The sequence below is a fragment of the Pseudomonas fluorescens genome (assembly GCF_000730425.1).
In the GTDB taxonomy this organism is placed as follows: domain Bacteria; phylum Pseudomonadota; class Gammaproteobacteria; order Pseudomonadales; family Pseudomonadaceae; genus Aquipseudomonas; species Aquipseudomonas fluorescens_X.
The window spans coordinates 4,293,545-4,349,994 of record NZ_CP008896.1; the positions used below are offsets into that span (position 1 = coordinate 4,293,545).

Below are 56,450 nucleotides of genomic sequence, written 5' to 3' on the forward strand. Positions count from 1 at the left end.
TTGGTGCTTGGTCTCTATGGGATCAATGCCATCCGCCAGCATTCGCTTGATCTCCAAGCGCTTGCGGCGCGCATCGGCGAGGCCAATGACGGGGTAGTTGCCGAACGAGGTCAGTCCTTCCCGTCCGTCAGGTTTGACGTAACGGAGCCGCCAGCCTTTGCGGCCATTGGGTTGGACTAGGAGGTAGAGGCCGTCGCCGTCGAAAAGCTTGTAGGCGCGGTCGGTGGGCTTGGCTGAGCGGCAAGCCGAATCAGAGAGTGGAGCAGTGGTGCGCGACATAAGGGTACTCCCTTTTATCGAAGTGACCTGTATCCCAAACTCTACCCTTAAAACGGTTGGAATCCACCAGTTTCTGACGGAAACCGATGGAACGCCAAAACGAAAAAACCCGCCAGAAGGCGGGTTTTTCGGGGGTTCTAGAGATTTTGAAAGCCTTCTCTGGAACCTTGTATGGTGCCGGCACCAGGAGTCGAACCCGGGACCTACTGATTACAAGTCAGTTGCTCTACCAACTGAGCTATACCGGCGTGTTAGGGCGACGATTATAGCGATTGGAAAGGTTCTGTAAACCCCTGAATTCTGACTATTTTTCAGAGTGCGGTTTTTTCTCTGCCGGTCGCGCTTTCCTGTTGATTCTCAGCAGCAAAATCCCGCATCGAGATGAAGCTCTCGATCAAGGGCGATGGGGCCGAGGGTGGAGTATCTCGTTGACCTGGCGCGGGTGGATGCGGATAAATAATCGTCATTAAATTGACTTATTGCCGTTCGTCTAAATGGCTGCGATAAAAAACACCAAAATAATGACACTCTCCGAGTCCTGTCACACACTGTTTATACAACAAGTGCGCCCATGTTCCATTAGAGGTGCCGTGACAAAGGAGGAGGGTCTGTGAGCCAGCCCGACGAACGTTTTGCAAACATTCATGATCAGCCGATGACGTCGACGCTGCAGTTCTTCGAAGATACCCCCATCGATGACGCGCTTTCCCCCGGTGAACAACCCCAGCCAACCGCGATGCCGGCCTGCCGAGCGCAGGTCGTGGTGCTGGTGTCGGTCAATGGTGGCGTGGGGCGCAGCACCCTGGCGACGGCGTTGGGCAGTGGCTTGCAGCGCCGGGGGCGGGCGGTGACGGTCCTGGAGCTGGATCCACAAAATGCCCTGCATCTGCATTTTGGCTTGCCCCACGACACCCCGGGAATCGGTCGTTCCAGCCTGTGCAATCAACCGTGGGATCAACTCGTCCAACCTGGCTTTTGTGGCTGCCGGGTGGTGGTCTTTGGTCAGACCGACACGCAGCAGCAGGAAGACCTGCAGCGCTGGCTCAAGCAAGACCCGCAATGGCTGGCGCAGCACTTGTCGCGCCTGGGCTTGAGTGAGCACGACATGATCATCATCGACACCCCCGCCGGCAATAATGTCTACCTGCATCAGGCATTGCACGTGGCCAATACCGTGGTGGTGGTTGCCCTGGCGGACGCGGCGTCGCTGGGCGCGCTGGAGCAAATGCAGCGGTTGTTGGCGCCGTACCTTGCGCAACCGTCGGCACCGCGTTGTCATGTGTTCGTCAACCAACTGGATGAGGGCAGTGCCTTCAGCCTGGATATGGCAGAGGAGTTCAAGCAACGTCTGGCGGCGCGCCATCTGGAGGTGATTCATCGCGACCCGCAGATCAGCGAGGCACTGGCCTTTGGCGAGGACCCTTTGGATAACGAGGCTATGAGCATGGCCTGTGACGATATCCATGTGCTGTGCCAGCTACTGGATAGCCCTCCAAGCATGCCCTGAACCACGGTTTATAGGGTTAACCGCAGATGCTTATGCACAATCTGATGGTTGGACAGGTATCGAAACAGTCATTTTGTGGAGCTGTTCTCATTACGCTGCAACTGCCTGTTTTGAGTGCGTTTTATTTTGTGAACAAAAAATGACCAGTCAGGATTTTCGCCTGTAGCGCCCGCCTTTGCGGCGTCCTACAGCGTTTCATCAACAGAGTTATCCACAGGGTGCCTTGCCCCTTATGCGCGCTCGGCGAGCACCATCAGGTTGCGCGGTGTCAGCGCTGTTTCGCAGAAGAGGCCTACTTGAGCCTTGTAGCCGTTTTCTTGCAGAAACAGTGCCCGATCCAGAACCAGCCACAATTCCAATGGGCGGCGAAACAGGCCACGTACCAACTCCAGATTTCGTACCTGCGCCAGGCGTTGCCAGCCGTGCTGTTCCAGGTTTGGCCAATCCTGTTCGCCTGTGGATAACCCCTTGAGCGCCGCCAGGTGCTGGCAGTAATCGGCAAAGGGCCGGTTCAGCCATTCGCTTGGCAATGAAGGCGTGGGCAGGTACTCGTCGCACCCGCGCAGTTGCCGCTGCAATTGGTCAAAGCCCAGGCGCCGGGCCATGGAGGTGTCCCGTTGCAGGCGTACCCGTGTGCCTGCGGTGACGGTTTCGCTCAGGGGCAAGCCAAGGTCTTCCCGCGATAAACGCAGTGCCGAAGCGCGGGCCGGGGTCGATAGCGCCTGGTATTGCTCGCTGCCGATGCGGTTGTAACAGCAGGGCGCCACGGCCAGGTGCGGGCAGCCGGTGGCGCTGGCCAGGTGCAGCAGGCGTACATGCAGGTCGCCGCAGGCATGTAGGGCGACGGGTGTGTGTTTGTCGGTGAGTTGCTGTACGGCGCTCTCGGCCATCACGTCTTGCTGACGGTGGCGGGCGCTCATTTGGTGATGGTCGCTGAGGGCCTGGCCTGCGGCGCTCAGCGTCGGATCATACTCCAGGCAGGTCAGGCCTTGCCCCGGTTGCAGCAGCCGCCGGCCGAGGTGGCCTTTGCCGGCGCACCAGTCGAGCCAATGGGTGGGGCGCCGGGCAAAGTGCAAGGCGCCGCCAAATGCCTCGATCTGTTGCCATTTACGGCCGGGCACATCCACATTCAGACGCGACGGCGCCGTATGTAGCGCGCCCGACGGTAACTTATCCACAGTGCTCAGACGCGCGGCCAACTGCGCCCATTGGGGAAATGGCGCTGGCGCCTGTAGTTCGGTGGGCAGGTTGTGGCTGCTTTCGGCCTCTGCCAGCGAGCGCTGGCGCAGCCATTGGGCAAGCGCTGGATGCTGGGCTTCCCAGGGCAATTGCAGGTGGGTGAAGGGCCGTGGTCGCCACAGCCTTTGATGTTCGGTGAGGAACGCGTCCAGTGCGAGGAAGCGGGCCAGCAGTCGCTCGCCCGTCAATCCGGTGTCAGCGCCCCTGGCAGGCATCGACCCGCAACCAGCGTTCCAGCAGCTTGAAGCCGCGTACCAGCACATAGGCCATCAGCAGGTAGAACATCCCGGCGGCAAAGAAGATCTCCACCGGCAGGTAGGTACGGGCAATGATGGTGCGAGCCATGCCGGTCAGCTCCAGCAAGGTCACGGTGCTGGCCAGGGCACTGGCCTTGAGCATCAGGATCACTTCGTTGCTGTAGGCCGGTAGGCCGATGCGCGCGGCACGCGGCAGGATGATGTAGAACAGCGTCTTGGGCTTGGACATGCCCAGCGCCCGCGCCGCTTCGATTTCACCGGGCGGGATGGCCTGGATCGCGCCGCGCAGGATCTCGGCGATGTAGGCGGCGGTGTGCAGGGTCATGGTGACAGTCGCGCACCAGAACGGGTCCCGCAGATAGGGCCACAGGGCGCTTTCACGCACGGCGTCGAACTGCGCCAGGCCGTAGTAGACCAAAAACAGCTGCACCAGCAGTGGTGTGCCACGGAAGAAGAAAATGTAGCAGTAGGGCAGGGTGCGCACGTACCAGCGGCGTGAGGAACGGGCGATGCCCAGGGGGATTGCCAGCAGTAGGCCGGCGATCACGGCGATGGCCACCAGTTCCAGGGTCAGGGTCGCGCCCTGGGCCAGTCTTGGCAGCCACTTGATGATCACGGCCCAGTTCAGGCCCAGGTCGAAATGCGACAGCCAGCTGTAGTCGCCGTTCATTGCGTGCTCCTCGCAAAGCCGCGAGCGGCACGTTTTTCCAGGAAGTACATGCCGGCCATGGCCAGGGCGGTGAGGCCCAGGTACATGAAGGCCGCCACCATGAAGAAGGTGAAAGGCTGCTTGGTGACGGTCACGCCGATTTGCGCGTGGCGCATGATTTCTTCCAGGCCGATCACCGAGACCAGCGCGGTGTCCTTCATCAAGATCATGAACAGGTTGCCCAGGCCCGGCAGGGCGATGCGCCACATCTGCGGCATGATCAACCGGGTGAAGATGCGCAGCTTCGACAGGCCCAGGGCAACGCCCGCTTCACGGTGGCCCTTGGGGATCGCCAGGATCGCGCCACGGAATACCTCGGTGGCGTAGGCGCCAAAGCACAGGCCCAGGGCGATCACACCGGCGGCGAAGGCACTGAGTGAGAGGTCGGGGTTACCGAAGAACTCCCCGAGGGCCCGCATCATATTGACCGTGCCGAAATAGATCAGCAGCACCCACAGCAGTTCGGGAATGCCACGAACAATGGTCGAGTAAGCGCCGCCAAGCCATTGCAGCGACTTGTACGGGGAGGTCTTGGCCAGGGCGCCGGCCAGGCCGAGCACCAGCCCCAGGCATAACGCCGTGAGTGCCAGTTTGACGGTCATCAGCGCGCCGGCAGCGAGTGCGGGGCCGAATCCGTAGAGATCGAAATTCATGGTTTTTTCATATCGAGCAAGGCATTGCGAAAAGCCGGCGCGCTCAACGGAGCGCGCCGGTCTGGCCAATCAGGATCATTCGATGCTGAAAGGGAAGTACTTGTCGTTGATCTTCTTGTAGGTGCCGTCGGCCTTGATTTCCGCCAGGGCCTTGTTCAAGCGCTCGCGCAGTGGGTCGCCTTTGCGCACGGCGATGCCGATCTTGTCGCTGTCTACAACCGGCTCGCCTTTGAACTCATAGGCCGAACCGTCTTTGCTCTTGAGCCACTCGTACTGCACGTACTTGTCGGCGAGCATCCCGTCCAAACGGCCGGAAGTCAGGTCGAGGTAGGCGTTTTCCTGGGTGTCGTAGAGCTTGGCGGTGGTGTCTGGCAGTTTGTCTTCCAGGTAGGTACCGGCCAATGTCGCGCGCTGTGCGCCGATAGTCTTGCCTTTGAGGTAGGCCGCGTCGGTCTTGAAGTCCTTGATGGCTTTGGCTGCGATGAATTGCAGCTTGTTGGAGTAGTACGGGTCGGTGAAGTCAACGGCCTGCTTGCGCTCGTCGGTGATCGACAGCGACGACACCAGGAAGTCGAACTTCTTGGCGTTCAGGGCCGGGATGATGCCGTCCCAGTCAGACGTGACCACGCTGCATTCGACTTTCATCTTGGCGCACAGGGCGTCGCCGATGTCTTTGTCAAAGCCTACAACGTTGCCGCTGGCGTCTTTATTGTTGAAGGGCGGGTAGGCCGCCTCGATCCCCATTTTCAAAGTCTCGGCCATGGCCGTGGCGCTGAATGCCATGGAAACGGCGGCGGCCAGGAGGAATTTTTTATAGTTCTGCATGCAGGTTGCTCCGTTAGCGGTTGCTGGACATGAATTGTTTGCAGCGCGCCGAAAGCGGGTTTTCGAACACCTGCTGTGGCGATCCTTGCTCTTCGACCAGCCCCTGGTGGAGGAACACCACTTCGCTGGACACTTGGCGGGCAAAGCCCATTTCGTGGGTGACCAGCAGCATGGTGCGACCTTCTTCGGCCAGCGCGCGGATCACATTAAGTACTTCCTGAACCATTTCCGGGTCAAGTGCCGAAGTGGGTTCATCGAACAGAATGACCTTGGGTTGCATCGCCAGGGTGCGGGCGATGGCGGCGCGTTGTTGCTGGCCACCCGACAATTGCGCCGGGTAGGCGTGGCGTTTGTCGCCAATGCCGACCTTGGCCAGCAGCGCCTCGGCCACTTCGATGGCTTCGGCCTTGCTCTGGCCAAGCACGCGGCGCGGGGCCTCGATGATGTTGTCGAGGATGCTCATATGTGGCCAGAGGTTGAAGTTCTGGAAGACAAAACCGATTTCGCTGCGCAGGCGATTGATCTGCTTGCCGTCGGCGGCCATCAACTCGCCGTTTTTGGCAGCCTTGAGCTTGAGCTCTTCGCCGGCCACCAGGATCTGCCCCTGGTGTGGGTTTTCCAGGAGGTTGATGCAGCGCAGGAACGTGGACTTGCCGGAACCGGATGAGCCCAGGATCGAGATCACATCGCCGTCGCGAGCGGTCAGCGAGATGCCTTTAAGCACCTCCAGCTCACCATAGCGTTTATGCAAGTTGCGGATTTCAAGCGCGGGCGCGGCCAAAGCCATGAGCGGTCCTCATTGTGTGCGTTGCGTTCCTGCTGTTGGGTCGCCTTCCTGGCGTGGCGCCAAGCTAGCATAGCGTTCGGATGACAGCCAACAGCGCCACGGGCGTTAAACAGACGGTGTGTGACAGGTTGTCGCATCGGCACAGCAGCGTGTCGCGCCATCAACAACCGAACAGCCGTTTTAACCGATAAACCCGTGGCAGTCGCGTAAAAAAGGGCGCGATGGTGCCAGCTTTGGCCGGGCGTTGGAAGGGTTAAACGGGTAAACGGTGGCGATCGGTCCGTTAATCGGGCGTCGCTTACTTTTTGTGTGTGTTTTTAGTGCGTTCATTCGTTATGGATATGAGTCGGTCGGTAACGTTGTGGCGAATTGCCATTAATCTCAATGGCTTGCGAGCGCTGATGGACTGTCCTGCAGCCCGCGTCAAGCTTGGCTTTGTAACATTTTGGCGCAAATATTGCGTAAAAAATAAAGAACGCCCCGTTTGTTTCTTTTCACGTAAGTACAGCAGGCCGGGCGGACCGTATTCGCAATTCCTCGCAAAGGTGTGTCAATGAGTCGTACGCAAAGCTCCAATGACCTCGAACAGGGACTCAAACCGCGTCATGTCACCATGTTGTCGATTGCCGGTGTGATCGGCGCCGGGTTGTTTGTCGGTTCCGGCCACGCGATTGCAGCAGCCGGGCCCGCCGTGCTGCTGGCCTACGCCGCCGCCGGTACGCTGGTGGTGCTGGTGATGCGCATGCTGGCCGAGATGGCCGTGGCGTCTCCCGACACCGGTTCATTTTCCACCTACGCCGACCGCGCCATCGGCCATTGGGCCGGCTTTACCATCGGCTGGCTTTACTGGTGGTTCTGGGTGCTGGTCATTCCCCTGGAGGCCAACGCTGCCGCGACCATCCTGCATGCCTGGTTCCCCGACGTGGCGATCTGGGCCTTCACTTTGGTCATAACCTTGCTGCTGACCGCTACCAACCTGTTCAGTGTGAAGAACTACGGCGAGTTCGAGTTCTGGTTTGCCCTGATCAAGGTGGTGGCAATCGTCGGCTTTGTGATCCTTGGTGTGCTGGCGATCTTCGGTTTGCTGCCGGGCAGCCAGGTCAGCGGCGTCTCACACCTGTTTGATACCCAGGGCTTCTTGCCCAACGGCATGGGCGCCGTGCTGGCGGCGATCCTGACCACCATGTTTTCGTTCATGGGCACCGAAATCGTGACCATTGCGGCCGCAGAGTCGAAGAACCCTGGCCAGCAGATCACCAAGGCCACCAATTCGGTGATCTGGCGGATCGGCTTGTTCTACCTGGTGTCGATCTTCATCGTTGTCGCCTTGGTGCCATGGAACGATCCGACCCTGGCGGCCGTTGGGTCCTACCAGACCGTGCTGGAACGCATGGGCATCCCGAATGCCAAGCTGATCGTCGACCTGGTGGTATTGGTCGCCGTGACCAGTTGCCTGAACTCGGCGCTGTACACCGCGTCGCGCATGCTGTTTTCCCTGGGACGTCGTGGTGATGCACCGGCGGTGGCCAAGCGCACCAACCAGAGCGGCACGCCTTACTGGGCGGTGATGCTGTCCACCGGCGCGGCTTTCCTTGCGGTATTCGCCAACTACGTGGCGCCGGCGGCGGTGTTTGAGTTCCTGCTGGCCAGCTCCGGCGCGATTGCGCTGCTGGTGTACCTGGTGATTGCCGTGTCGCAACTGCGCATGCGTCAGAAGCGCACGGCGGCGGGCGAGGAGATTGCCTTCAAGATGTGGCTGTTCCCGGGCCTGACCTATGCGGTGATCGTGTTTATCGTGGGGGCGTTGACCATCATGTTGTTCCAGGAAGCGCACCGGGTGGAAATTATTGCGACCGGTGTCTTGAGTGTACTGGTGGTGGTAGCGGGGTTGCTGGTGGCGAGCCGGCGCAAGGCCCGCAATCTTGGGGCAGCGGTGCTGAATTGATCAGCACCCCTCCACTGTAGGAGCCGGCTTGCCGGCGATGAGGCCCTTGAGCCTTGCGGTGATATCAAGAAAGCCATCGCCGGCAAGCCGGCTCCTACAACGGTTGCGTCAGTCTTGCAAATTGGCCAGGGCTTGCGAAGCTGCCACGTAATCGGCCTGGAACGCTGGCGATTCAATCCACGCCAACGCTGCCGCTTCATCATCGCTGTCGGTGGACCACTGCCGGTATTCGATCAGCGCCGCCAGGATAAAGTCAGTGGCGTTTTCTTCGCCTTCCTGCTCCAGCACTAACGCCAGCAGCGGGTGTGCCAGGAACGCCGCACACAGTGCCTGTTGGCTGGTCTCGCCGGCCTCGCGCATCTCCACGAACAGTTCGGTCAAATCCACCGACTCAAGGTCAATCCGCTCGTCATCCCCGGCAAACGCATCCTGCTTCGGCGCATTGGCGCGCTGGGTGCGGTTCTGCTTGGCCTTGGCTTTTGCCCGTTGGGCACGTTTTTGCTGCTTGTCTGGCGAAGCCATGGGCTCATGTTCTCGGTTCAGGATCTGGGTGGCGTATTGAAACGCAGGTCTGGGGAAATCCCAAGGGTTTCTATAGCTGCACACCCGGTGCGTCGGCCGCCAACTGCCCGTGTTGCAGCCACGCCAGTGCAATCGGCCATAAGCGATCCTGATATTCACTGCGGAAGAACGCGAAATGCCCGACAGCCACTTCGCCAATATCCACCGGCGCGATGCGCAAGTGTGTCCGTTCGCTGGCCTGGAAGTAGTTCAGCAGGCGCTCAATGGCGGGCACCGTGCCAAAGGGGTCGTCGCTGATGCTGACCGCCAGGATCTGCGCCTTTACCCGGGCAAAGGGCAACTCGCCCAAAGTGCGTCCGCTGGGCCGTGTCTCGTAGGTGGGCGTGGGTGTGCTCCAGTCGCGCACCACTCCGGCTGGCGTGTCTTCCAGCCAGCCCAGGCGTTTGCCCGGGAAATATCCGCAGAGGGCGGTCACCAGGGGCATGACCAGGTGCCACTTGGCTAGCATCTGCCAGCGGCCCTTCGCTTGATAGTCACGCCAGTAGGCGAACTGCGCCCCCACGGTGACCAATCGCCTGATCGCTGCCCCCGACGCCCCAAGCCCGGCCGCACAGCCGCCAAAGCTGTGGCCGACCACGTCAATGGGTTGCCCGGCGAACTCGCGCTGCGCGCGCTGCATGATCGCCTCGAAATCCAGCTGGCCCCAGTCCGACCAGGAGGCCTTGAACCCGCGCAATGAGCCACTGCGCGACTCACCGATGCCGCGATAGTCGTAGGTAATGACGTCTAAGCCGTTGGCGAACAGGTAGTCGGCAAAACGTGAATAGTGGCGGCAGCGCACGGACGTGGCGGCGTTGATGATCACCACCGGGCGTTCGATATCACTGCGGATATGCCGCCAGGTAAAGCCGCCTATGGGATAACGATCGGCAGCGGGTTCGCAAAATGGTTCGGGGTGAAGGCGGCTGGGCAGGTTCATGACGGGCCTCGATCCATGCGCTTTCGATGGGGCAAGGGCTGCCCATGCGCAGTTTTTATTGGAAGTTGACGCTAACAAAATCGACGGGCAAAGGCCCGTAATCTTTAAGTGCGAACGCCAACCTGAGGTGAAGGGAGGAATGTTGCACTTGGTTCAGGCGTGATTCAGGCGTGCTATCGGCAATATACGCAGGCATATCCCCCCCCGGCCTGGCAGGTTAAACCATGGAACACCGCAACCGTTTTCGTCTGGAGGCCCTGGGTATTTTCCTGGTGGCCTTGTTGCTGTTTACGCTGGGCATCTGGGATCAACAGCCCCAAGGGTTTGACGGGCGTTGGGCGGTGTTTATGCAGGAGATGTTTCGCCACGGTGCGAGCCTCTTCCCCACCACTTACGGTGAGCCTTACCCGGATTATCCAGGCACGGCGACTTATTTCAGCTTGCTCTTTGCCCGGTTGTTCGGTGCGCCTAACGACCTGGCTAACGTCATGCCCACCGCCCTGGCCTCGGCCGGGGTCATGGCCCTGGTCTACCGTTTGCTGGTGCCCTCCGGGCGCGCCTGGGCGTTGCTGACGGTATTGCTTACGGCATTGACTGCGCAATTGCTGGAGAAGTCGCGTTCGGTCTGTCTGGACCAGATGGTCTCCCTGCTGTGCCTGGGCTGTTTCTACTTGCTGCACACGGGTGAGCGCCTGGGCTCACGGTTGCGCCAATACGCAATCTTTCCCTTGTTTGTGGCGGCGTTTGCCATTCGTGGCCCTTTGGGGTTGATCGAGGTCTGTGGTGTGGCCTGTGTGTACTGGGCGCTGGGGCCAGCCCGTTCGCGGGAAGAGAAGATTCGCTTGCTGAAAAAGGCGATCGCCCATGGCGTGATCGGCCTGGTCCTGCTCCTGGCCTGTTGGTGGGTGCTATTGAAGCTGGCGCGGATCAGCGGTGGTGATGGGTTTGCCGATGAGGTGATGAAGATGCAGGTGGCCGGTCGCCTGGATGAAAGTGGCGAACCGTTCTACTTCTACTTCAAGCTGAGCCTGTATCGCTATTTCCCGGTGATACCGCTGGCGCTGGCGACGTTGATTGCCCTGCGCCACACCTGGTCGGCGCGTCATGAGGATGCCGATGTGCAGTTGATGCTGCGCCTGGGCGGTTGTGGCTTGATGATCCTGCTGGGGTTGTCGGTGCCAAACTTCAAGCGTGCTTATTACATCGTGCCCATGGTCCCGATGTTTGCCGCTGTGGCGGCCTATGGGCTGCTGCAGGCCCGGGGGTGGTTACTTGGCGTGCGTCGGGGTTATGAGTGGCTGGTGGCGAGCCTGCCGGTGCTGGGGGTTGTCGTGGTGCTGGTCTGCCGGCAACTGTGGAGCAAACACGGTTACTGGCCCGATGTCTCGGTACCGGGGTTGGTTGCGCTGCTGATCGTCCTGCAACTGGCGGCGGTCGTTGCCTGGCGTCGTTTGCGCGGCCAAGTGGGGCGGCGACTGGTGGTACTTAGCCTGATCGCGCTGGCCACCCAGTGGCTGGTGCTGGTGAGGGTCGTGGAGCCGGCCAAGGATCTGCAATTTGACACCAAAAATTTTGTTGGCGCGGTGGAAACCCTGCGGGCCGAGAACCCTGGACCGCTGGTGTTTCTCAATCTTGGCAAGGACACCTGGGCCATTCGCTACATCATGAACCTGGATCATGACGAGCAGCCGCTGTTTGTCGGGCGTGACGACCTTGCGCAACTGAGCGCGCTGCCGCGCTCGTCCTGGGTCATCGTGGCGCGCAAGGAAACCGAGCTATTGCAAGGGACGCCGCTGGAGCACTTGGTGCCGGCGTTCAATGGGCGACTCAATGACAACCCGTTGCTGGTGTTCCGGGTGCCGTGATCAGTCGCCGTATTCGTCGTGTCGACGCATCCAGCTGTACGGCCCGGTCTGTGGCCAGCCTTTTGGCGAATTTCCCCAGGTAAGTCCAGTGGTTGCCATTATGAATTTGAGGAGGGCGGCGGCTCGCTGGTTGTCCTCGACTATTTGCAGCGATACCCCTCAGGCATGGTGACGCTGTAATTGCGTTGCACACGGTCCTGGAAATTCAGGTTCTGCAGGCCCTGTTGCACCAGGAAGGCCTCGACCTTGGCGGCCTGGCAGTCCTCGTTGTAGGACGTCACCCGCAGCAGATACACGGTGCGCTTGCTCGCGTCATCCCGGGCTGTGGCGGTGAAGGTGGTGAGGGTGGTGTAGGCGGTGCGCTCCGAGCTGCCGACCGGGCCATAGGTCGTGTTCGGCGTGCTGGTGCAGATCAGTTGGTCGCCTTTTTTCTTGCTGTTCTTGCAGACGGTGGAGGTGCTGGTTGGCACCTGCCCATAGTCGGTGGCGGTATAGCGGTAGGTGGCCTGGCGGCTGTCGATATCAAGGGTGATTGTAATTTTCGGTGTTCGATTCTTGGGCAGGGTGATGTCGGTGTACACCTCGCGAAAACCCTGGTCTTTCATGGCGCTAACCATATCGCGCAGGTAGTAGCGGGCATTGAGTGCGTTCTCGCCATTGCCGCCCACCGATGTCACCAGCACTGGTGCCTGTCGGTCAAAGTGATAGTCCGGGTCAGGGGTGGCGTTGATCGCGACGTCCATCGTCGTGGCGCATCCACTGAGCAGCGTTGTCAGCATTAACAGCGTGCAGAACAAGTACCGGGTCATGAAGTAACTACCTTGCTGAAGATTGGATTAAGGCTAGACGGTTGGGCAGCGCGATAAATAACACATCAGTTGCTGGTGAGGCTTGGCGTTAACCTCAAAGTAACCCATGTGGCCGGTTCCTGGTGACATCTCGGCTGGGGCAGTGGGGTGTCAGCCCTGTATGACGTGGCTGATTTGGCGCTATCGCTGGCAAGCCAGTTCCTGCAGTAAATCGCAGGCAACAAAAAACCCGCACTAGGCGGGTTTCTTGTGTATTTCAGATGATATTGGCACCACCTGAAACTAATGAGTGGTGCCCAGAGACGGAATCGAACCGCCGACACGGGGATTTTCAATCCCCTGCTCTACCGACTGAGCTATCTGGGCAACGGGGCGCATTAAACGGGTTTTTCAGGGGGTCGTCAAGCAAGTTTTCAAAAAATATTTAATTATTACCGTCGCTTACGTGCCAACCCCGGTTTTTGCTCAATTATTGAGCAGGCGGCACGTAGCCGTCGGCCTTGGCGTAATCCTCGCCGGAAAAGTACTTGTCCATCTCGCCCTGAAGATATTTGCGGTCTTCGGCGTTCATCATGTTCAGGCGTTTTTCGTTGATCAGCAGGGTCTGGTGCTTCTGCCAGTCGGCCCAGGCCTTGGCTGAGACGTGGTCGAAAATGTCCTGGCCCTTGGCGCCCGGGAATGGCGCGCGCTCCAGGGCGGGCAGTTCTTCGTGGTACTTGCGGCAGATGATGGTGCGGGTCATGACGAAACTCCTGCGTTCAATACGTCGGCCGCGCGCTTCAGCAGTTTTTTCACCGGGGCGGCAAGGCCCAGGCGCGGCGGGGTGGCGAGGTTATACCAGAGCCAGTCGGCCTCGGCCACGTGATGGGCCGATTCCTCGACCTGCACCAGCCAGGGTTCGATGGCCAGTTGGAAGTGGCTGAAGGTGTGCACCAGCCCGGGCAGTTCCTGCTGTTTGCCCAGCGCCAGTGAGTGTTGGTTGGCCAGGTGTTCCAGGTCGTTCAGGTCGTCCAGTTCGGGCAGGCTCCACAGCCCGCCCCACAGGCCGGTGGAGGGGCGACGGTAAAGCAGGATCGCGCCCTCAGGGTTGGCCAGCATCGGCATCAGCGTACGCTTTTGCGGGATGGTCTTGCGTGGCTTGGGGATCGGGTAACGGGTTTCCAGGCCCAGCATGTGTGCCTCGCAGCCCTTTTCCAGGGGGCACAGCAGGCAACTGGGCTTGCTGCGGGTGCACAGGGTGGCGCCCATGTCCATCATCGCCTGGGTGTAGGCATTGACGCGGGACTGGGGCGTAAAGCGCTCGGCAGTGGCCCACAGCTGCTTGGCCACCTTGGGCTCGCCCGGATAGCCTTCCTGGGCGGTAAAGCGCGCCAGCACGCGCTTGACGTTGCCGTCGAGGATCGGTGCGCGCAGGCCCATGCTCAGGCTGGCGATGGCGCCGGCGGTGGACAGGCCGATCCCCGGCAGTTCGGTCAGTTTCTCGACATCGCGGGGAAACTCGCCGCCGTATTCGGCAACCACGATCTTCGCGGTCTTCTGCAGGTTGCGCGCCCGGGTGTAGTAGCCCAGCCCGGTCCACAGGTGCAGCACTTCATCTTCCGGCGCGGCCGCCAGGGCTTCGACCGTTGGCAGCGAGGCCATGAAGCGGTCGAAGTAGTTGAGCACGGTGCTGACCTGGGTCTGTTGCAGCATGATTTCCGAGACCCACACCCGATACGGGGTGATGCCTTGTTGCCAGGGCAGGTCATGGCGGCCGTGACGGTCGTACCAATCAAGCACGGCCGCTGAAAATTGCTCGTTTCTCATCGGTTGAACAAACCTTTGAGGGCGTCTTTGAGCTTGGGATTGACCTTGTCGAGCTTTTCTTCAAGCTTCTCGCTGAGCTTGTTGCCCGCCATTTTGGCGGCAACCTGGCCCAGGCCGTCCTTGTCCAGGCGACAGGCCTTGGCGCCCAGTTCCAGCGGGCCGCGGCAGCGCAGCGGCACTTCGATACCCTGGAAGTTCGAGCCGACCTGGCAGGCCGGGTCCGGCATGTCGCGCTTGTCGCCCTCGACGATGATACCCACGCGGTAATCCATACCCAGTACGCGCAGGTCCACGTCACCATTGCCGTTGACGGTCAGGCCGGGGATGCGCACTTTCAGGTCCGGGTTGCTCGCCACGCCATTGCGAAAGGCCAGGTTGCCCTTGAGTTCCTGGAATGGCGTGTCCTTGCTGTGGGGGGCGCTCGCCAGGGTCTTACGATTAAGCAGGGCAATGCCGGTGCATAGCTGTTGCTCAAGGTTGGCGTTGAGCAGCACGCCGTTATTGATGACGAAACTGGCGCTGCCGTTGAGGCTGTCGATCAGTGCTTTCTGGCTGTTGCCGCGCCCGGTCAGGTTGCTGTCGAGGGTGACCTGGCCCTTGACTGGAGGAGTTTGCCCCTGGGCCTGCAGGATGCGCTCGACCGGTACTTGCTTGATTTTGGTCTGCAGCGCCAGCACCGGCACATCTTCACGTGCATCGAGGCTGCCATTGGCCTGGAACGTGCCGTTGAAGAGACCGCCGCTCAAGGTGTCGAGCTTGAGCTGGCCACCCTGGCCGGAGGCCTTGAGGGCCGCATTTTCGATGGGCAACTGGCTGAGGGTCAGTTGGCCGAAGGACAGGTCGGCAATCACGTCCAGGCTGCGCAGGCGTGTCAGGGGCAACAGTTTTTCGGTGCTCCAGGCGCCTTTGGTCGGTGCCTCCGGCAACGGTGTGGTGCCACCGGCGGCCATGGCCCCGGCTTCACTGCTCTGCACTTGCGCCTGGCGCGCGACGGCGGCGCTGTTGGCGGCTTCGGACTTGGCGGGCAGGTAGTGGTCGGCGTTGAAGGTGTCGGCCTTCAACTGCACGCGCAGGGATTGCTTGGCAAAGTCTTCCACCGCCAGGCGCCCGGTGAAGGTGCTGCCATCGACTTTCAAGTTGAGGTCTTCCAGGGCCATGCTCGACGGCGTGCCTTGCAGGCGGCTGACCAGTTCGACCTTGCTCAGGCTCTCCGGGGCCATGGCTGGCAGCGGCTGGCCGACGCTGTCGAGGAACTTGGCCAGGTCAAACTGGGCAATCGACAGGGCGCCACTGATCTGCGGGGTTTTATCCAGGTCGTTGACCTTCAGTTCGCCCAGTGCCCGCAGTTGATTGAGCGAGAGTTTGAGGCTGGTCCACTCGGCAACGTTTGCCGACAGGTCCACCAACAACTGGCCCTGGGTGGCAAAGGTCACGGTCTTGCCTTGCAGCGGCTCGCCAGTGGCTTCGCCGGCGACTTTCATGTCCTCGAACTGATAGCGCTTGAGGGCGCGATCAAAACGCAGCTCGCCGTTGAGCTCGCTCTTGACCCGCATCACCGGCTGGTTGCTGCCAAAGAATGCAGTGAGCTTGACCGGAATACTCGCGCCTTCGTGCACGGCGCCGGTGCTCAACTGGATGCTTTCAGCGCTGAACTGCTGGCCGGTCTGCTCGTCGTTGTACTCGATACGGGCGTTGTTGACCGTCAGGCTGTCGATGTCCAGGCGGATCGGTTGGGCCGGTTTCTCCGGTGCCGGCGCGGTGGTTGGTGCAGTCGTCGCGGGAGTTTCGGCAGTGCCGGTGGCCGCAACGGGCGGCGCCTTGCCGATGTCTTCCCAGTTGCCATGGCCTTGCTTGTCGCGGGTCAGGCGCAGGTTCAGGCCCTCGACGCGCACATCGCTCATCTGCACTTCGCGGCGCAGCAGCGGTAGCACGCGCACCGACAGACCGAGCATCTGCAGGTCGGCGAACGGTTGGGCAGGGTTGTTCAGGGTAGCCACGCTGGCTTCATGCAGCTCCAGGCCCAGCCAGGGGAACAGGCTCCAGCCGATATCGCCATTGAGCGTCAGCTCGATGTGGGCCTTGTCGCGGGCAATCTGGCGAATCTCTTCTTTGTAGTCGTTGGGATCGAAGAGGTGGGTCAGGGCAAAGCCCAGAGCCACAATGATCAGCAACAGCCCGAGAAGTACCAGACCCAGGATTTTGCCGAACGCTTTCATGGGCGAGTCCTTGTATGTCGATTTCAAAATTTAGCCGCAGAGTATAACGCCGCGAGGTCCACGGCTGTTTACGCATCGTTACATAGTGTCAAACAAAACAGATGAACCGAAAAAGGTAGTGTCAGTTTGGTTTTTCTCGCTGCGCCAGATGCTAATCTTTGCCCGCTCGCCCGCCTTCTGCGACGAATCGTCGCGCCTACAGGGAGCTTCACTCAACAAAACGGCCACGCATTGCGTGCAAAGGCCGAGGAGGAGAGCGCCTGGCGAGCACAGACTAATAACTGGGGGAAACACCAATGAACACTAGCACTGCGGCCGGCGTTACTGCTGCGCAGCCTGCGTTCCTGTCCAAGGAGCGCATCATCGCCAAGCCCGGGTTCAACCGCTGGCTGGTTCCGCCGGCCGCCCTGGCCATCCACTTGTGCATCGGCATGGCCTACGGCTTCTCGGTGTTCTGGCTGCCATTGTCCAAGGCGCTGGGCGTGACCGCGCCGGTGGCCTGTGCGCCGGACATGAGCTTTATCGCCCAGATCTTCTCGTCGTCCTGCGACTGGCCGATCTCCATGCTGGGCTGGATCTATACCCTGTTCTTCATCTTCCTGGGCTGCTCGGCAGCGATCTGGGGCGGCTGGCTGGAACACGCCGGGCCGCGCAAGGCCGGTGTGGTCTCGGCGTTGTGCTGGTGCGGTGGCCTGCTGATCTCCGCGCTGGGGATCTATACCCACCAGATCTGGCTGATGTGGCTCGGCTCGGGGGTGATTGGCGGTATCGGCCTGGGCCTGGGCTATATCTCGCCGGTGTCGACCCTGATCAAGTGGTTCCCGGACAAGCGTGGCATGGCGACCGGCATGGCGATCATGGGCTTTGGCGGTGGTGCGATGGTCGGTGCGCCCCTGGCGGCAGCGCTGATGGGCCACTTTGCTTCGCCGACCGGCGTGGGCGTGTGGCAGAGCTTTTTGGTCATGGCTGCGATCTACTTCGTGTTCATGATCGGCGGCGCGCTGTCCTATCGCGTCCCGCCGACCGGCTGGAAGCCTGAGGGCTGGACTGCGCCGGCGAAAAAAGCCAGCAACGCGATGATCACCCACCGTCACGTGCACGTGAACGTGGCCTGGAAAACCCCGCAATTTCGCCTGGTCTGGCTGGTGCTGTGCCTGAACGTATCGGCGGGTATCGGTATCCTCGGCATGGCCTCGCCGCTGTTGCAGGAAGTGTTTGGCGGCAAGTTGCTGGGTGTGGATGTGCCATTTGGCCAACTGGATGCCGGGCAACTGGCATCCATCGCGGCCATCGCGGCGGGTTTCACCGGGCTGTTGAGCCTGTTCAACATTGGTGGGCGGTTCTTCTGGGCGTCGTTTTCCGACTACCTGGGCCGCAAGAACACCTATTTCGTGTTCTTCGCCCTGGGCTTTGCCCTGTATGCGCTGATCCCGAACCTTGGCCACCTGGGCAACATCTCGCTGTTCGTGGCAGCGTTCTGCATCATCCTGTCGATGTACGGCGGTGGCTTCGCGACCGTGCCGGCCTACCTGGCGGACCTGTTCGGCACGCAGATGGTCGGCGCGATCCATGGTCGCCTGCTCACCGCCTGGGCGGCGGCGGGCGTGCTGGGCCCGGTGTTGGTGAACTACCTGCGTGAGTATCAACTGAGCATCGGCGTCGAGCGCGCCGCTGCCTATGACATCACCTTGTACATCCTCGCCGGCCTGCTGGTGTTGGGCTTTATCTGCAACCTGCTGGTACGCCCGGTGGCCGACAAATACTTCATGACCGACGCCGAACTGGCTGCCGAACAGGCGCTGGGCCATGACAAGGGCGCCGATGCCACCACTTCCCTGGAGTGGAAAGCCGCTTCCGGCACCGTGCCATTGGCCATCGCCGCGTGGCTGGTGGTGGGTATTCCACTGGCGTGGGGTGTGTGGGTGACCTTGCAGAAGACTGCAGTGCTATTCCACTGATGTAAAAAACCTGTAGGAGCCGGCTTGCCGGCGATGGCGTCAGTGAGGTCGATGCTGATCTTGCGAATGCTTCGCCGGCAAGCCGGCTCCTACAGGGGTTGTTGCGTGCTTGTCGGGGGTTGTATGCACATGTCTATCCCCGACAGGCCGTCAGTCTTATCCCCTTCGATGTTTCTGTTTAGCGTGCGCAGCCCCTATAATGGCCACCTTTTTCGCCCAATGATTTTGCGGAGTTGGTGATGGCCGAACGTAAGGCGTCCGTCGAGCGCGACACTCTGGAAACCCAGATCAAAGCCTCGATCAACCTGGATGGCACCGGAAAGGCCCGATTTGATATCGGTGTTCCTTTTCTTGAGCACATGCTGGATCAAATCGCCCGTCATGGGCTGATCGACCTGGATATCGTCAGCAAGGGCGACCTGCATATCGACGACCACCACACCGTGGAGGATGTCGGTATCACCCTCGGCCAGGCGTTTGCCAAGGCCATCGGCGACAAAAAAGGCATCCGCCGTTATGGCCACGCCTATGTCCCGCTGGATGAGGCGCTGTCACGCGTGGTCATCGACTTCTCCGGCCGCCCCGGCCTGCAGATGCACGTACCGTACACCCGCGCCACCGTGGGCGGCTTTGACGTGGACCTGTTCCAGGAATTCTTCCAGGGATTCGTCAACCACGCCCTGGTCAGCCTGCACATCGACAACCTGCGTGGCACCAACACCCACCACCAGATCGAAACCGTGTTCAAGGCTTTTGGCCGCGCCCTGCGCATGGCCGTGGAGCTCGATGACCGCATGGCCGGGCAGATGCCTTCGACCAAGGGCGTTCTGTAATGCAGACGGTCGCGGTTATCGACTACGGCATGGGCAACCTGCATTCGGTGGCCAAGGCCCTCGAACACGTAGGCGCCGGCAAGGTGCTGATCACCAGCGATGCCAAGGTGATCCGCGAAGCCGACCGGGTGGTGTTTCCCGGTGTCGGCGCGATTCGCGATTGCATGGCTGAAATCCGCCGCCTGGGCTTTGACAGCCTGGTGCGCGAAGTCAGCCAGGACCGGCCGTTCCTCGGGATCTGCGTGGGCATGCAAGCCTTGCTCGACCGCAGCGAAGAAAACGGCGGCGTCGACTGCATCGGCCTGTTCCCGGGGGATGTGAAGTTCTTCGGCAAAGACCTGCATGAAGACGGCGAGCACCTGAAAGTCCCGCACATGGGCTGGAACGAAGTGCGCCGCACCGTCGATCACCCCCTGTGGCATGACATCCCGGACATGGCGCGTTTTTACTTCGTGCACAGCTACTACATCGCCGCCGGTCACCCGCGCCAGGTGGTGGGTGGCGGGCACTATGGCGTCGACTTCGCCGCAGCGCTGGCCGAAGGCTCGCGCTTTGCCGTGCAGTTCCACCCGGAGAAGAGCCATACCCATGGCCTGCAGTTGCTGCAGAACTTCGCCAGCTGGGACGGGCGTTGGTAATGGCCAAGAAGATCAAGCCGCCGATCCTCAACCTCACTCCCCAGCAGGAGAGTGAGGCGACCGACAAGATCAAGCGTTTCATGGAAGAGCGCTTCGATCTCAGGCTTGGGTCGTTCGAGGTGGCTGAGATCCTCGAACTGTTCACCACTGAAATTGCTCCGCACTATTACAACAGGGCGATTTTCGATGTGCAGACGCACCTTAAAGAAAGGTTCGAGAGCATCGAAAGCGACCTGTGGGCGCTCGAAAAACCCTGATTTTCCGAGCAATGCTGAATATCGAATAAGGTTTGCCAGATGCTGATTATCCCCGCTATCGATCTCAAGGACGGCGCTTGCGTACGTCTGCGCCAGGGCCGCATGGAAGATTCCACGGTGTTCTCCGACGACCCGGTGAGCATGGCTGCCAAGTGGGTGGAGGGCGGCTGCCGTCGCCTGCATCTGGTGGACTTGAACGGCGCCTTCGAAGGCCAGCCGGTCAATGGCGAGGTGGTTACCGCCATCGCCAAACGCTACCCGAACCTGCCGATCCAGATCGGCGGCGGTATCCGCTCCCTGGAAACCATCGAGCACTACGTCAAGGCGGGTGTGAGCTACGTGATCATCGGCACCAAGGCGGTGAAAGATCCGGCCTTCGTCGCCGAAGCCTGCCGCGCGTTCCCGGGCAAGGTGATCGTGGGCCTGGACGCCAAGGATGGCTTCGTCGCCACCGACGGCTGGGCGCAGATCAGCACCGTGCAAGTGATCGACCTGGCCAAGCAGTTCGAAGCCGACGGTGTGTCGGCCATCGTTTATACCGATATCGCCAAAGACGGCATGATGCAGGGCTGCAACGTACCGTTCACCGCCGCGCTGGCCGCTGCGACCAAGATCCCGGTGATCGCTTCCGGCGGTATTCACAACCTGGGCGACATCAAGTCGCTGCTGGACGCCAAGGCGCCTGGCATCATCGGCGCCATCACTGGCCGTGCGATCTATGAAGGCACCCTGGACGTCGCCGAGGCCCAGGCTTACTGCGATGCCTACAAAGGCTGAGGACTGACCATGGCGCTGGCCAAACGCATCATCCCTTGCCTGGACGTCGACAACGGTCGGGTGGTCAAGGGCGTCAAGTTCGAGAACATCCGTGACGCCGGCGACCCGGTGGAGATCGCCCGTCGCTACGACGAGCAGGGTGCCGACGAGATTACCTTCCTCGATATCACCGCCAGCGTCGATGGCCGCGACACCACGCTGCATACCGTGGAGCGCATGGCCAGCCAGGTGTTTATCCCGCTGACCGTCGGCGGTGGCGTACGCACCGTGCAGGATATCCGCAACCTGCTCAACGCCGGTGCAGACAAGGTTTCGATCAACACTGCTGCGGTGTTCAATCCGGAGTTTGTCGGCGAGGCTGCGCAGCATTTCGGCTCGCAATGCATCGTCGTCGCCATCGATGCCAAGAAAGTCTCCGGGCCGGGCGAAACCCCGCGCTGGGAGATCTTCACCCACGGCGGGCGCAAGCCTACCGGGCTGGATGCGGTGGAGTGGGCGATGAAGATGGAGGGCCTGGGCGCCGGCGAAATCCTGCTGACCAGCATGGACCAGGACGGCATGAAAAACGGCTTTGACCTGGGCGTGACCCGTGCTATCAGCGATGCACTGGGCATTCCGGTGATCGCGTCCGGTGGCGTAGGCAACCTGCAACACCTGGCCGACGGGGTCATCGAAGGCCACGCCAGCGCGGTGTTGGCAGCGAGCATCTTCCACTTTGGCGAATACACTGTTCCCGAGGCCAAGGCCTACATGGCTGCGCGCGGAATCGTCGTACGCTAAACGTCACTGGACACCATGGCAGGCTCGCGGCACTCTTGGGCCTGCCATGGATTCCGGTAACCCTACATGTTCAAAGACCTGCTTCTTGCCCTCGCCAGTTCTTCCATTCTTTTGGCAGGTTCGGCCAGGGCTGCCGAGCCCTCTGCTGATTCGCTGGTGCTGCTGACGGAAAATTTTCCGCCCTACAACATGGCGAAAAACGGCAAGAACTTCGCCAGGGACGAGAACATCGAAGGTATTGCCGCAGACATCGTGCGCGAGACCTGCAAGCGTGCCGGTATTTCCTACAACCTCACCCTGCGATTCCCTTGGGAGCGAATCTACAAGCTCGCCCTGGAAAAACCGGGTTATGGGGTGTTCGTCATGGCTCGCCTGCCAGACCGCGAAGCGTTGTTCAAATGGGTCGGCCCTATTGGCCCGGATGACTGGGTGCTGCTGGCCAAGGCCGACAGCCCGATTCAACTGAGCGACCTTGAACACGCCCGCCGCTACAGAATCGGCGCGTACAAGGGCGACGCCATTGCCCAGACCCTGGAGAAACAAGGGCTCAAGCCGCTGATTGTGCTTCGCGACCAGGACAATGCGCAAAAACTGCTGGACGGCCAGATTGACCTCTGGGCCACGGGCGACCCTGCCGGCCGCTACCTGGCGCGACAGGTGGGTGTCTCAGGGCTCAAGACGGTGCTGCGTTTCAACAGTGCTCAACTGTATCTGGCGTTGAACAAGGATGTTTCTGACGACATCGTTGCCAGGCTTCAACAGGCACTGGATGAGCTTCGTAAAGAGGGAGAAGTAGAGGCCATCATGGCTCGCTATCTCTGACCGGTTATTCCGCAGGCAGGGGGCGGCAGGTCACTTCACACTCTCGAGTGGGCGGATACTCACTCCAGTAGACGCTGTCTCCGTCGGTATAGCTCACGTCCGTCGCCACTTGAGTGCCATTTTGCCGCAGCAGTTTGTAGTCACTCTGTATCAGGTAGACCGCCACGGCTTTGTTGGCGGGAACCGTTGCGGCTATTTCGAAGGCGGTCGAGGTTGTCCAGCCATCGGAAGACGTTTCGGTATGAGTCATGCCCTTGCTCAGTTTGGCTGAGAACTTGATTGAAGATGCCCAGACATTGAACTGCCACTCCGCGCCGACTTCAACGGCCGTTGTCTTGGTGAGGGTTTTTGATTTTCCCCCATTCTCGCCGCGGGTTGCTGTCCACTTGAAGGTCTGATTGAGCGTGGTTTTGTTGTGCCCGAAGCCAACCAAGACGTATCTGTCGGTTCTTTCCAGTCGATACAGCGGCGATGTGCGCAGTTGCTCGATGGGCAGTAGATTCGGATCCTTTATGGTGAACCAGGGGATCATTGAGACGTGGGTGATGTGGGCCGTTTCGAAGGGGGCAGGCTGCCTGTAACCGGGCAGTGCAGGCGCAGGTGGTGCGGCGCTGACCCTCAGGGGGATCTGCATCCGCAACGAATACGCTGCGACGTGGGTTGATGGTTTTGTGTAACTGTCGACTCCGACGAAAGTACCTGCCGAGAAGTAGGCCTCGCCTGAAGCTGCGCCTGGAGGCTCGACGCTCCATGCACTGAAGTCTTTGTGAGCGCCGCTGCCTTTGTCGTTCCAGATCAGGTCGCTGATGTAGGACGCGATAACCAAATCGGCCCTGACGCAGCGTATGGCGTTGCGCGAGGGCTTGTCATGACCAATGCCGCAGACCAGGCCCAGGGCGACATATCCCTCTGGCGGGATAGGGCGCCAGATAGAGCCGTTCGCATGTGCGCCTGACCCCGAGTCTTTCCAGACCAATTCGTACTCAACGGGTGGGTTCAGGGCATTCGCCCCCCGGGCTCCATCGCTGGAAGGCGGCGCTTCGCTGACGACGGCGACCGTTCGATGCTTATTGACGTTGCCGTATCCAGCGACAGCCAAATCCCCCAGGGGAAAGAAGCCGCTCAGGAAATCTGAAGAGGGAACGGGGCGCCAGAAGCTCACGGGGTTTACGCTGCCTGCGCCTTGGTCGCTCCAGAGCGGGCTGAATTCGGTGGAGAAATTGATAAGCAGGTTTGAATATTGGATGGATTCCATCATTTGTCGTCCATGTCTGTTCTGTTGAGGTTGCAGAGTGATCAGCGCGGCTTGAGCAGGTCGACCCTTAAGGTTGAAGGTTGGTTGGCCTGGTCAAAGGCGTAGGTGCAGATCTTGATGGGATTGTTCCGGGTGGTGATCAGATGGATGTAGTTGTCCCCGGAGCGGATAGGTGTCTCTTCCTGGGGGGAGTGGAAAAGGTTGATGGGCTCTGCCTCGTCTTCCTCGATGGGGGGAGGTGGAGGCGCACTGGGAGTGGGGGGGATGACCTTGTAATCGACAGGGCGCAGGCAGTCGATTTGCGCGGCCGGGCCATACTTGTAGGTGTAACGGCTCATGAAGGGCGACGCTAGCTTCCAGGTCACGCTGTAGGTGCCGATTACGTCTTTGTCCAGAGCGATATGTACGTCGGGTGTGCGTGCCGGACCTGGCTCGGCAAGCTCCACGGCGAGGCTGAGTGCATTTGTCATCATTCCGTTGGTTGCAGGCTGCTGCGCAGAGTCGACACCCAGGATACAAAGCATATGCATGCCCGTTTGTGGGGGAATGGCGTCGTTGATGTGGGCATGCGCCGCCTCATAGGGGACGCTGTAGCTGGCCGGGTTTTCGCATTCGCGGGCGCGTCGAGTGGTTTTGTATCGATAGAACGGGGTGTTGATCGTAAAGCTCAGGTCCCAGCGCGGAACGATATCCTTGTTCTTGGCACCCGGCTTTTTTATGAAGTATTGCTGAATCGGCTCCGGATTCTGAAAGGTTATGGAGGTACTGGGGTACAGATCACAGTGCTCGGCATCGGCTGTCAGCACGCCTTTGACAAAGCAGGTGTTGAGGAAGGTAATCGGGCTGCCATAGTTCGTGTTGGCGTGCCAGGTCGGTATGCCTTGGTTGACCTCGCACGGCGCGTCGCGCTGGCATTTACGCTCTTGCGTTTGGCCGGACGTGGTTGTGCTGAGAACACCAAACAGTGTGTTGCTGGCCCTGTCCAGCAAGGGGCCACCAAAGGCGCCAAGCATGATGCCCTTGCACTGGTTTTTCATGGTGACCCGCCAGACAAATGGCTGCTCTATCAGTTCCTGTGAGTGTTGTTGCGTGCAGGCTGACAGGTGCAGCGTTTCCCATTCAGGGGCTGCCAAGGCCAGAATGTTATTGCCAGCTGGCGGTACTTCTTCTGCCAGTCTCAAGGGGGTAATACCTTCCTTGAGCAGGTCCGACAATGAGGCATCCAATTCAATGATCGCCAGGTCGACGCTTTGGCTGGAGGCCCACTTGAGCGTTTTGAGAGAGTAGGTCTTGAGCGTTTCGAGGGTGTCATCAAAATAGTTGAAGCTGATACTGCCTTCGATAGGCACGTCTTTCTGTACGACGCCGCTTTGTCTATGCAGGCAATGGCTGCTGGTCACCACGTAGGCCGGGCCCGAGAGGCCCATTTCGTCACGGGTATCCAGCAGGCTGGCGGTACAAAGGGTATTGGCTTCGTTCCTGATCCGGCCAATGCCAGTCCAGTGACTGAGCTGGTTTTGGGCGTTCGTCAGCAGCCTGGGTGGGCTGCCATTAGCCAGGCCCTCGCCAAAGTCCTTGGGGGCGGCCATGAGTACGCTTGCAAGGCTGGCGAGTAGCAGCCCTGAAAGAAGAGTGCAGGTGGTGTTCATGTCGTGTCCTGAAAGTGTTGCCCATAAAGGCCAACTATTCAGGATCGGGCATTTGGAAAGTGGTAGTTATCTAGGCGCCGGCAGATACTTGCCGTCTTTGCCATGCCCCGCCATCGCTTGGTTGCTGCGCACACTGATCATCAACTTGATATCAATCCACTCGATGCCCTGGGCCTTGAGCTTGGGCAGTTCACGCTCCAATACCGCCAGGGTCTGTGGATAAGGGTGGCCGATCATCACGGCCGAGCCCTGTTTGTGAGCCAGCTTGATAGCCGTCTGCAGCTGTGTGGTGATGGCGGCTTCGGTGCGCTCGTCATCGAGAAAAACATCCCGCGATACGTGAGCCAGGCCGACCTTCTGTGCCTCGGCGGCGGCCACGGTCTGGGCGCTGGTGCGGCTGTCGACGAAGAACTTGTGGCGACGTTGCAGCTCACCCATCAACCAGGCCATGGCCGCAGGTTGCGCGGTCATGCGGCTGCCCATGTGGTTGTTGATGCCTGCGGTGTAGGGCACCGCCTTGAAGGCCGCATCCAGGCGCGTACCCAGTTCTTCGACGGACAGTTCGGGGTGCCAGGCGAACGGACCGGTGGCCGGGTCCATGGGCATGTGCAGGATCACGATCTTGCCGGCGCGGTGGGCTTCGCGGGCGAATTCGGCGGCGTGGGGGGTATCGGGCATGATCGCTGCGGTCACCGGGCCGGGCAGGGCCAGCACGCGGCGATCCCGGGGCAGGTTTTGCCCAAGGTCGTCGATGATGAGGGTCAGGTAGGCTGTGTGGGGCTTGTCGGCGGGAGTCGCTTGGGCGACTCCCGCCAGGCTGCACAGTATTGCGGCGATCAGAGCAAAGCGCATATCAACGGCTGCGTGTAATGCTCAAGCCCTTGAGCAGGCTCAAGGCCTGGGCTAGCTGGTAATCATCGTCCTGGGGCATCGGCTTGGCTTTCGGGCCGCTGCCGGTTGGCTGATCGGCGCCGCCGTTGCCATTGCCCAGGTGACCTTGCAGATCGGCTTCCTTGAAGTACTCGTTGTCGTTCTCGCTGGTGATCTTGGCCCGGCGAACCTCGATATCCGGCACGATGCCCTGGGCCTGGATCGAACGACCGTTAGGCGTGTAGTACAGCGCCGTGGTGATCTTCAGTGCCCGCTCATTATTCAGCGGCAACACGGTTTGCACCGACCCCTTGCCAAAGCTGGTGGTGCCCATCAACACCCCGCGTTTCTGGTCTTGCAGGGCGCCGGCGACGATTTCCGAGGCCGAGGCACTCCCACCGTTGATCAGCACCGCCAGCGGGACGTTTTCGCTGAGATCCTTGCCGGTGGCCGAGAAGCGCAGTTCGGAGTTGGCGATACGGCCCTTGGTGTAGACGATCAAGCCCTTGGTAATGAAATGGTCGACCACTTCCACCGCCGATTGCAGGACGCCGCCGGGGTTGTTGCGCAGGTCCAGGACGATGCCGTTGAGCTTCTTGCCGTTGTCTTTGCGCAGCTTGGCCAGGGCCTTGGCCACTTCGTCGCCGGTCTTGACCTGAAACTGGGTGATGCGGATGTAGCCGTAGCCTGACTCGAGCAACTGGCTCTTCACGCTCTTGACCATGATGGTGGCGCGGGTCAGGGTCACGTCAAACGGGCTGCCGCCGTCGCGTACCAGGGTCAGGGTGATTTTCTGGCCGACCTTGCCACGCATCTTGTCGACGGCTTCGGTCATGGTCTGGCCGCGGGTCGGCTGGCCATTGATCTTGACGATCAGGTCGCCGGCCTGGATGCCGGCCTTGGACGCCGGGGTGTCGTCGATCGGCGACACCACCTTGATAATGCCGTCCTCGGCTCCGACTTCAATGCCCAGGCCGCCAAATTCGCCGCTGGTGCTTTCCTGCAGCTCGGCGAAATCTTCCGGGCCCAGGTAGGCAGAGTGCGGGTCCAGGTTGCTGAGCATGCCCTTGATGGCATTTTCCAGCAGGGTCTTGTCGTCCACCGGTTCGACATAGGCTGCCTTGATCCGGTCCATGACCTCGGCAAAGGTGCGCAATTCGTCCAGCGGCAGCGGCGCCTTGGTGGTCGCGGCCGTGGCTGACGGGGCGGTCTGGTCGGCGAATGCCAAAGGCGCGCCGATCACCAGGGCGATCGTCAGGGCCAGCGAAGTGAGGCGGGACAAATGCAGCATGTCGAACGAACTCCTAATGTAGGTGCGGCCTATCCTTGGGCGCGACACCATTGTGCAGGGTCGCTCGGGCGGCCCTGCTGACGAATAGCAAAGTACAGCGCCGGGGTGTCCTGGCCACCACTGTTACCGACAGTGGAGATGGATTCACCGGCTTTTACAACATCACCTGCGGCCTTGAGCAATGTCTGATTGTGGCCGTACAGGCTCAAATAGCCATTACCGTGGTCAAGAATCACCAGCAAACCGGCGCCGCGCAGCCAATCGGCGAACACCACGCGCCCGCCGTGGACGGCGTGGACCTGGCTGCCCGCAGAGGCGCTGATCATCACGCCGTCCCACTTGGTACGGGTGTCATCGCCACGGGTTTCACCAAAGCGTGCCAGTAGTCGACCATCAACGGGCCATGGAAGTTTGCCCCGGGCAATAGCAAAAGGCCCGCCAAACGATTCGCCGGCGCTGGAAACCAGTGGGCCAGGCGCTGCACGCGCCGGTTTGCGCGGGGCGTCGGTGGCGAGCGCCTCGGCTTCACGCTGGCGCTTTTTTTCTGCTTCCTGCTGGGCGATCAGCGCTTTTTGTCGCGCTTGCTCGGCCTCACGGGCCTGGCGCGCCAGGGTTTCCTCAATGGTTTTCAGCACTTTGGCCAGGTCGGCCTGGTCCTGCTGACGTGCCTGCAACTTGGCGTCCCGGGCTTTTACATCACTGTTGAGCTTGGCGAGGGCCTGCTGGCGCTCCTTGCGAACCTTGTCCAGCTCGTTGCGCTGGCTGTCCAGGCTGCTTTTCTGGGCCAGCAGTTGGCTTTGCTGGTCGGCAATTTCCTGCTCCACGTTGGCCAACTGGCGCAGGGTTTCGTTGAAGCTCTTGAGTTGCTCCAGGCGCGCGGTGCTCAGGTAGTCGTAGTAGGTCAGGGTGCGGGCGAATTTTTCCGGGTTCTGCTGGTTGAGCAGCAGCTTGAGGTATTCCTGGCGACCGTTCTGGTAGGCGGCACGGGCCTGGATCGCGATCAGGCGTTGCTGTTCAACGCGCGCGCTCTGGAGTTTTTTTTTCTCACCGTCGAGCCGCTCCAGTTCCGACTCGCTCTTCTTTAGTTCTTTTTGCAGCTCCTGGACCTGCTTCTCCAGCTTGCCCATTTCGGTTTCCGTGCCGCGCAGGTCTTTCTGCACCCCGGATTTTTCTTCCTGGAGCTTGCCGAGCAGTTTCTTCAGCTCGGTAATGTCCTGACGCGTAGCGTCCAACTGTTGTTGGGTTTGCGCACGCTCGTCGGCCAGGGCCGGTTGGAGCACGCAGACAAGAGCAAGGGTAATCAAGGCGCGAAGCATAGAGGCGGGCGACACCAGGGAAAGGGACGGCCTAGTATGCCCGCCCCACGCTGCAAAAAAAACGCCCAATGGGTAAGTTAGCTGCCGTGTGGTAGGGCATGGCTAAACGCCATACTCAAAAACGCCACAAAACAATGTGGGAGCGGACTTGCTCGCGATGGCGGTGGATCAGTTAAAAATGTATCAACTGACACTCCGCTATCGCGAGCAAGCCCGCTCCCACATGGGGTTTGGGGTGGGTTCTAAAATTAGACCAGGATCGACGTACCGGTCATCTCGGCAGGTTTCTTGAGCCCCATCAGCATAAGCATGGTCGGCGCCACGTCGGCCAGCACGCCGCCTTCGCGCACCTTGAAGTCGCGCTTGCCGACATAAATGAACGGCACCGGCTCGGTGGTGTGGGCTGTATGGGCCTGGCCGGTGGATTCGTCGGACATCTGCTCGCAGTTGCCGTGGTCGGCGGTGATCAGGGCTTCGCCGCCGACCTTTTCCAGGGCGTCGACGATACGGCCTACGCACACGTCCAGGCATTCCACGGCCTTGACCGCCGCTTGCAGGTTGCCGCTATGGCCGACCATGTCGCCGTTGGCGTAGTTGACCACGATCACGTCATAACGCTGGTGCTCGATGGCGTCGACGATCTTGTCGGTGACTTCCGGCGCGCTCATTTCTGGATGCAGGTCGTAGGTGGCGACTTTCGGCGACGGGATCAGAATGCGCTCTTCGCCCGGGAACGGCTCTTCACGCCCGCCGGAGAAGAAGAAGGTGACGTGGGCGTACTTCTCGGTCTCGGCAATGCGCAGCTGGGTCTTGCCGTTTTTGGCGAGGTAATCGCCCAGCACGTTCTCCAGGCTGCCGGGTGCGAAGGCCGACGGGGCCGGGATGTTGGCGGCGTATTGGGTCAGCATCACGAACTCGACTTTCGGCTGGCGCGCGCGCTCGAAGTCCTTGAAACCGTCATCGACAAACACATGGCTCAGCTCCCGGGCACGGTCGGCACGGAAGTTCATGAACACCACGGCGTCGCCATCTTCGACTTTCACGGGCTCGCCGATGGTGGTGGCCTTGACGAACTCATCGCTCTCGCCGCGGGCGTAGGCGGCTTCCAGGCCTTGCTGGGCAGTAGCGGCGTTGAACTCGGCATTGCCGTCGACGATCAGGTTGTAGGCCTGGGACACGCGGTCCCAGCGGTTGTCGCGGTCCATGGCGAAGTAGCGGCCGACCAGGCTGGCAATGCGGCCCTTGCCGAGGGCGGCGAAGGTGGCGTCCAGCAGCTCGATGGACGACTGCGCGCTTTTGGGCGGGGTATCGCGACCGTCGAGGAAGGCGTGCAGGTAGATTTTCTCGGCGCCGCGCTTGTAGGCCAGTTCGGCCATGGCCACCAGGTGGTCCTGGTGGCTGTGCACGCCACCGTCGGACAGCAGGCCCATGAAATGCACGGCCTTGCCGGCGGCGACGGCTTTATCCACCGCGGCGCAGATGGTCGGGTTCTCGAAGAACTCGCCATCGCGGATGGCTTTGGTCACGCGGGTGAAGTCCTGATAGACCACTCGTCCGGCGCCCAGGTTCATGTGGCCGACTTCAGAGTTGCCCATCTGGCCGTCCGGCAGGCCGACGTCCATGCCTGATCCAGAGATCAGGCCATTGGGGACGCTGGCGCACAGGCGGTCCAGCACAGGCTTGTTCGCCGCGAATACGGCGTTGTCATGGTGGTTTTCACTGTGACCGAAGCCATCGAGAATCATCAGGACCAAAGGTTTAGGCGTAGTAGTCATAGATCCTCTCGCGGCGGTATTAAAGGAAGGCGATTGAAAAGGGAGTGGCAGTTTAAAGCGAAGTTCCGATGCCGTCACCGCTTTACGGGGGTTGGCCCCCCATGGCGGCTGTGTATACTTACCGCCATTTTAACGCCCTGGAACCTCCTTGATGGTTGATCACCTGATTGCATTTGCTACCTCTCACTATTTGCTGGTCGGTGCCTTCGTCGTACTGCTGGCACTGCTGATTGCTCATGAAGTGAGCCGTGGCGGCCGTAGCCTCAGCACCGCCGAGCTGACCGCGCTGGTCAACAAGGACCAGGCCGTTGTTGTCGATATCCGTCCGGCCAAGGACTTTGCCGCAGGCCACATCGTCGGCGCCCTGAACATTCCCCAGGACAAGCTGATCGCACGCATCGCCGAGCTGGAAAAGCACAAGGCCAAGACCATTATCCTGGTCGACGCCCAGGGCCAGCACTCCGGCGGCCATGCCCGCGAGATGATGAAGAGCGGTTTCACCGCGGCCAAGCTGTCGGGTGGTATCTCCAGCTGGCGCGCCGATAACCTGCCGTTGGTGAAGTGATATGAGCCAGGTTGTCGTTTATTCCAGCGATTATTGCCCTTATTGCATGCGAGCTAAGCAGTTGCTCCAAAGCAAACAGGTTGCCTTCGACGAGATCAAGGTCGATGGCAAGCCTGCGGTGCGTGCCGAGATGGTCCAGAAGGCGGGGCGCACTTCTGTGCCGCAAATCTGGATCGGGACCAAGCACATCGGTGGATGCGACGACCTGTACGCCCTGGAGCGCGCCGGTAAATTGGACGCGCTGCTTCACGTCTGACTCCAAAACCCTAAAAGACCCCAAGATCAAGAAGGATCTGCGAGATGACTGACCAACAGAACACCGAAGCGGCAGCAGAAGAGGCCCAAGGCCCACAATTTTCCCTGCAGCGTATCTACGTGCGTGACCTGTCGTTCGAAGCGCCGAAAAGCCCGGCGATCTTCCGCCAGGAGTGGACCCCAAGCGTCGGCCTGGACCTGAACACCCGTCAGAAGCAACTGGAGGGCGACTTCCACGAAGTGGTGCTGACCCTGTCGGTCACTGTGAAGAACGGTGAAGAAGTGGCGTTCATCGCTGAAGTGCAGCAGGCGGGTATCTTCCTGATCCAGGGCCTGGACGATGCGTCCATGAGCCACACCCTGGGCGCGTTCTGCCCGAACATCCTGTTCCCGTATGCCCGCGAGACCCTGGACAGCCTGGTCACCCGTGGCTCGTTCCCGGCCCTGATGCTGGCCCCGGTGAACTTCGATGCCCTGTATGCCCAAGAGCTGCAGCGCATGCAACAGGAAGGTTCGTCGACGGTTCAATAAGTCGACGCGGTAAAAAATGTGGGAGCGGGCTTGTGTGGGAGCTGGCTTGTCTGCGATAGCATCACCGCGGTGTGACTGACACGCCGAGGTGCCTGCATCGCGGGCAAGCCCGGCTCCCACACAAGCCCGCTCCCACATTTGTTTTGCGGTGTTATTTAAAGCCGAGCTGGCGCCAGCCTTCGTAAACGGCAACGGCCACGGTATTGGAAAGGTTCAAGCTGCGGCAACCCTCGCGCATCGGCAGGCGCAGGCGATGGCCCTCGGGCAGGGCGTCGAGCACCTCAGCCGGCAGGCCCCGGCTTTCCGGGCCGAACAGGAAGGCGTCGCCTTCGGCAAAACGGGCATCATGGAATGGCCGCGAACCCTTGGTGGTAAACGCGAATAGCCGTGGGTGGCCCAGGCTTTCCAGGCAACTGGCGAGGTCGGCGTGGCGCTGCAGGGTGGCGTACTCGTGATAGTCCAGGCCGGCGCGGCGCAGGCGCTTGTCGTCCATTTCAAAGCCCAGCGGCTCGATCAAATGCAGGTGGCAGCCACTGTTGGCGCACAGCCTGATAACGTTGCCGGTATTCGGCGGAATTTCTGGTTGGAAAAGGATGACGTGAAACATGCACGGCTCCGAAGATAAAGATGCAGCGCATTCTACCCCTGAAGACGACCCCAGGCCGAAGCTATTGCCCAGAGTCTTGGGATCGTTGGCGATTGTCGGCCTGATGGTGGGTTTGATGATCGGTCGCTTGACCACCCCGGACCCGATTGCCCTGTTGCAGGTCGAGCCCGTCAAGGATGGCCTGGTGGTGTGGTTCAACAGCGAACCGAAGCTGCACGGCGAGCATATCGACGGCACCGTGGCGCTGCTGTTCGATGCTCAGGGCAATGCGCAGGCGGGGCAATTGAAGGTCACTGATAAGGATGTGAACTGGCGCGTGCGCAAGACCGATGGTGGCTTGCTGTTGAACCTGGTGGCGGCACGGCCCCTGCGTGGGGAGTGGTCGGGCAAGGCGGTCGATGACCGCTGGCGACTGGAGGTCCATCTCCTGGAGCAATAAAAGAGGGAGTTCCCGGCCTGCCTGTACCAGGGCTCCCAAAACGGCTTGGAGCTTTGAATTAAAGAGGGGATTCTCGGCCTGCCTGTACCAAGGTCCCCGAAACTGGGTAGTACCAGAGGTATTGCAGGGGGCGTGCCAGAGTTGTGAGGACTTGCGATTTTTTTTGCTCTAGAAGACAAAAGCCCGGTTTACGGGGCTTTTGTGTTTTCGGCGTTCAGGATTTTTTGAAAGCGGCCTGGGTTTTGTGCGCGATGCCGGTTCGTGGTGCATTGAAGCAGTGCACGATCCCGGGACTGGATGCAGGTCCAAATGTGGGAGCGGGCTTGCTCGCGATGGCGGTGGATCAGTTAGACATGTATCAACTGACACTCCGCTATCGCGAGCAAGCCCGCTCCCACAGGTGATCTTTACCGGCCTGGAGGGCTGTAATCAGCCCTCTTCACCCTCATCATCATCCCCGCCATCGACCTTCATCCCCAATTCCTTGATCTTGCGGGTCAAGGTGTTGCGGCCCCAGCCCAGCAGCACGGCGGCGTCGCGACGCCGGCCTGCCGTGTGCTTGAGGGCGGTTTCGATCATGATCCGCTCAAAGGTCGGCACGGCGCTGTCCAGCAGGTTCGACTGGCCACGGGCCAGGGCCTGGTCGGCCCACTGGCGCAGGGCCTGTTCCCAGTTGGTCACCGGCGCCGAATCCTGCGGCAGGCTCAATAACTCGGGCGGCAGGTCGCTGATATGCACTTCGCGCCCGGACGCCATCACCGTGATCCAGCGGCAGGTGTTTTCCAACTGGCGCACGTTGCCCGGCCATGGCAGGTTCTTCAGGTATTCCTCGGTTTCCGTCTTCAGCAGCTTGGGTTCCACCGCCAGCTCCTGGGCGGCGCGGCTGAGGAAGTGGCGGGCCAGGGTCGGGATATCTTCGCGACGGTCCGACATGCGTGGGATGTGGATGCGGATCACATTCAGGCGGTGGAACAAGTCTTCGCGAAACTTGCCGGCGTGGACCAGGGTTTCCAGGTTCTGGTGGGTCGCGGCGATGATCCGCACGTCGACCTTGACCGGCGTATGACCGCCGACACGATAGAACTCACCGTCGGCCAGCACCCGCAATAGCCGGGTCTGGGTGTCGGCCGGCATATCGCCGATTTCGTCGAGAAACAGCGTGCCGCCGTCCGCCTGCTCAAAACGGCCCCGGCGCAGGTTGGCCGCGCCGGTAAACGCGCCTTTTTCATGGCCGAACAGTTCGGATTCCATCAAGTCCTTGGGAATCGCCGCCATGTTCAGCGCGATGAACGGCGAGGCGGCCCTTGGGCTGTGGCGGTGCAAGGCATGGGCCACCAGCTCTTTGCCGGTCCCGGACTCACCGTTGATCAGCACGGTGATGTTGGAGTGGCTCAGGCGCCCGATGGCGCGAAACACTTCCTGCATCGCTGGCGCTTCGCCGATGATTTCCGGCGTGCGGGTCAGGGTCGGTTCAACGGCCTGGCCTTGCTGTTCCTGGGCGTGCTGGTTGGCGCGCTTGACCAGCGCCACCGCCTCATCGACGTCGAACGGCTTGGGCAGGTACTCGAAGGCGCCGCCCTGATAGGACGCGACAGCGCTATCAAGGTCCGAGTGCGCGGTCATGATGATCACCGGCAAGCGCGGGTGCTGCTCGCGGATCCGCGCCAGCAGGTCCAGGCCACTGGCGCCGGGCATGCGGATATCGGAGATGATCACATCGGGCTGCTGGCGCGCCAGGCGGCTCATCACCCCGTCGGCGCTGTCGAAGCTCTGGGTGGTCATGCCTTCCTGTTGCAAGGCTTTCTCCAGGACCCAGCGGATGGAACGGTCGTCATCGACGATCCAGACAGTTTCACTACGGCTCATGTCGATGGGGCTCCTTGTTCCAGTGGCAGAAAGATCGAAAAGGTCGTGTGGCCGGGATGGCTGTCACATTCGATCAGGCCCTGGTGCTGGCTGATGATGTTCTGGGTAATGGCCAGGCCCAGCCCGGTGCCGTCCGGGCGGCCGCTGACCATGGGAAAGAAGATTGTTTCCTGAAGTTCCGCAGGAATGCCCGGACCGTTGTCGATAATCTCGACCTTGGTCACGAGGCGATGGCGCACATGGCCGATGGTGAACTGGCGCAAGGCGCGGGTGCGCAGGCTGATGCGGCCCAGGCGCAGTTCGTTCTGGCTGCTGATGGCCTGCATGGCGTTGCGCACGATATTGAGCACCGCCTGGATCATCTGTTCGCGGTCGATCAACACATCGGGAATGCTCGGATCATAGTCGCGCACCAGGGTGATGCAGCCCTGACTTTCGGCTTCCACCAGCTGGCAGACGCGTTCGAGCACCTCATGCACATTGGTCATCGCCAGCGACGGCAGCTTGTTGGAGCCAAGCATGCGGTCCACCAGGTTCCGCAGGCGGTCGGCTTCCTCGATGATGACGTTGGTGTAGTCCTTGAGGTTCTCGTCCGGCAACTCGCGGGCCAGCAGCTGCGCAGCTCCGCGGATTCCGCCCAGGGGGTTCTTGATCTCATGGGCCAGGCCACGCACCAGCATCTTGCTGGTTTCCTGCTTGGACAGCTGCGCCTCTTCCTTGGTGATGCGCAGCAGGCGATCACGGGGATGCACCTCCAGCAGCAGCAGGGTAGTGCCGTGGCTCAGGATGGGGGTTACCGCGTAGTCGACGGTCAGGGTCTGGCCGGTGAGGGCCGTGAGCATCGCTTCGCGCTTGGTGAATGGATGGGCCTGCTCCACGGCCTGGCGCAAGGAACTCAAGGCCTCGGCGGACTCGGTGAACAGCTCGCTGATAAATTGCCCATGGCTGCGCTGGCCGCTGATGGCCAGGAGCATCTCCGCCGCAGGGTTCATGTACTCAAGGCGCAGTTCGTCATTGAGCAGGATGGTCGCGGTGGTCAGGTTGTCGAGTAGCAAACGGTGCAGTGCGTCGCTGATGGTCATGAGGACCTCTTTTGGAGCAAGGCGCGGGCTTGAGGCTCACGCTGATACCAGGAAAATGCAAAAACCAAACCAAGGCTCCGAAAAGAAGCGTAAAAGCCCTGAAATGGGGGCTTGAAGCGCGAAACTATGGCGCTCTGCCAGCCTGTTCGGGAGATTTCGACCCAAAATGGGTTGGCCGGTGGGCATGGGTGCAACGTATCGCACCAATATAGTGCGAATTCACGCGCTTCGTTGTTTTCCAGATCCCTGCAGGCGCCGGCTGGCCGGCGATGGCGCCCTCAAGATCACCACATGATTCGGATCCCCATCGCCGGCAAGCCGGCTCCTACAGGGGGCATGCTTTATGGCGGGCAAAAAAAAGACCTCCCGAAGGAGGTCTTTTGGTCACGCCACGTTAAGCAGCACTACCGGATCAGCAGCTGTAGTACAGCTCGTATTCCAGTGGGTGTACGAAGGTGCGGACCTTGATTTCTTCTTCGCTTTTCAGGGCGATGTAGGCATCGATAAAGTCGTCGCTGAACACGCCGCCTTTGGTCAGGAACGCACGGCCCTTGTCCAGCTCTTCCAGGGCTTCTTTCAGGCTGCCGCACACTTGTGGGATTTCCTTGGCCTCTTCAGGCGGCAGGTCGTACAAGTTCTTGTCGGCGGCGTCGCCTGGGTGGATCTTGTTCTGGATGCCGTCCAGGCCAGCCATCAGCAGTGCAGCGAAGCCCAGGTACGGGTTGGCTGCTGGATCCGGGAAGCGTGCTTCGATACGACGAGCGCGAGGGCTGGACACGTAAGGAATACGGATCGAGGCAGAACGGTTGCGTGCCGAGTAGGCCAGCATGACCGGCGCTTCAAAGCCTGGGACCAGACGCTTGTAGGAGTTGGTCGATGGGTTGGTGAAGCCGTTCAGGGCCTTACCGTGCTTGATGATGCCGCCGATGAAGTACAGGGCGGTGTCGGACAGGCCGGCATAACCTTCGCCAGCGAAGGTATTCTTGCCATCTTTGGCGATGGACAGGTGAACGTGCATACCCGAACCGTTATCGCCGTACAGTGGCTTGGGCATGAAGGTCGCGGTGCGGCCGTAGGCCACAGCTACGTTGTGTACGCAGTACTTCAGGGTCTGGACTTCGTCAGCCTTGGCCACCAGGGTGTTGAACTTCACACCGATTTCGTTCTGGCCGGCAGTCGCCACTTCGTGGTGGTGAACTTCGATGACCAGGCCCATGTCTTCCATGGCGTTGCACATGGAGGTACGGATTTCGTGGTCGTGGTCGAACGGCGGAACCGGGAAGTAGCCACCTTTGACGCCCGGACGGTGGCCATGGTTGCCGCCTTCCACGTCCTGGTCGGACATCCACGAGCCCTGGTCGGAGAAAATCTTGAACATGGAGCCGGAGATGTCGGACTTGAACTTCACCTGGTCAAAGATGAAGAACTCAGGCTCCGGGCCCACGAATACAGTGTCACCGATACCGGTGGACTTCAGGTATTCCTCGGCACGCTTGGCGATCGCACGTGGGTCGCGGTCGTAGCCTTGCATGGTCGACGGCTCGATCACGTCGCAGACGATGATCAGGGTCGGTTCTTCGGTAAACGGGTCGAGTACGGCGGTGGAGTCGTCCGGCATCAGGATCATGTCGGAGGCTTCGATGCCTTTCCAGCCAGCAATGGAGGAGCCGTCGAACATTTTGCCTTCTTCGAAGAAGGCGTCATCCAGCGCGTCGCGAGCCGGCATGGTCACGTGGTGCTGAGTGCCTTTGGTGTCCGTGAAGCGCAGATCAATCCATTTAACGTCATGATCTTTGATGAGTTGAACCGACTTCGACATAGTGTCCTCCGGGTGGCTTCGGGCTTGGGTAGTGGAGTAGCCCTTAGAATGTGGGTGATGCCGGCGCGGATAGTCCGTCATGGCAACCTGCCTCACAAGAGAGCAAATTGCATGCCAGTGCCCCGACATGGGTTTTTTGCCTCAAAATCGCCCCCTATAAAGGTGCAAATCGTCAAAGCGACAAAATCCGCGCACTGCAATGTAGCGTAATTGCCTGAAAATGCACCTTTATGGTGCGCCGTGTGCGGTTTGTATATTAACTGGTCAAACCTTGAGCGATTTCCGCTATAATCCGCGCCCCCCTTTTTCGGCTGGCCCTGTGCGCGCTGTTTCCATGAAATTAATCGTTAAAGTCTTCCCCGAGATCACCATCAAGAGCCGACCGGTACGGATGCGTTTCATCCGTCAATTGGCCAAGAATATCCGCGCCGTGCTCCGCGATCTGGACCCGGCTGTGGTGGTGAACGGTGTGTGGGACAATCTCGAGCTGGAAACCCGCATCAGCGACCCTAAGGCCTTGAAAGATATGACCGAACGCCTGAGCTGCATGCCGGGCATCGCGCATTTCCTGCAGGTTGACGAGTACCCGCTGGGCGACTTCGACGACATCACCGAAAAGTGCAAGCAGCACTACGGGGCCGAGCTGGCCGGGAAGATTTTTTCCGTGCGCTGCAAGCGTGGCGGCAAGCACCCGTTCAGCTCCATGGATGTCGAAAAATACGTCGGCAGCAAGCTGCGTCGTGAGTGCGGTGCTGCCGGGATCTCGCTGAAAGACCCCGAAATCGAAGTGCGCATCGAAGTTCGCGACCAACGGTTGTTTGTGATCCACAGCCAGCACAACAGCATCGGCGGCTACCCGCTGGGTTCGCTGGAGCAGACCCTGGTCTTGATGTCCGGCGGTTTCGACTCCACGGTGGCGGCCTACCAGATCATGCGCCGCGGCCTGATGAGTCACTTCTGCTTCTTCAACCTGGGCGGGCGTGCACATGAATTGGGCGTGATGGAAGTCGCGCACTATATCTGGAAGAAGTACGGCAGTTCCCAGCGCGTGCTGTTTGTCAGCGTACCGTTCGAGGAAGTCCTGGGAGAAATTCTCGGAAAAGTCGATAACGGTCATATGGGCGTCGTATTGAAGCGTATGATGTTGCGCGCGGCGTCGAAAATCGCCGACCGCCTGCAAATCGAAGCGCTGGTGACCGGCGAGGCGATTTCCCAGGTCTCCAGCCAGACCCTGCCGAACCTGTCAGTGATCGACTGCGTGACCGACAAGTTGGTACTGCGCCCGCTGATCGCCAGCCACAAGCAGGACATCATCGACCTGGCCAACGAAATCGGCACCGCTGATTTTGCCAAGCACATGCCAGAGTATTGCGGGGTCATCTCGGTGAACCCCAAGACCCATGCCAAGCGCTACCGCGTGGAGCATGAAGAGAAAGAATTCGACATGGCGATTCTGGAGCGAGCGCTCGAGAACGCCAAACTGGTGCCAATCGATCGGGTAATCGATGAACTGGGCCAGGATGTGAAGATCGAAGAAGTCAGCGAAGCCCTGGCCGGCCAGATCGTCATCGATATCCGTCATCCGGATGCCGCTTGCGACGAGCCGCTGGAAATCGCTGGCATCGACGTGCAAACGCTGCCGTTCTATGCACTGAACGCGCGTTTCAAGGAACTGGATAACAGCCGTCAGTACCTGCTGTATTGCGACAAAGGCGTGATGAGTCGCCTGCATGCCCACCATTTGCTCAGTGAGGGGCATGCCAATGTGCGCGTTTATCGACCGAGCTAAGAGCCCGGGGCTGTTTGCCTGTGGCCTGCGTCACCGGCCCCCCGACTCTGCCGTCAAGCTGTAACGGCAAGGCCTGACTCTACTGTTAATCGCTGCCACGACCTGTCAGCACACCGAATCCTCTGATCGAGATACACAAGTGATCGAAAATCTACGTAACATCGCCATCATTGCCCACGTTGACCATGGTAAAACCACCCTGGTAGACAAACTCCTGCGTCAATCCGGCACCCTGGAGCGCAACGAGCTCAACGACGAGCGCGTGATGGACTCCAACGACCAGGAAAAAGAGCGCGGTATTACCATCCTGGCGAAAAACACCGCCATCAACTGGAACGGCTACCACATCAACATCGTGGACACCCCGGGCCACGCCGACTTCGGTGGCGAAGTTGAACGTGTAATGTCGATGGTTGACTCCGTTCTGCTGCTGGTTGATGCCCAAGACGGCCCTATGCCGCAAACCCGTTTCGTGACCAAGAAGGCGTTCGAAGCCGGCCTGCGTCCAATCGTGGTCATCAACAAGGTTGACCGTCCAGGTGCGCGTCCGGACTGGGTTCTGGACCAGATCTTCGACCTGTTCGACAACCTGGGTGCCACCGAAGAACAGTTGGACTTCAAAGTCGTCTACGCCTCGGCCCTGAACGGCATTGCCGGTCTGGACCACACCGACATGGCTGAAGACATGACCCCGCTGTACCAGTCGATCGTCGACAACGTACCAGCACCGGCTGTTGACCGTGACGGCCCGTTCCAGATGCAAATCTCGGCACTGGACTACAACAGCTTCCTGGGCATTATCGGCGTTGGTCGTATCGCTCGTGGTCGCGTCAAGCCGAACACCCCGGTTGTCGCTATCGACGCTGACGGCAAGAAGCGTAACGGCCGTATCCTGAAGCTGATGGGTCACCACGGTCTGCACCGTGTAGACGTTGAAGAAGCGGCTGCCGGCGACATCGTGTGCATCAGCGGCATGGACTCGCTGTTCATCTCCGACACCCTGTGCGACCCGATGAACGTTGAAGCGATGAAGCCGTTGACCGTCGACGAGCCAACCGTTTCCATGACCTTCCAGGTAAACGACTCGCCATTCTGCGGTAAAGAAGGCAAGTTCGTGACTTCCCGCAACATCAAGGAACGTCTGGACAAAGAGCTGCTGTACAACGTTGCATTGCGCGTTGAAGAAGGCGACTCGGCTGACAAGTTCAAGGTTTCCGGCCGTGGTGAGCTGCACCTTTCGGTACTGATCGAAACCATGCGTCGCGAAGGCTTCGAAATGGGCGTTGGCCGTCCGGAAGTGATCATCCGCGTTGTTGACGGTAACAAGCACGAACCGTTCGAAAACGTCACCATCGACACCCCTGAAGAATCCCAGGGCAAGGTCATGGAAGAGATGGGCCTGCGTAAGGGCGACCTGACCAACATGGTGCCGGATGGCAAAGGCCGTGTGCGTCTGGAATACAACATCCCTGCTCGTGGTCTGATCGGTTTCCGTAACCAGTTCCTGACCCTGACCAACGGCGCTGGCATCCTGACCTCGATCTTCGATCGCTACGACGTCATGAAGTCCGGCCAAATGTCCGGCCGCCAGAACGGCGTTCTGGTATCGGTAGAAACCGGCAAGGCGCTGACCTACTCCCTGGAAACCCTCCAGGCGCGTGGCAAGCTGTTCGTTGAGCACGGTCAAGAGATCTACAACGGCCAGATCGTTGGTCTGAACAGCCGTGACACCGACATGGGCGTCAACCCAACCAAAGGCAAGAAGCTCGACAACATGCGTGCTTCGGGTAAAGACGAAACCATCGCCCTGGTTCCACCTGTTCGCTTCACCCTGGAACAGGCCCTGGAATTCATCCAGGACGACGAGCTGTGTGAAGTGACGCCTAAGTCCATCCGTCTTCGCAAGAAGATCCTGGACGAAGGCGAGCGTACCCGCGCTGCCAAAAAGGCCAAGAACTGATACTTAGTTCCGGCTGAATAAAAACGCCCCCGGTCGAAAGGCCGGGGGCGTTTTTTTATGCCTGCAATATTTGCAGTGGCTGTACCGGCCCCTTCGCGAGCAAGCCCGCTCCCACATTCATCCTGAAAAGACGCGGTCGAATGTGGGAGCGGGCTTGCTCGCGAAAGCGGTAGTTCAAGCAATAAAGAACTTGGATCAGAACTTGTCGAGGGTCTTGAACTTGGTCTCGCGTACCACTTCCTTGGGCTTGTACGCGCAATACCCCGGCCGTGGCCCGATCTTCGGGTGATTGCGGCAGGTATCCGGGCGCTTGTCATAAATAGTGCAGAAGCGCGTCTTACGATCCAGGTACAGGCAATCGTTGTTGCTCATGCGCTGCAGGGTAAAGATCTCGGACTTGGAGTTGAAACGCTCGACGATCCCTTCCTTCTGCAAACGCTTGGCGATGTTCTTTGGCGGGTCGCCACGCTCGAACTCGTCGACGATGCCAATGCGGATCAAATCCTTGATCTTCACCTCAACCGGCAGGGTGCAGCAGTTGGACGTGCAGCCGCCGCACATGTGGCTGGAGTATTTCTGCCACGTTTCGAGACGGTCGAGTTCCGCGGCGGCGATCAGTTGAGGCTTCATCAGGTTTCCAAGAGGGGCTTTGTCCGGGCGCGCGATCATACCGGGATTGGTGGTTTTTTGAACAATATTTTGCGGGTTTCGGCTCAAAGGCTGCGTCGCGGTGCAAACGGGCACGGCCCCTGCATCTAAAACCTGCATGCGTGAATGAATGAAAAAACTGCCGAACCGTCAGCCATGCCATGTGTCAGACCGTCTAGGCTCTAGGATTTCCCTTCTTCTATCTCGCCCGAGGTCGCACCGATGTCTCAGGAACCGCTTGTACGAGAAGCAGAGGTAGCCGCATTTCGCGATGCTGTCTTGACCAAACTCACTTACGCGGTGGGCAAGGATCCCGATCACGCCTTCGACCATGACTGGTTCGAGGCCATTGCCCTGGCGGCGCGCGACCATATGGTCGACCACTGGATGGACCACACCCGGCATATCTACCGGCGTGGGCAGAAACGGGTGTATTACCTGTCCCTGGAGTTCCTGATCGGTCGCCTGCTGTTTGACAGCCTGAGCAACCTCGGCCTGCTGGAGGTGGCACGCGAAGCCCTCGGTGAGTTGGGCGTGGACCTGGAGCGCATTCGCCTGCTGGAGCCCGATGCGGCTCTGGGCAACGGTGGCCTGGGGCGCCTGGCCGCGTGCTTTATGGAAAGCATGTCGACCCTGGGCATCGCCGGCCATGGCTATGGCATTCGCTACGAGCACGGGCTGTTTCGCCAGGCGATTGTCGATGGCTGGCAGCAGGAGCAGACCGAGCGCTGGCTGGATTTCGGCAACCCCTGGGAGTTCGAGCGCGCTGAGGTGATCTACCCGATCGGCTTTGGCGGCAGCGTCGAGACCGTGCTGGATGCGTCCGGCAAGTCGATCCAGGTCTGGTCGCCCAATGAAACCGTGCGTGCGGTGGCCTACGACACCCCGGTCGTCGGCTGGCGCGGAGCCAGTGTGAACACCTTGCGCCTGTGGCGTGCCCGAGCGGTGGAAGACTTGCACCTGGAGCGCTTCAACGCTGGCGACCATTTGGGCGCCGTCGCCGAAGTGGCCCGTGCCGAAAGCATCTCCAGGGTGCTTTACCCGGCCGACAGCACCGAAGCGGGGCAGGAATTGCGCCTGCGCCAGGAATACTTCTTCGTCGCAGCCTCGTTGCAAGACTTGCTGCGTCGCCACAAAAACATGCACGGCTCGGTCCTGAGCCTGGGCGAGCACGCGGCAATCCAGCTTAACGACACCCACCCGTCCATCGCCGTGGCCGAGTTGATGCGCCAATTGGTCGACCTGCACGACATCGCCTGGGATGCGGCCTGGCAGGTCACTGTCGAGACACTGTCCTACACCAACCACACCCTGCTGCCCGAAGCCTTGGAAACCTGGCCGGTAGGCCTGATGGAACGCATGCTGCCCCGGCATATGCAGATCATTTACCTGATCAACGCCCAGCACATTGATTCGCTGCGGGCCAAGGGTATTCACGACTTCGACGTGTTGCGCGCTGTCTCGCTCATCGAAGAAGACAATGGCCGCCGCGTGCGCATGGGCAACCTGGCGTTCCTCGGCTCCCATAGCGTCAACGGCGTTTCCGGCCTGCACACGCAGTTGATGCGCAGCACGGTGTTCTCCGAACTGCACAAGCTCTACCCTGACCGGATCAACAACAAGACCAACGGCATCACCTTCCGCCGCTGGCTGTTCCAGGCCAACCCCAAGCTCACCGCGATGCTGGTGGACGCCCTGGGCCCGGACATTCTCGACAATATGGAAGAGCGCCTGGTGGAGCTGGAAACCTTCGCCGAGAAAGACGCCTTTCGCAAAGCCTTCGCCGAGCAACGCCTGCACAGCAAGCGGGTGCTGGCCGATATCATCCATGAGCGCTTGGGGATTTCGGTCAACCCGGCGGCGATGTTCGATGTGCAGGTCAAGCGCATCCACGAGTACAAGCGCCAGTTGCTGAACCTGTTGCACACCGTCGCCCTGTACCAGGCCATTCGTGCCGAGCCCGAGGTGGATTGGGTGCCGCGGGTGAAGATCTTCGCCGGCAAGGCGGCGGCCAGCTATCACCAGGCCAAGCTGATCATCAAGTTGACCAACGACATTGCGCGTACGGTGAATAACGACCCGACCGTGCGTGGCTTGCTCAAGGTGGTGTTCCTGCCCAACTACAACGTCAGCCTGGCGGAGAACATCATCCCGGCGGCAGACTTGTCGGAACAGATTTCCACCGCCGGGTTCGAGGCCTCGGGCACCAGCAATATGAAGTTCGGCCTCAATGGTGCGCTGACCATCGGCACCATGGATGGTGCCAATGTCGAGATGCACGAGCGCATCGGCGGCGAGCACATGTTTATCTTCGGTCTCAGCGCCGAGCAGGTGGACGCGCGTAAACAGGCAGGTGAATTCAATGCCGCTCCTGATATCGCGGCCTCTCACCGCTTGAATGACGTGCTGCAGGCGATTCGTGGCGGGGTGTTCTCGCCGGACGATCCGGGGCGCTACGTGGGATTGATTGACTCGTTGATCTACTACGACCGCTTCCTGGTGTGCGCCGACTTTGATTCTTACTGGGACGCCCAGGCGCGGGTCGAGGCCCATTGGCATGATTCCAAGCAATGGTGGCGTTCGGCGGTGCTCAATACGGCCCGCACCGGGTGGTTCTCGTCGGACCGCACCATCCGGGAGTACGCGACCGAGATCTGGAAAGCCCTGGACTAGACGCCGAGAAATCCCGTGTAGGAACGGGCTTGTGTGGGAGCAGGAAAGCCAGCTCCCACATTGGATTTGTGTCGATATACTGAGCGCCGGTTATGCCTGCTTCGGGCTGCTTAGGGATGTCGACCATGCAATGGATGTTCATGCTCATTGGCCTGGTGCTTGGCTGGGCGCTGGATGAGTCGTTCAGTGATGCAGGCCTCGGGGCTTTACTGGGTTTGGTGATTGGCCAGGCCGTTCGTCTATCGAGCCTCGACAGTGCCATGAAGGCGCTGGAGCAACGCCTCACGGTGCTGGAGAAGCCGCCTCAAGCCGAATCGCCTGTTGCTGAGCCCGTGGCCGCGCCCGAGCTGGTCTGGGAGCTGCCCGCCGAGCTGCAACCAACCTATGCCCCCGAACCGAGCCAGCCGCTGCCCGACGACCTATGGAAGCCGGCGGCTGTTGCACGCGAAGCTGAGCCCGAAATGCCCCGCAGCCCCAACCTGATCGAACGTGCCCTCCAGGGGGCGCGTAACTGGCTGTTGGGTGGTAATACCGTGCTGCGGGTCGGCGTGGTGCTGCTGTTCCTGGGCCTGGCATTTTTGCTGCGTTATGCCACCGAGGGCATGGTGGTGCCCATCGAGTTGCGTTACGCCGGTGTCGCCGCCTGTGCCTTGGGCTTGTTGGGCCTGGGCTGGTGGTTGCGCCTGCGCCGGGGCAGCTACGCGTTAATTCTGCAAGGCACGGGCATTGCCGTGTTGTACCTGACGGTGTTCGCGGCCATGCGCCTGCACCCTTTGCTCGATCCGGGGGCGGCGCTGGGCCTGCTGGTGGCGGTGACCGTGTTCTCGGCGATCCTCGCCATTACCCAGGACGCCATCGGCCTGGCCTGCGCCGCCGCCCTCGGCGGTTTTGCCGCGCCGATCCTGGCGTCCACCGGCGAGGGCAACCCTGTCGCATTGTTCAGCTACTTCGCCCTGCTTAACGCCGGCATTCTCGCCATCGCCTGGTCCAAGGCCTGGCGTCTGCTCAATGTGATTGGCTTTGCCGGCACTTTCGGCATCGGCTTTGCCTGGGGTATTCGCTCTTACACGCCGGAACTGTTGTGGAGTATCGAGCCGTTCCTGATCCTGTTTTTCCTCATGTACCTGGCCATCGGCCTGCTGTTTGCGCGCCGCAAACTCCTGGAAACCCCCGACGCCCCGACCGATGACAGCCGTGGCGCGCTGCTGCGCTGGTCTGCGGCCAAGGGTGATTATGTCGATGGCGGCCTGTTGTTCGGCCCACCGCTTGTAGCCTTTGGCTTGCAGTTCACCCTGGTGCAACACCTGGCATTCGCTCCGGCATTCAGCGCATTGGTGCTGGGGATCATCTATATGGTCCTGGCGCGTGTACTCAGTGGCGGGCGCACCGTCTTGCTGGCAGAAACCTGCCTGGCCCTTGGCGTGATTTTCGCCAGCCTGGCGATCCCCCTGGGCCTGGATGCCCGCTGGACCGCCGCGGCCTGGGCGGTGGAGGGCGCGGGTATCTTGTGGCTCGGCCTGCGCCAGCAGCGGTGGTTGGCGCGAGCCTTTGGCTTGCTGTTGCAACTGGGCTCGGCGCTGGCCTTTCTCAGTGAGCTGGGCGTGGGCCAGCACACGCTGCTGGAGGGCGCGGCGCTGGGAGCCTTGTTGCTCGGCGTGGCGTTGTTATTCAGCTTTCACCAACTGCGCAAGGCTACACGGGAGCAGATTACCCAGTGGGAGCGCCGAGGCTTGCCGGTCCTGGCCGGCCTTGGCCTGGGCTTTGTGTATCTGCTGGCGCCGTTGCTGTTGGCCGAGCAGGGCACCGCGATCAGTTGGGCGTTGGCGGGGCTGATCACGGTGTTTGTCGGCCTGCATATCGCATCGCGCACCGTCCTGTTTTGCGCACTCGGCGTGCAGGTGTTGGCAGGGGCGTTGCTCACGCTGACGTCATGGGGTGCCGAGGAACTGTCGGCGTTTCGCCATATCGGTTTCTGGGCGCCGATGCTGGTCGGGTTGGCCGCCTTTGTCGGTGCCTGGCGTGTGCAGGGCCGCGGTCAACGGCTCAAGGTGCCCCATCTCTCCAATGGCCTGCTGGCGTGGGGCGCGGCGTGGTGGGTATTGGCACTGAACCATGAAGTGCTGCGCTTCACTCCGCCGGAGCTGCAAGCCACCTTCCTGCTGGTGGCGGCAGCGGCCAGCGCGGCACTGTGGAGGTTGCTGGCGTTGCGCCTGCGTTGGGCCGCGCTGGGAACCCTCTGCCTGTTGCTGATGCCGGCGGCGGCGCTGGTGTTGCTGGTGTCGGTGCATCGTTACTACCACCCGGCGGCCGAATGGGGCTGGCTGGCCTGGTTCGCGGTGTTCGCTGTGCATTTCATCGCGCTGCGTTATCTGGCCGGCTTGGCGGCGACAAAGGCCCTGAGCGTTGCCCATGTACTGGGCTGTTGGATGCTGATCGGCCTGTTGGCCCTGGAGTTGCGCTACGGCCTGTTGGTGCTCTCGGTGCAATACAACGCCTGGCGTTGGCTGGGCTGGGCGATTTTCCCAAGCCTGTACCTGATCGCCGTCGCTTCAGCGCGCCAATGGCCGTGGCCGGTGTCTGCTTATCCGCGCGAATACCGCCTCCTTGCCGCGCTACCGCTGGCCTTGCTGATGCTGGTGTGGTTCTGGTTGGCCAATATTTTCAGCGACGGTACCGCCCAGCCCTTGCCCTACGTGCCGTTGCTCAACCCCCTGGACATCGGCCTGCTGTTTGCGCTGCTGGGGGTGTACCTGTGGTCGCGCGGTGCAGCGCCACAACTGGGCGGGCGTACCCCACAGATTGCCCAAGGCGTCGCCGGGTTCTCGCTGTTTGCCTTTTTCACCGCGTTGGTGATGCGCACGGCGCACCATTGGGGGGGCGTGCCGTTTTATCTGGATGCGTTGCTCGATTCGATGCTGGTCCAGGCTGGGCTGTCGATTGTCTGGACCCTGATTGCCCTGGGGCTGATGATCGGCGGCCATCTGCGCCATCGTCGTGAGGTCTGGCTGGTCGGCGCAGTGCTGATTGGTGTGGTGGTCGCCAAATTGTTCCTCGTCGAGCTGAGCAACCGTGGCGGGCTGGAGCGGATTGTGTCGTTTATCGGCGTGGGCGGGCTGTTGCTGGTGGTGGGCTATTTTGCCCCGTTGCCGCCCAAACGCAGTGAGACTGGAACTCAAACCCAAGGAGCGTCGTCTTGATCGGCAAACTGAGTATTGCGCTAGTGGGCCTGTGTACCGTGTTATCGGCATGGGCCGCAGAAACCCCCGCCGACTTCACCGCCCGGGTACCGCTGGCAATCAGCGGCGAAGGCCCCTGGTATCGCCTGGAGCTGCCACTGGCGGTGCAGTTGAGTGCCCGCCAGGCCGATCTGCGTGACCTGCGGGTGTTTAACGCAGCCGGCGAGCCCCAGGCGTATGCGTGGGTGCGCCAGTCGGCTGAAAGCGCAAAACACACGACCCGGCTGAAGGGCTTTGCGCTGTATGCCGCCGACAATGCCAGCGACAGTGTGCCCGGCGTGCGCGTGCAATCGAGTGCCTCGGGCACTCTGGTACAAGTGCAGCCTTCCAGCGAGGTGCCGGCCGGCGCGCAGGTGCGCCGCGGCTGGTTGCTCGATGCCAGTGCAATCAAGGCACCGATGCAAAAATTGATCCTCGACTGGTCTGCTGAGCAGGACGGCTTCCAGCGTTTGAGCATCGAAGCCAGTGATGATTTGCAGCACTGGCGATCCTGGGGCGAAGGGCAGGTGGCGCGCCTGGCATTTGCCGACGATCGGATTGAGCAGCGTGAGGTCGCCTTGCCGGGGCAGTCGGCACGTTATCTGCGCCTGCTGTGGCAAGGCCAGGCTGCGCCCGAGTTGACGTCCATTGAAGTGCAGAGCACCAGTAGCCTGCCGGTGCCGTTGGTATGGTCCGAGCCCTTGGCCGGCAGCACCCTTGAGCCGGGACAGTACAGCTGGCAGTTGCCTGGGGTGTTGAGCATCGAGCGGGTACGCGTCGAGTTGCGCCAGCCCAACAGCCTGGCGCCGGTGGGACTTCAGGGGCGCCAGGACAGCAAGCAGGCATGGCAGCCGTTGAGCCGTGGTTTGCTCTATCGGCTGACGCAAGGCGGGCAAGAAATCACCCAGGATCAATTGCAACTGCCGGGCTATCCGGTCCGGCAGCTCAAGCTGGAGGTCGATGAGCGGGGCGGTGGCCTGGGGGCGCAGGCGCCAGCGTTGAGTTTCGCCGTGCGGGCCACGCAAGTGGTGTTCCTGGCACGGGGCGAGCCACCGTTTATCCTGGCGCTGGGCAACCCATTGGCCAAGGCCGCCAACCTGCCGTTGGCGACCTTGATTCCCGACTACCAGCCGCAGCGCCTCGCGGCGTTGGGCCAGGCCAGGGTCGATGGCACGTGGCACGCCAATGCACCTGCCGCACCCACGGTCGCAGGTTTCAACTGGCAAAAAGTTGGCCTGTGGGCCGTATTGCTGCTGGGTGTAGCGGCACTGGGGGCGATGGCCTACAGTCTGTTGCGCAAGCCGCCGGCCAAGCCCTGAGCCGGGGCTTACATGAACTCTGTCAGGCTTATCTCGTCTGATAGGAGGAAATGCGCCCCGACTCGCGCTAAACTGCGCGGGTTTTTTAGCCCCCCCCATTCTCCGGAGCCTTCCATGTCCCGCGTTACCCTGAGTCGCTATTTGATTGAGCAGACCCGCAGCAACAACACCCCTGCCGATCTGCGCTTCCTGATCGAAGTGGTGGCGCGTGCTTGCAAGGAAATCAGCCACGCCGTGTCCAAGGGCGCGCTGGGCGGTGTCCTGGGCAGCATGGGCACTGAAAACGTGCAAGGCGAAGTGCAGAAGAAGCTTGACGTGATTTCCAACGAAATCCTGCTCGAAGCCAATGAATGGGGCGGTCACCTGGCCGGCATGGCGTCCGAAGAAATGGACAACGCCTACCAGATCCCGGGCAAGTACCCCAAAGGCGCGTACCTGCTGGTATTCGACCCGCTGGACGGCTCGTCGAACATCGACATCAATGCGCCAGTCGGCACCATCTTCTCGGTACTGCGTTGCCCTAACGAATACCTGAGCCAGAACGAAGCCTTGAACGAAAAGGCCTTCCTGCAGCCAGGCACCGAGCAGGTTGCCGCCGGTTATGCCATCTACGGCCCGCAGACCATGCTGGTGCTGACCCTGGGCGATGGCGTCAAGGGCTTTACCCTGGACCGTGAAATGGGCAGCTTCGTCCTGACTCACGAAGATATTTCCATTCCTGCCTCTACCCAGGAATTCGCGATCAACATGTCCAACCAGCGCCACTGGGAAGAACCGGTCAAGCGCTACGTCAACGAGTTGATGGAAGGCGAAGAAGGCCCGCTGAAGAAAAACTTCAACATGCGCTGGGTGGCCGCGATGGTTGCCGACGTGCACCGCATCCTGACCCGTGGTGGCCTGTTCATGTACCCACGCGACAGTCGCGAGCCATCCAAGCCAGGCAAACTGCGCCTGATGTACGAAGCCAACCCGATGTCGTTCCTGGTTGAGCAGGCGGGCGGTGCGTCGACTGACGGCCACCAGCGTATCCTCGACATCCAGCCTGAAGGCCTGCACCAGCGTGTGGCGGTGTTCCTGGGCTCCAAGGAAGAAGTGGCGCGTGTGACCGGTTACCACAAGAAGGCGTAACGCCTTCTGTAGGAGCGAGCGTGCGAAAGTATTCCAGGCGCATTACTGCGTTGGCTGTACCTTTTTCGCGAGCAAGCTCGCTCCTACAGTGAACCTTGCGCGTCAGATCAAGCCCCGAAACGTTTCAGCGTTTCGGGGCTTTTTTTGTTTTTGCCTTCCGGGAACCAGACCCCCCTTTTCCCTTCTAAGCTTCTGGCAGATCCCCACTGCTGCGTGTCCCTCCAGGAGCTCTACCATGTCGTTACGCCGTCTCGCCCTCTTGTGCTTTTGCGTCCTGTTGGCCGCTTGCAGCAAGGTCACCCAGGAAAACTACCAGAAGCTCTCGGCTGGCATGGCCAAGGCCGAAGTGGAGTCGTTGCTGGGTAAGCCCACCGATTGTTCCGGCGCGCTGGGCATGTCCAGTTGCACCTGGGGCGATAAAAACAGCTTTATCAGTGTGCAGTACGCCGGTGACAAAGTTCTGATGTTTTCCGGGCAAGGCCTGAAGTAAACCGGGGCGAAAGCCTGCGGGAGAAGAAGAATGATGCGTTTCGTTTTATACCTTTGCGCCAGCCTGTTTTTGGCAGGCTGCGCCAGCCATTCTGGCGATGATCTGCAACCCAAGACTGTCGGCAGCGTCAACCTCAAGCGTTACCAGGGCACCTGGTACGAGTTGGCCCGCCTGCCCATGTACTTCCAGCGCAACTGCGCGCAATCGGAGGCCCGTTATTCCCTGTTGCCCGATGGCGACATGTCAGTGTTCAACCGCTGCCTGACCACCGAGTGGAAATGGGAAGAAGCCAAGGGCACGGCCACGCCGCAAGTACCGGGCAAGACCGACAAGCTGTGGGTCGAATTCAACAACTGGTTCACCGCATTGCTACCGGGTGTGGCCAAGGGCGATTACTGGGTGTTGTACGTCAGCGATGACTACAAGACTGCCATCGTCGGCAGCCCGAGCCGGCGCTACATGTGGCTGTTGTCGCGCACGCCGACCGTCAGTGCCGACACCCGCGAAGACCTGTTGAGCCGCGCGCGTCAGCAGGGTTACGACACCACGCGGTTGATCTGGCGTACGTCGGATAAGCAGATGGCCAAGACGTCGCAGTGATGTGAAATAGAAAGGGCGGGTTTTTTAATAAACCCGCCCTTTTTTTGCCCTCAGGTTTTTGCTGTGGTGGGACGCAGGCATTCAATGGATCGATCAACGGTGGTCTTGGCGATCTCCAGTAAATGCCATACCGCCAGCACTTTGGCCCGTTCGGGGCTGTGCAGCAGCTCTCCACAATCGAGCGCAGTCGCCGAAGCGCTATCCAGCAGGCTGGCGGTGAAGAGCAGGGCATCTTCGAAGCTCAAGTCGGAGTGAGTGCTGTGAGCATCTGGGGTCGGCAGGTAATGGTCGATGGCGCGATTGAACGCGGCGCGGTCTTTGGCAGGATCACGGGGTGGGTCGGGGACAACTTTATGCATGGCGAAGCTCCTTGTGAGAATCGGAGCCGGCCCGTCGCGACTAAACGAAGGGTGGCGGCTGTACGCAGGTTAGTCGACCGGCCACAAGGAAATCCGGCGCACCCGAGGGTGCCCTGCGCACAGCCACCATAAAACTTCATGGGACCATGCACCTTGTGATGTACCGGGCGACTAAACCCGATCACTGATGGGCAGTGACGGATCGCAGGCTAGCCATCGATTCCAACAGGCACAAGGCGGCCGGGATTGTCTCGGAAATGTCCTGCGATTTAAAGGGACGCACCTTGCTGGCCCTTTACAAACCATGACCAAACGCCAGCCCCAACCACTGTAGGCGCTGGCTTGCCAGCGATAGCGGTGGGTCAGCCAATGAATTTATTGACTGACAATCCGTCATCGCTGGCAAGCCAGCGCCTACAGTGGGATGTGGTGTTAGGACAGTAGGTCTCTGAGGACCTGTGTGAAGGCGCGGCTGCTCTCTTCCTCGCCCGCATGATGCCCATCGCGCACCACCCACTGGCCATTGACCAGCACATCGCGCACTTGCCGATCACCCCCGGCAAACAGCCAGCGGTTGAGAATCCCGTCTTCACTGGCCGTCGCCAGGTACGGATCGTTGCCGTCCAGCACCAGCCAGTCGGCGCGCTTGCCCGCTTCCAGGCGGCCAATCGGTTGCCCCAGTGCCTGGGCGCCACCGTCGAGGGCTGCGTCAAACAGGGTGCGGCCGACCATCGGCTGGTCGCTGCGATACAGCCGGTTGCGCCGCTGGTCGCGCAGGCGCTGGCCGTATTCCAGCCAGCGCAATTCCTCGACCACGCTCAATGACACATGGCTGTCCGAGCCAATCCCCATGCGCCCGCCCTGGGCCAGGAAGTCCACCGCAGGGAAAATCCCGTCGCCCAGGTTGGCTTCAGTGGTCAGGCACAGCCCGGCAATGGCTCGGCTGCTGGCCATCAGCGTCACTTCGTCGGGGTTGGCGTGGGTGGCGTGTACCAGGCACCAGCGCTGATCGACGTCGACATTGTCATACAGCCATTGCAGCGGGCGCTTGCCGCTCCAGGCCAGGCAATCATCGACTTCCTTTTGCTGTTCGGCGATATGGATATGCACCGGGCAGGCCTGGTCGCTGGCGGCCAATACTTCGCGGATCTGCTGCGGGGTGACCGCACGCAACGAGTGGAAACACAGGCCCAGTTGCTGCGCCGGTTGTGCGGCCACTATCGGTTGCAAACGCGCTTGCAGGTCCAGGTAGTTGTCGGTGCTGTTGATAAAGCGGCGCTGGCCGTCGTTCGGTGCCTGGCCACCAAAGCCCGAGTGGCTGTAAAGCACCGGCAGCAACGTCAGGCCGATCCCGCTGCTGGCTGCCGCCAGGCTGATCTGGCGTGACAGTTCGGTAGGGTCGGCGTAAGGCTGGCCGCTGAGATCGTGATGCACATAGTGGAACTCGGCGACCGAGGTGTAGCCGGCCTTGAGCATCTCGATGTACAGCTGGCGGGCGATGATCTGCAACTGCTCGGGGCTGATCTGGCCGACCATGCGGTACATCAGGTCGCGCCAGGTCCAGAAACTGTCATTGGGGTTGCCGGCGACTTCCGCCAGCCCCGCCATGGCCCGTTGAAACGCGTGGGAATGCAGGTTCGGCATGCCCGGCAACACGGGGCCTCTCAACCGCTCGGCGCCGTCTGCGCTGGCATTGGCCGTAACGTTGGCCAACAGGCCATGGGCACTGACTTCAAGACGTACATCAGTGGCCCATCCATTAGGCAGCAGCGCGCGTTCGGCAAAGAAAGCGGACATGATCAAGGCACCCCGGTCGTGTGTTTATTTGTATATACATATACAGACGTTTGCCTGCTCGGTAAACTCCGGCAATCTATGCATCTTTTCCCTCTGCAAGGATTTCCCGTGCCGACTCCGCCCGCCAAGTCCCCGCTGGCTGCCCACATGGACGAAAGTCCGGCGCCCTTGTATGCCCGCGTCAAGCAGATGATCAGCCAGCAGATTCTCAACGGCAACTGGCCGCCGCACTATCGCGTGCCGTCGGAAAGCGAGCTGGTCAGCCAGCTGGGCTTTAGCCGCATGACCATCAATCGGGCCCTGCGGGAGCTGACTGCCGAAGGGCTGCTGGTGCGCATGCAAGGCGTCGGCACGTTTGTCGCCGAGCCCAAGAGCCAGTCGGCGCTGTTCGAGGTGCATAACATTGCCGATGAGATTGCCTCCCGTGGCCATCGCCACACCTGCAAGGTCATTACCCTGGGCGAAGAAGCCGCGGGCTCGGAACGCGCCGTGGCCCTGGAAATGCGCGAAGGCGGGCGGGTGTTCCACTCGCTGATCGTGCACTACGAGAACGATATCCCGGTGCAAATCGAAGACCGCTTCGTCAACGCCTTGGTGGCGCCGCAATACCTGCAACAGGATTTCACCCTGCAAACCCCCTACGCCTATCTCAACCAGGTGGCACCGCTGACCGAGGGCGAGCATGTGGTGGAGGCGATCCTGGCCGACCCGCAGGAATGCAAGCTGTTGCAGATCGAGGCGGGTGAGCCGTGCCTGCTGATTCGCCGGCGCACCTGGTCCGGGCGCCAGCCGGTGACCGCTGCACGCCTGATCCACCCCGGCTCGCGCCACAGCCTCGAAGGACGTTTCAGCAAATGAGTGCAGTAAGGGTTTGGCGCGCTGCCGATTACGTACGCATGCCGTGGAAAAATGGCGGTGGCAGCACCGAAGAAATCACCCGCGACGCTGGCCTGGGCCTCGACGGTTTTGGCTGGCGCCTGTCGATTGCCGATATTGGCGAGTCGGGTGGGTTTTCCACGTTTGCCGGGTATCAGCGGGTGATTACCGTGATCCAGGGCGCGGGCATGGTGTTGACCGTGGACGGCGAAGAGCAGCGCGGGTTGCTGCCCCTGCAACCGTTTGCCTTCAAGGGTGAAAGCCAGGTGGCGTGCCGCTTGATCAGTGGGCCGATTCGCGATTTCAACCTGATCTATTCGCCCACGCGTTACCACGCGCGGCTGCAATGGCTGGATGGGGCGCAGCAGTTGTTCAGTACGGCGCACACCGTGCTGGTGTTCAGTGTGGCCGATGAGGTGAAGGTGCTGGGCGAAGTGCTCGGTCATCATGATTGCTTGCAGGTGGACGGTAACACCGGCCTGTTGGACATTGCAGTAACTGGCCGCTGCTGCATCATCGAACTGACCGCACGCGCTTAAAAATGTGGGAGCGGGCTTGCTCGCGAATGCGGTGTATCAGTCACCGCAAGCGTTAGCTGGCACACCGCATTCGTGAGCAAGCCCGCTCCCACATTTGGATCTTCATAGGCTACAAAATCTGTTTCCAGCCCCGCACCAAGTTGTTACCGAATGCCCCAGCATGGCGCAATGCCCTGTCTTTGTAACAACCGTCCAGCTGTTCAGATCGCTCTTGTAAGAAATTTCATCAAGCCATGAAGCCTTGATCCACGGGGCCTGTACCCGCGCTCAAAGAAAATCTTAGACACAGGCGCCCCAAGTTGGCCGCTTGATTGCATATGCTTGTATGTACAAGTAAAGGTGTGTGCATAAGAGTCGCTAGACATCCTCTTCGCACCATCGTGTTCGCGCATCGATTGCTGAGGAGTTTTTTGTGACTGACTTTTCCCAGAACAAGCCTACCAAGTACCGCGACGTTGAAATCCGCGCCGCCCGTGGCAACACGCTCACCGCCAAAAGCTGGCTGACTGAAGCGCCGCTGCGCATGCTGATGAACAACCTCGACCCACAAGTGGCCGAGAACCCGAAAGAGCTGGTGGTGTACGGCGGTATCGGTCGTGCGGCGCGTAACTGGGAGTGTTACGACCAGATCGTCGAAAGCCTCACTCACCTGAACGATGACGAAACCCTGCTGGTGCAGTCCGGCAAGCCGGTGGGCGTGTTCAAGACCCACAGCAACGCCCCGCGCGTGCTGATTGCCAACTCCAACCTGGTACCGCACTGGGCCAGTTGGGAACACTTCAACGAACTGGATGCCAAGGGCCTGGCCATGTATGGCCAGATGACCGCCGGCAGCTGGATCTACATCGGTAGCCAGGGCATCGTCCAGGGTACCTACGAAACTTTCGTCGAGGCTGGCCGCCAGCATTACGACAGCAATCTGAAAGGCCGTTGGGTCCTCACGGCCGGCCTCGGCGGCATGGGTGGCGCCCAGCCGCTGGCTGCGACCCTGGCTGGCGCGTGCTCGCTGAACATTGAATGCCAGCAGGTCAGTATCGACTTCCGCTTGAACAGCCGTTATGTCGATGAACAAGCCACCGACCTCGACGACGCCCTGGCGCGCATCGCCAAGTACACCCAGGAAGGTAAGGCCATCTCCATCGCCCTGCTGGGTAACGCGGCTGAAATTCTGCCCGAGCTGGTCAAGCGCGGCGTGCGCCCGGACATGGTCACCGACCAGACCAGCGCCCACGACCCGCTCAATGGCTACCTGCCCGCTGGCTGGACCTGGGACG

General features: G+C 60.7%; 50 protein-coding genes and 2 tRNA genes (2 of these 52 running past the window's edge). 25 read left to right on the top strand and 27 right to left on the bottom strand.

Going from position 1 to position 56,450, the window contains the following annotated elements:
• A protein-coding gene (locus HZ99_RS19200) for a tyrosine-type recombinase/integrase (protein WP_038445261.1) crosses the window boundary here: on the bottom strand, positions 1 to 279 show its 5' end (the start). It extends 1,056 nt beyond the left edge of the window; 279 of the gene's 1,335 nt are visible here — the first part of the coding sequence; the start codon lies at positions 277 to 279; its stop codon lies off the left edge, out of view.
• A 172-nt stretch (positions 280 to 451) separates the two neighbouring features.
• Positions 452 to 527, bottom strand: a tRNA-Thr gene (locus tag HZ99_RS19205).
• A gap of 362 nt (positions 528 to 889) precedes the next feature.
• On the opposite strand from HZ99_RS19205, the gene bcsQ reads away from it, so the two are divergent.
• Entirely contained in the window at positions 890 to 1,786 is an 897-nt protein-coding gene (gene bcsQ / locus HZ99_RS19210) for a cellulose biosynthesis protein BcsQ (RefSeq protein ID WP_038445263.1), read from the top strand.
• A 230-nt stretch (positions 1,787 to 2,016) separates the two neighbouring features.
• On the opposite strand, the gene HZ99_RS19215 is transcribed toward bcsQ, so the two are convergent.
• The 5 genes from HZ99_RS19215 to HZ99_RS19235 form a co-directional block, all read right to left on the bottom strand.
• A complete protein-coding gene (locus HZ99_RS19215) occupies positions 2,017 to 3,240 on the bottom strand; it encodes a methyltransferase (protein ID WP_038445265.1) in 1,224 nt (407 codons plus the stop codon).
• A complete protein-coding gene (locus tag HZ99_RS19220; RefSeq protein ID WP_038448122.1) occupies positions 3,221 to 3,910 on the bottom strand; it encodes an ABC transporter permease in 690 nt (229 codons plus the stop codon). The genes HZ99_RS19215 and HZ99_RS19220 overlap by 20 nt, the downstream gene beginning before the upstream one ends.
• Before the next feature lie 38 nt (positions 3,911 to 3,948).
• On the bottom strand, positions 3,949 to 4,644 hold the full coding sequence (locus HZ99_RS19225; protein WP_038445266.1) for an ABC transporter permease: 696 nt from the start codon (positions 4,642 to 4,644) through the stop codon (positions 3,949 to 3,951).
• Positions 4,645 to 4,719: 75 nt separating this feature from the next.
• Positions 4,720 to 5,469, bottom strand: a complete 750-nt coding sequence (locus HZ99_RS19230; protein WP_038445268.1) for an ABC transporter substrate-binding protein — start codon at positions 5,467 to 5,469, stop codon at positions 4,720 to 4,722.
• A gap of 13 nt (positions 5,470 to 5,482) precedes the next feature.
• Positions 5,483 to 6,256 carry an ABC transporter ATP-binding protein gene (locus HZ99_RS19235; protein WP_029295861.1) on the bottom strand — a complete coding sequence of 258 codons (774 nt, stop codon included), beginning with the start codon at positions 6,254 to 6,256 and terminating at the stop codon, positions 5,483 to 5,485.
• Between the two features lie 553 nt (positions 6,257 to 6,809).
• On the opposite strand from HZ99_RS19235, the gene gabP reads away from it, so the two are divergent.
• Entirely contained in the window at positions 6,810 to 8,201 is a 1,392-nt protein-coding gene (gene gabP, locus HZ99_RS19240) for a GABA permease (protein ID WP_038445271.1), read from the top strand.
• A 108-nt stretch (positions 8,202 to 8,309) separates the two neighbouring features.
• On the opposite strand, the gene HZ99_RS19245 is transcribed toward gabP, so the two are convergent.
• The gene (locus HZ99_RS19245) at positions 8,310 to 8,723 is read right to left on the bottom strand and encodes a hypothetical protein (RefSeq protein ID WP_038445272.1); all 414 of its coding nucleotides are present in this window, start codon (positions 8,721 to 8,723) and stop codon (positions 8,310 to 8,312) included.
• A 70-nt stretch (positions 8,724 to 8,793) separates the two neighbouring features.
• A complete protein-coding gene (locus HZ99_RS19250) occupies positions 8,794 to 9,702 on the bottom strand; it encodes an alpha/beta fold hydrolase (RefSeq protein WP_038445273.1) in 909 nt (302 codons plus the stop codon).
• Positions 9,703 to 9,926: 224 nt separating this feature from the next.
• On the opposite strand from HZ99_RS19250, the gene HZ99_RS19255 reads away from it, so the two are divergent.
• Positions 9,927 to 11,567, top strand: coding sequence for an ArnT family glycosyltransferase (locus tag HZ99_RS19255; RefSeq protein WP_038445274.1), 1,641 nt, complete (start codon positions 9,927 to 9,929; stop codon positions 11,565 to 11,567).
• A 140-nt stretch (positions 11,568 to 11,707) separates the two neighbouring features.
• Here the strand turns inward: HZ99_RS19255 and HZ99_RS19260 are convergent, their stop codons facing one another.
• The 5 genes from HZ99_RS19260 to HZ99_RS19280 form a co-directional block, all read right to left on the bottom strand.
• On the bottom strand, positions 11,708 to 12,376 hold the full coding sequence (locus tag HZ99_RS19260) for a hypothetical protein (RefSeq protein ID WP_038445275.1): 669 nt from the start codon (positions 12,374 to 12,376) through the stop codon (positions 11,708 to 11,710).
• A 290-nt stretch (positions 12,377 to 12,666) separates the two neighbouring features.
• Positions 12,667 to 12,742 (bottom strand) — tRNA-Phe (locus tag HZ99_RS19265).
• A gap of 103 nt (positions 12,743 to 12,845) precedes the next feature.
• Entirely contained in the window at positions 12,846 to 13,118 is a 273-nt protein-coding gene (locus tag HZ99_RS19270) for an oxidative damage protection protein (RefSeq protein ID WP_038445278.1), read from the bottom strand.
• Complete coding sequence (gene mutY / locus HZ99_RS19275) at positions 13,115 to 14,182, bottom strand: A/G-specific adenine glycosylase (protein WP_038445280.1); 1,068 nt, start codon at positions 14,180 to 14,182, stop codon at positions 13,115 to 13,117. The genes HZ99_RS19270 and mutY overlap by 4 nt, the downstream gene beginning before the upstream one ends.
• Positions 14,179 to 16,398: an AsmA family protein gene (locus HZ99_RS19280; protein WP_038445282.1), complete on the bottom strand. Its 2,220-nt coding sequence runs from the start codon at positions 16,396 to 16,398 to the stop codon at positions 14,179 to 14,181. The genes mutY and HZ99_RS19280 overlap by 4 nt, the downstream gene beginning before the upstream one ends.
• A 296-nt stretch (positions 16,399 to 16,694) precedes the next feature.
• Here HZ99_RS19280 and HZ99_RS19285 point away from each other — a divergent pair, with 296 nt between their 5' ends.
• From HZ99_RS19285 to HZ99_RS19315, 7 genes are all read left to right on the top strand, one after another.
• Positions 16,695 to 18,356: an OFA family MFS transporter gene (locus HZ99_RS19285; protein ID WP_038445284.1), complete on the top strand. Its 1,662-nt coding sequence runs from the start codon at positions 16,695 to 16,697 to the stop codon at positions 18,354 to 18,356.
• Between the two features lie 239 nt (positions 18,357 to 18,595).
• On the top strand, positions 18,596 to 19,189 hold the full coding sequence (gene hisB / locus HZ99_RS19290) for an imidazoleglycerol-phosphate dehydratase HisB (RefSeq protein WP_003218037.1): 594 nt from the start codon (positions 18,596 to 18,598) through the stop codon (positions 19,187 to 19,189).
• Positions 19,189 to 19,827 (top strand): imidazole glycerol phosphate synthase subunit HisH, encoded by a 639-nt coding sequence (gene hisH / locus HZ99_RS19295; protein ID WP_038445287.1) that lies wholly within the window; start codon positions 19,189 to 19,191, stop codon positions 19,825 to 19,827. The genes hisB and hisH overlap by 1 nt, the downstream gene beginning before the upstream one ends.
• Positions 19,827 to 20,084 carry a DUF2164 domain-containing protein gene (locus HZ99_RS19300; RefSeq protein ID WP_038445288.1) on the top strand — a complete coding sequence of 86 codons (258 nt, stop codon included), beginning with the start codon at positions 19,827 to 19,829 and terminating at the stop codon, positions 20,082 to 20,084. The genes hisH and HZ99_RS19300 overlap by 1 nt, the downstream gene beginning before the upstream one ends.
• A gap of 39 nt (positions 20,085 to 20,123) precedes the next feature.
• Positions 20,124 to 20,861, top strand: coding sequence for a 1-(5-phosphoribosyl)-5-[(5-phosphoribosylamino)methylideneamino]imidazole-4-carboxamide isomerase (gene hisA, locus HZ99_RS19305; protein ID WP_038445290.1), 738 nt, complete (start codon positions 20,124 to 20,126; stop codon positions 20,859 to 20,861).
• A 9-nt stretch (positions 20,862 to 20,870) separates the two neighbouring features.
• On the top strand, positions 20,871 to 21,641 hold the full coding sequence (gene hisF / locus HZ99_RS19310) for an imidazole glycerol phosphate synthase subunit HisF (protein ID WP_003171107.1): 771 nt from the start codon (positions 20,871 to 20,873) through the stop codon (positions 21,639 to 21,641).
• 66 nt (positions 21,642 to 21,707) lie between these two features.
• Positions 21,708 to 22,463, top strand: coding sequence for a substrate-binding periplasmic protein (locus HZ99_RS19315; protein WP_038445294.1), 756 nt, complete (start codon positions 21,708 to 21,710; stop codon positions 22,461 to 22,463).
• Positions 22,464 to 22,467: 4 nt separating this feature from the next.
• On the opposite strand, the gene HZ99_RS19320 is transcribed toward HZ99_RS19315, so the two are convergent.
• From HZ99_RS19320 to gpmI, 6 genes are all read right to left on the bottom strand, one after another.
• Entirely contained in the window at positions 22,468 to 23,721 is a 1,254-nt protein-coding gene (locus HZ99_RS19320; protein WP_051903189.1) for a Vps62-related protein, read from the bottom strand.
• A gap of 38 nt (positions 23,722 to 23,759) precedes the next feature.
• Positions 23,760 to 25,367: a hypothetical protein gene (locus HZ99_RS19325; protein ID WP_038445298.1), complete on the bottom strand. Its 1,608-nt coding sequence runs from the start codon at positions 25,365 to 25,367 to the stop codon at positions 23,760 to 23,762.
• Positions 25,368 to 25,433: 66 nt separating this feature from the next.
• The gene (locus HZ99_RS19330) at positions 25,434 to 26,219 is read right to left on the bottom strand and encodes a divergent polysaccharide deacetylase family protein (RefSeq protein WP_038445300.1); all 786 of its coding nucleotides are present in this window, start codon (positions 26,217 to 26,219) and stop codon (positions 25,434 to 25,436) included.
• Position 26,220: 1 nt separating this feature from the next.
• The gene (locus HZ99_RS19335; protein ID WP_038445302.1) at positions 26,221 to 27,528 is read right to left on the bottom strand and encodes a S41 family peptidase; all 1,308 of its coding nucleotides are present in this window, start codon (positions 27,526 to 27,528) and stop codon (positions 26,221 to 26,223) included.
• A gap of 29 nt (positions 27,529 to 27,557) precedes the next feature.
• Positions 27,558 to 28,844, bottom strand: coding sequence for a murein hydrolase activator EnvC family protein (locus HZ99_RS19340; RefSeq protein WP_038445304.1), 1,287 nt, complete (start codon positions 28,842 to 28,844; stop codon positions 27,558 to 27,560).
• Positions 28,845 to 29,092: 248 nt separating this feature from the next.
• A complete protein-coding gene (gene gpmI, locus HZ99_RS19345) occupies positions 29,093 to 30,619 on the bottom strand; it encodes a 2,3-bisphosphoglycerate-independent phosphoglycerate mutase (protein WP_038445306.1) in 1,527 nt (508 codons plus the stop codon).
• Positions 30,620 to 30,770: 151 nt separating this feature from the next.
• Here gpmI and HZ99_RS19350 point away from each other — a divergent pair, with 151 nt between their 5' ends.
• From HZ99_RS19350 to secB, 3 genes are read left to right on the top strand one after another with little or no spacing between them, the layout of a single operon-like run.
• Positions 30,771 to 31,184 carry a rhodanese-like domain-containing protein gene (locus tag HZ99_RS19350; protein ID WP_029295907.1) on the top strand — a complete coding sequence of 138 codons (414 nt, stop codon included), beginning with the start codon at positions 30,771 to 30,773 and terminating at the stop codon, positions 31,182 to 31,184.
• Between the two features lies 1 nt (position 31,185).
• Positions 31,186 to 31,440, top strand: coding sequence for a glutaredoxin 3 (grxC, locus tag HZ99_RS19355; RefSeq protein ID WP_038445308.1), 255 nt, complete (start codon positions 31,186 to 31,188; stop codon positions 31,438 to 31,440).
• A gap of 44 nt (positions 31,441 to 31,484) precedes the next feature.
• Complete coding sequence (gene secB / locus HZ99_RS19360) at positions 31,485 to 31,970, top strand: protein-export chaperone SecB (protein WP_038445310.1); 486 nt, start codon at positions 31,485 to 31,487, stop codon at positions 31,968 to 31,970.
• A gap of 151 nt (positions 31,971 to 32,121) precedes the next feature.
• Here secB and HZ99_RS19365 read toward each other — a convergent pair whose 3' ends face one another.
• A complete protein-coding gene (locus HZ99_RS19365) occupies positions 32,122 to 32,577 on the bottom strand; it encodes a tRNA (cytidine(34)-2'-O)-methyltransferase (RefSeq protein ID WP_038445312.1) in 456 nt (151 codons plus the stop codon).
• Here HZ99_RS19365 and HZ99_RS19370 point away from each other — a divergent pair.
• Positions 32,576 to 33,016, top strand: a complete 441-nt coding sequence (locus HZ99_RS19370; RefSeq protein WP_038445314.1) for a hypothetical protein — start codon at positions 32,576 to 32,578, stop codon at positions 33,014 to 33,016. The two genes, HZ99_RS19365 and HZ99_RS19370, sit on opposite strands and share 2 nt — an antisense overlap.
• A 429-nt stretch (positions 33,017 to 33,445) precedes the next feature.
• On the opposite strand, the gene ntrC is transcribed toward HZ99_RS19370, so the two are convergent.
• The 3 genes from ntrC to glnA form a co-directional block, all read right to left on the bottom strand.
• Positions 33,446 to 34,882, bottom strand: coding sequence for a nitrogen regulation protein NR(I) (gene ntrC, locus HZ99_RS19375; protein ID WP_038445316.1), 1,437 nt, complete (start codon positions 34,880 to 34,882; stop codon positions 33,446 to 33,448).
• Complete coding sequence (gene glnL / locus HZ99_RS19380; RefSeq protein WP_038445318.1) at positions 34,879 to 35,964, bottom strand: nitrogen regulation protein NR(II); 1,086 nt, start codon at positions 35,962 to 35,964, stop codon at positions 34,879 to 34,881. The genes ntrC and glnL overlap by 4 nt, the downstream gene beginning before the upstream one ends.
• A gap of 412 nt (positions 35,965 to 36,376) precedes the next feature.
• Positions 36,377 to 37,783: a glutamate--ammonia ligase gene (glnA, locus tag HZ99_RS19385; RefSeq protein ID WP_029295916.1), complete on the bottom strand. Its 1,407-nt coding sequence runs from the start codon at positions 37,781 to 37,783 to the stop codon at positions 36,377 to 36,379.
• A gap of 334 nt (positions 37,784 to 38,117) precedes the next feature.
• Between glnA and thiI the strand changes: the two genes are divergently transcribed.
• Together thiI and typA are read left to right on the top strand one after the other, a co-directional pair.
• A complete protein-coding gene (gene thiI / locus HZ99_RS19390; RefSeq protein WP_038445320.1) occupies positions 38,118 to 39,572 on the top strand; it encodes a tRNA uracil 4-sulfurtransferase ThiI in 1,455 nt (484 codons plus the stop codon).
• Positions 39,573 to 39,711: 139 nt separating this feature from the next.
• Entirely contained in the window at positions 39,712 to 41,532 is a 1,821-nt protein-coding gene (typA, locus tag HZ99_RS19395; protein WP_038445322.1) for a translational GTPase TypA, read from the top strand.
• Positions 41,533 to 41,727: 195 nt separating this feature from the next.
• On the opposite strand, the gene HZ99_RS19400 is transcribed toward typA, so the two are convergent.
• Positions 41,728 to 42,162 carry a YkgJ family cysteine cluster protein gene (locus tag HZ99_RS19400; protein WP_029295922.1) on the bottom strand — a complete coding sequence of 145 codons (435 nt, stop codon included), beginning with the start codon at positions 42,160 to 42,162 and terminating at the stop codon, positions 41,728 to 41,730.
• 240 nt (positions 42,163 to 42,402) lie between these two features.
• Here HZ99_RS19400 and HZ99_RS19405 point away from each other — a divergent pair, with 240 nt between their 5' ends.
• The 6 genes from HZ99_RS19405 (at position 42,403) to HZ99_RS19430 (ending at position 51,605) form a co-directional block, all read left to right on the top strand.
• Positions 42,403 to 44,853, top strand: coding sequence for a glycogen/starch/alpha-glucan phosphorylase (locus HZ99_RS19405; RefSeq protein ID WP_038445324.1), 2,451 nt, complete (start codon positions 42,403 to 42,405; stop codon positions 44,851 to 44,853).
• A 125-nt stretch (positions 44,854 to 44,978) separates the two neighbouring features.
• A complete protein-coding gene (locus tag HZ99_RS19410; RefSeq protein WP_038448123.1) occupies positions 44,979 to 48,050 on the top strand; it encodes a DUF2339 domain-containing protein in 3,072 nt (1,023 codons plus the stop codon).
• A complete protein-coding gene (locus tag HZ99_RS19415) occupies positions 48,050 to 49,387 on the top strand; it encodes a DUF3999 domain-containing protein (protein ID WP_038448124.1) in 1,338 nt (445 codons plus the stop codon). Before HZ99_RS19410 ends, HZ99_RS19415 begins: the two co-directional genes overlap by 1 nt.
• A gap of 114 nt (positions 49,388 to 49,501) precedes the next feature.
• Positions 49,502 to 50,515 carry a class 1 fructose-bisphosphatase gene (locus HZ99_RS19420; protein WP_032862268.1) on the top strand — a complete coding sequence of 338 codons (1,014 nt, stop codon included), beginning with the start codon at positions 49,502 to 49,504 and terminating at the stop codon, positions 50,513 to 50,515.
• A gap of 235 nt (positions 50,516 to 50,750) precedes the next feature.
• On the top strand, positions 50,751 to 51,005 hold the full coding sequence (locus tag HZ99_RS19425; RefSeq protein ID WP_038445326.1) for a lipoprotein: 255 nt from the start codon (positions 50,751 to 50,753) through the stop codon (positions 51,003 to 51,005).
• Between the two features lie 30 nt (positions 51,006 to 51,035).
• On the top strand, positions 51,036 to 51,605 hold the full coding sequence (locus HZ99_RS19430; RefSeq protein WP_032862264.1) for a lipocalin family protein: 570 nt from the start codon (positions 51,036 to 51,038) through the stop codon (positions 51,603 to 51,605).
• 50 nt (positions 51,606 to 51,655) lie between these two features.
• Here HZ99_RS19430 and HZ99_RS19435 read toward each other — a convergent pair whose 3' ends face one another.
• Together HZ99_RS19435 and HZ99_RS19440 are read right to left on the bottom strand one after the other, a co-directional pair.
• On the bottom strand, positions 51,656 to 51,964 hold the full coding sequence (locus HZ99_RS19435; RefSeq protein ID WP_038445328.1) for a DUF6124 family protein: 309 nt from the start codon (positions 51,962 to 51,964) through the stop codon (positions 51,656 to 51,658).
• Positions 51,965 to 52,396: 432 nt separating this feature from the next.
• The gene (locus HZ99_RS19440; RefSeq protein WP_038445330.1) at positions 52,397 to 53,761 is read right to left on the bottom strand and encodes a formimidoylglutamate deiminase; all 1,365 of its coding nucleotides are present in this window, start codon (positions 53,759 to 53,761) and stop codon (positions 52,397 to 52,399) included.
• Between the two features lie 78 nt (positions 53,762 to 53,839).
• Here HZ99_RS19440 and hutC point away from each other — a divergent pair, with 78 nt between their 5' ends.
• The 3 genes from hutC to hutU form a co-directional block, all read left to right on the top strand.
• Positions 53,840 to 54,619 carry a histidine utilization repressor gene (gene hutC, locus HZ99_RS19445; RefSeq protein ID WP_181883193.1) on the top strand — a complete coding sequence of 260 codons (780 nt, stop codon included), beginning with the start codon at positions 53,840 to 53,842 and terminating at the stop codon, positions 54,617 to 54,619.
• Positions 54,616 to 55,176 (top strand): HutD family protein, encoded by a 561-nt coding sequence (locus HZ99_RS19450; protein WP_038445333.1) that lies wholly within the window; start codon positions 54,616 to 54,618, stop codon positions 55,174 to 55,176. The genes hutC and HZ99_RS19450 overlap by 4 nt, the downstream gene beginning before the upstream one ends.
• A 412-nt stretch (positions 55,177 to 55,588) precedes the next feature.
• Positions 55,589 to 56,450, top strand: partial view of a urocanate hydratase gene (hutU, locus tag HZ99_RS19455; RefSeq protein WP_038445335.1) — the 5' portion only. It continues 824 nt past the right edge of the window; only the first 862 of its 1,686 coding nucleotides appear in the window; the start codon lies at positions 55,589 to 55,591; its stop codon lies off the right edge, out of view.

Bases quoted from the DNA above. Each gene is read 5' to 3' on its own strand.
- HZ99_RS19215 (WP_038445265.1), bottom strand. From the start codon at position 3,240: ATGCCTGCCAGGGGCGCTGACACCGGATTGACGGGCGAGCGACTGCTG.
- HZ99_RS19225 (WP_038445266.1), bottom strand. From the start codon at position 4,644: ATGAATTTCGATCTCTACGGATTCGGCCCCGCACTCGCTGCCGGCGCG.
- HZ99_RS19230 (WP_038445268.1), bottom strand. From the start codon at position 5,469: ATGCAGAACTATAAAAAATTCCTCCTGGCCGCCGCCGTTTCCATGGCA.
- HZ99_RS19235 (WP_029295861.1), bottom strand. From the start codon at position 6,256: ATGGCTTTGGCCGCGCCCGCGCTTGAAATCCGCAACTTGCATAAACGC.
- gabP (WP_038445271.1), top strand. From the start codon at position 6,810: ATGAGTCGTACGCAAAGCTCCAATGACCTCGAACAGGGACTCAAACCG.
- HZ99_RS19245 (WP_038445272.1), bottom strand. From the start codon at position 8,723: ATGGCTTCGCCAGACAAGCAGCAAAAACGTGCCCAACGGGCAAAAGCC.
- HZ99_RS19250 (WP_038445273.1), bottom strand. From the start codon at position 9,702: ATGAACCTGCCCAGCCGCCTTCACCCCGAACCATTTTGCGAACCCGCT.
- HZ99_RS19255 (WP_038445274.1), top strand. From the start codon at position 9,927: ATGGAACACCGCAACCGTTTTCGTCTGGAGGCCCTGGGTATTTTCCTG.
- HZ99_RS19260 (WP_038445275.1), bottom strand. From the start codon at position 12,376: ATGACCCGGTACTTGTTCTGCACGCTGTTAATGCTGACAACGCTGCTC.
- HZ99_RS19270 (WP_038445278.1), bottom strand. From the start codon at position 13,118: ATGACCCGCACCATCATCTGCCGCAAGTACCACGAAGAACTGCCCGCC.
- mutY (WP_038445280.1), bottom strand. From the start codon at position 14,182: ATGAGAAACGAGCAATTTTCAGCGGCCGTGCTTGATTGGTACGACCGT.
- HZ99_RS19280 (WP_038445282.1), bottom strand. From the start codon at position 16,398: ATGAAAGCGTTCGGCAAAATCCTGGGTCTGGTACTTCTCGGGCTGTTG.
- HZ99_RS19285 (WP_038445284.1), top strand. From the start codon at position 16,695: ATGAACACTAGCACTGCGGCCGGCGTTACTGCTGCGCAGCCTGCGTTC.
- hisB (WP_003218037.1), top strand. From the start codon at position 18,596: ATGGCCGAACGTAAGGCGTCCGTCGAGCGCGACACTCTGGAAACCCAG.
- hisH (WP_038445287.1), top strand. From the start codon at position 19,189: ATGCAGACGGTCGCGGTTATCGACTACGGCATGGGCAACCTGCATTCG.
- HZ99_RS19300 (WP_038445288.1), top strand. From the start codon at position 19,827: ATGGCCAAGAAGATCAAGCCGCCGATCCTCAACCTCACTCCCCAGCAG.
- hisA (WP_038445290.1), top strand. From the start codon at position 20,124: ATGCTGATTATCCCCGCTATCGATCTCAAGGACGGCGCTTGCGTACGT.
- hisF (WP_003171107.1), top strand. From the start codon at position 20,871: ATGGCGCTGGCCAAACGCATCATCCCTTGCCTGGACGTCGACAACGGT.
- HZ99_RS19315 (WP_038445294.1), top strand. From the start codon at position 21,708: ATGTTCAAAGACCTGCTTCTTGCCCTCGCCAGTTCTTCCATTCTTTTG.
- HZ99_RS19320 (WP_051903189.1), bottom strand. From the start codon at position 23,721: ATGATGGAATCCATCCAATATTCAAACCTGCTTATCAATTTCTCCACC.
- HZ99_RS19325 (WP_038445298.1), bottom strand. From the start codon at position 25,367: ATGAACACCACCTGCACTCTTCTTTCAGGGCTGCTACTCGCCAGCCTT.
- HZ99_RS19330 (WP_038445300.1), bottom strand. From the start codon at position 26,219: ATGCGCTTTGCTCTGATCGCCGCAATACTGTGCAGCCTGGCGGGAGTC.
- HZ99_RS19335 (WP_038445302.1), bottom strand. From the start codon at position 27,528: ATGCTGCATTTGTCCCGCCTCACTTCGCTGGCCCTGACGATCGCCCTG.
- HZ99_RS19340 (WP_038445304.1), bottom strand. From the start codon at position 28,844: ATGCTTCGCGCCTTGATTACCCTTGCTCTTGTCTGCGTGCTCCAACCG.
- gpmI (WP_038445306.1), bottom strand. From the start codon at position 30,619: ATGACTACTACGCCTAAACCTTTGGTCCTGATGATTCTCGATGGCTTC.
- HZ99_RS19350 (WP_029295907.1), top strand. From the start codon at position 30,771: ATGGTTGATCACCTGATTGCATTTGCTACCTCTCACTATTTGCTGGTC.
- grxC (WP_038445308.1), top strand. From the start codon at position 31,186: ATGAGCCAGGTTGTCGTTTATTCCAGCGATTATTGCCCTTATTGCATG.
- secB (WP_038445310.1), top strand. From the start codon at position 31,485: ATGACTGACCAACAGAACACCGAAGCGGCAGCAGAAGAGGCCCAAGGC.
- HZ99_RS19370 (WP_038445314.1), top strand. From the start codon at position 32,576: ATGCACGGCTCCGAAGATAAAGATGCAGCGCATTCTACCCCTGAAGAC.
- HZ99_RS19365 (WP_038445312.1), bottom strand. From the start codon at position 32,577: ATGTTTCACGTCATCCTTTTCCAACCAGAAATTCCGCCGAATACCGGC.
- ntrC (WP_038445316.1), bottom strand. From the start codon at position 34,882: ATGAGCCGTAGTGAAACTGTCTGGATCGTCGATGACGACCGTTCCATC.
- glnL (WP_038445318.1), bottom strand. From the start codon at position 35,964: ATGACCATCAGCGACGCACTGCACCGTTTGCTACTCGACAACCTGACC.
- glnA (WP_029295916.1), bottom strand. From the start codon at position 37,783: ATGTCGAAGTCGGTTCAACTCATCAAAGATCATGACGTTAAATGGATT.
- thiI (WP_038445320.1), top strand. From the start codon at position 38,118: ATGAAATTAATCGTTAAAGTCTTCCCCGAGATCACCATCAAGAGCCGA.
- HZ99_RS19400 (WP_029295922.1), bottom strand. From the start codon at position 42,162: ATGAAGCCTCAACTGATCGCCGCCGCGGAACTCGACCGTCTCGAAACG.
- HZ99_RS19405 (WP_038445324.1), top strand. From the start codon at position 42,403: ATGTCTCAGGAACCGCTTGTACGAGAAGCAGAGGTAGCCGCATTTCGC.
- HZ99_RS19410 (WP_038448123.1), top strand. From the start codon at position 44,979: ATGCAATGGATGTTCATGCTCATTGGCCTGGTGCTTGGCTGGGCGCTG.
- HZ99_RS19420 (WP_032862268.1), top strand. From the start codon at position 49,502: ATGTCCCGCGTTACCCTGAGTCGCTATTTGATTGAGCAGACCCGCAGC.
- HZ99_RS19425 (WP_038445326.1), top strand. From the start codon at position 50,751: ATGTCGTTACGCCGTCTCGCCCTCTTGTGCTTTTGCGTCCTGTTGGCC.
- HZ99_RS19430 (WP_032862264.1), top strand. From the start codon at position 51,036: ATGATGCGTTTCGTTTTATACCTTTGCGCCAGCCTGTTTTTGGCAGGC.
- HZ99_RS19435 (WP_038445328.1), bottom strand. From the start codon at position 51,964: ATGCATAAAGTTGTCCCCGACCCACCCCGTGATCCTGCCAAAGACCGC.
- HZ99_RS19440 (WP_038445330.1), bottom strand. From the start codon at position 53,761: ATGTCCGCTTTCTTTGCCGAACGCGCGCTGCTGCCTAATGGATGGGCC.
- hutC (WP_181883193.1), top strand. From the start codon at position 53,840: ATGCATCTTTTCCCTCTGCAAGGATTTCCCGTGCCGACTCCGCCCGCC.
- HZ99_RS19450 (WP_038445333.1), top strand. From the start codon at position 54,616: ATGAGTGCAGTAAGGGTTTGGCGCGCTGCCGATTACGTACGCATGCCG.